The organism is Bradyrhizobium sp. U531 (assembly GCF_051710265.1).
Taxonomy (GTDB): Bacteria; Pseudomonadota; Alphaproteobacteria; order Rhizobiales; family Xanthobacteraceae; genus Bradyrhizobium.
Genome location: NZ_JASVEN010000016.1, coordinates 1 through 57088, shown reverse-complemented (window position 1 = coordinate 57088; position 57088 = coordinate 1). Strand labels below are relative to the sequence as shown.

Genomic DNA, 57088 nt, shown 5'->3' with positions numbered 1-57088 from the left:
CGATGACAGCGGAGAACTAAGCGTCACCCTGCCCCAGCTATAAAATTCCGGCATGACAGCTCGCGTCAGATGCGAAGGCACGGCGGCGCGCGACTGTTCTACCACACGGCATCTAACTCAATTTGATGTCCCACACCCCGTCCTTGCGGCAGGCGGCGACTTCCTCGCGCAGGAGGGCCGTGACGGCCAGCGAGGCCGTCGAGACCGGGCGGTCGATCGGAGAAGCGAAAATGAGCTCGCGCGTCATCGGTTTCGAGACGGCCGTCGTCTCCAGCCGCCCGTCCGCGACCTCGCCATGGACCGAGGACGGCGGCAGCAGCGCGAAGCCGAGGCCCTCCTCGACCAGGCTCGTCAGCACGCGAAACGAATCCGCCTCGAGCTGGACGTTGAGCTTGATCCTGCGCTGGGCGGCCGCGTGCTCGATCAGCGCGCGGAGGCCGTGCGAGTGAGAGGGCAGCACCAGCCGCTGCCGCAGCAGCCAGCCGATGTCGACGCTCTTCTTGCGCGCAAGGCCGCAGCCGCGCGGACCGACCGCGACGATGTTGTCGCGGCCGAGGCTCTGTACGTTGAGATGCAGGTCGGCCGAGCGGCCATAGAGGATGGCGAGATCCATCTCGCCGCGATGCAGCCATTCGACGAGGTGGCCGCTGTAGCTCTCGACGATGCGCAGCGAGATGCCGGGAAATTTCTCGACGCAGCGCCGCGCAAAGCGCGCCGACAGCACGCAGCTCACGGTCGGAACGAGGCCGAGCACGACCTGCCCCGACGGCGGCCCCTGCGACGACTGGATGTCGTCGCGGATCTGGTCGATCTGCCGCACGATGCCGGAGGTGCGCGCCAGCAGCAGGCGGCCTGCCTCGGTCAGCACCATGCCGCGGCCGTTGCGGGTGAACAATTCGGTCCGCAGCTCGTGTTCCAGCAGCTTGATTTGCCGAGAGAGGGCCGGCTGCGCCACGCGCAGCGTGTCGGACGCCTTGCTCAGACTGCCGAGCTCGGCCACGCAACTGAAGGTCCTGAGCTGACGGAAATCCATGCTTGCCAATCCTGGAAGGCTACTCCATACGCTATAACAAATGAGCATAGGGGGCTGGCGTTGTTTTCACAACGCCTGAGGATCGGCCGGCGTTATCTTAACTGCCGCGAGGAACTGGAAACGCCATGAGTGAAGAACACCACACCGAAGATTACGCCGACATCCGCGACGCCGTCGCCAAGCTGTGCGCGCAGTTCCCCGGCGAATACTGGCGCAAGCTCGATCGCGAAATGGCCTACCCCAAGGCCTTCGTCGACGCGCTGACGCAGGCCGGCTACCTCTCCGTGCTGATCCCAGAGGAGTATGGCGGTGCGGGCCTGAAGCTGTCGGCAGCGGCCGCGATCCTGGAAGAGATCCAGCGCGCGGGCTGCAACGGCGGTGGCTGCCATGCCCAGATGTACACGATGGGCACGGTGCTCCGGCACGGCAATGCCGAGCAAAAAGCAAAATACCTGCCGAAGATCGCGAGCGGCGAATTGCGCCTGCAGGCCTTCGGCGTCACCGAGCCGACCAGCGGCACCGACACCTCCTCGCTGAAGACGTTTGCGCGCAAGGAAGGCAACGACAGCTACATCGTCAACGGCCAGAAGATCTGGACCAGCCGCGCCGAGCATTCCGACCTGATGGTGCTGCTGGCGCGCACCACGCCGAAGGAGCAGGCCAAGAAGCGCACCGATGGCCTGTCGGTGTTCATCGTCGACATGCGCGAGGCCAAGAATAACGGCCTCGAGATCCGTCCGATCCGCACCATGATGAACCACGCCACCACCGAGGTGTTCTTTACCGACATGAAGGTGCCGGCGGAGAATCTGATCGGCGAGGAAGGCAAGGGTTTCCGCTACATCCTCTCCGGCATGAATGCCGAGCGCATCCTGATCGCCGCGGAATGCATCGGCGACGCAAAGTGGTTCATTGCGAAGGCCACCAACTATGCCAAGGAGCGCGCCGTGTTCGGCCGGCCAATCGGCCAAAATCAAGGCATTCAGTTCCCGATCGCCAAGGCCTATGCCTCGATGCGCGCGGCCGAGCTGATGGTGAAGGAAGCCACGCGCAAATACGAGGCCGGGCTCGACTGCGGCGCGGAGGCCAACATGGCCAAGATGCTGGCGGCCGATGCGTCCTGGGAAGCGGCGAACGCCTGCATCCAGACCCATGGCGGCTTCGGCTTTGCCGAGGAATACGACGTCGAGCGCAAATTCCGCGAGACGCGGCTCTATCAGGTGGCGCCGATCTCGACCAATCTGGTGCTCTCCTTCGTCGCCGAGCACGTGCTCGGCATGCCCCGCTCGTACTGAGGTCGCATCATGGGAGCACTTGACGGGATCAGGGTGATTGCGGTCGAGCAGGCGGTGGCTGCACCGTTCTGCTCGTCGCGGCTGGCGGATGCCGGCGCGGAGGTCATCAAGATCGAGCGGCCCGAGGGCGATTTCGCCCGCGGCTATGACGCGGCGGCCAAGGGCCAGAGCAGCTACTTCGTCTGGCTCAATCGCGGCAAGCAATCGGCCGTGGTCGATCTCACGACTAAGGAAGGCCGCGCCGAGCTCGAGAAGCTGATCGCAAGCGCCGATGTGCTGATCCAGAACCTCAAGCCGGGCTCGATGGACAAGCTCGGCTTCTCCCGCGAGCGGCTGCTGAAGGACTATCCAAAGCTGATCTCGTGCACGATCACCGGCTATGGCGACGAAGGCCCGTATGCGCACCGCAAGGCCTATGATCTCCTGATCCAGGCCGAGAGCGGCCTTGCCTCGATCACCGGCAATCCCGATGGTGCTTCGCGCGTCGGCATGTCGATCGTCGACGTTGCCACCGGCGCCACCGCGCATGCGGCGATCCTGGAAGCGCTGATCGCGCGCGGGCGCACCGGCAAGGGCGCCGACATCCGCATCTCCATGTTCGACGTGATGGCGGACTGGTGCACCGTGCCGCTGCTCAACTCCGAGGCCGGCAATGCGCCCAAGCGCATGGGCCTGCGCCATCCCTCGATCGCGCCCTATGGGGTGTTCACCTCGCAGGACGGCAAGGACATCCTGATCTCGATCCAGAGCGAGCGCGAGTGGAAGACGCTGTGCGCAAAGGTGCTGGATCAGCCTGATCTCCCCGCCGATCCCCGCGTCGCCAACATGGTCGAGCGCGTGCGCAACCGCGACTTCACCGACACGACCGTGGCGGAGGCGTTCGGCAAGATGACGCGCGACGAGCTCTTGAAGCGGCTGTCGGACGCCGACATCGCCTTTGCCGAGGTCAACACCATGGCCGACCTCACCAACCATCCGCATCTGCGCCGCATCGAGGTCGACACGCCGAACGGCCGTGTCAGCTATCCCGCCCCGGCGCCGATCATCGTCGGCGAGACACGCGCCTACGGCGCGGTGCCTGCCATCGGCGAAAACCCGCAATCCAAGAAGTAAGAAGAGCGAGGCGTCATGACCGAGAAGCTCGACATCGATCATTTGCGGCAATGGGTCGGCCGCAGCACGGAAGCCACCGACATCGTCACCGCGCAGCTCGTGATGGGCCTGCGCGCGACGCTGTTCCAGGAGGTCGGCGAACCCAAAAAGGGCGATGCCGCCCCGTTCACCGTGCATTGGTGCCTGGCGCAGCCGGTGTTTCCGATGTCGATGCTCGGGCCCGACGGCCACCCGACCCGCGGCGGCTTCCTGCCGCCGGTGCCGCTGCCGCGCCGGATGTGGGCCGGCGGCGAGATCGAGTTCCTGCAGCCGCTCCAGGTCGGCGATGAATCGACGCGAACCTCGCGCATCGCCGACGTGCAGGTGAAATCAGGCTCGACTGGCACGCTGTGCTTCGTCTCGGTCGAGCACAGCATCTCCTCGCCGCGCGGCGTCGCCATCCGCGAGCGACAGGACATCGTCTATCGCGAGATGACCAGCAGCGCGCCGGCGACCGCCAAGGCCCCGCTTCCGCCGCCGAAAGCGCAGCACCGCGAGACCCATGTCTCCGATCCCGTGCTGCTGTTCCGTTATTCCGCGCTGACGTTCAACGGCCACCGCATCCATTACGACCGCGACTACGTCACCAAGGTCGAGGGCTATCCGGGCCTGATCTTCCACGGTCCCTTGCAGGCCGCGCTGATCATCGAGATGGCAGCGAAGCTGCACGGCGGCACGGCGCCGAAGAAATTCACCTATCGCGGTCTGCAGCCGCTGTTCGAGGGCACGGAGTTCTCGGTCAACGCCAACGAGACTGAGGCGGGGTTGGAGCTGTGGACCGCGAATGCGGAGGGGCAGCCGACGATGAAGGGCACGGCGGTGTGGTGACACGCTGCTCTCTCCCCGTCATTGCGAGGAGCTCTTGCGACGAAGCAATCCAGACTGTCGCCGCTGAGGCAGCCTGGATTGCTTCGCTTCGCTCGCAATGACGGGTGGGGCTAATAGCGACGACAAACAACAGGGACGGAAACCATGGCCAAGAACGGCAAGACCGGCAGCAAGTCCGTCACCGTGAAGCAGGCGACGCTCGACCTGCTGCGCTCCTTCGGCATCGCAAAAGTGTTCGGCAATCCCGGCTCGACCGAGCTGCCGTTCCTGTCCGACTGGCCCGACGACATCGACTACGTGCTGGCGCTGCAAGAAGCGTCCGCCGTCGGCATGGCCGACGGCTATGCGCAGGCGACGCGCAATGCCGGCTTCGTCAATTTGCATTCGGCGGCCGGTGTCGGCAATGCGCTCGGCAACATCTACACCGCGCATCGCAACCAGACCCCGCTCGTCATCACCGCCGGCCAGCAGGCGCGCTCGATCCTGCCCTTGCAGGCGTTCCTCTATGCCGAGCGTGCCTCGGAATTCCCTAGGCCTTACGTGAAATACAGCGTCGAGCCGGCGCGGCCCGAGGACGTGCCGGCTGCGATCGCGCGGGCCTATTACACCGCGATGCAGCCGCCGTGCGGGCCGACCTTCGTGTCGATCCCGATCGACGACTGGGCGCATGCCTGCGCGCCCGTGGAGGCGCGCAAGGTCAGCCGCGAGATCGGCCCCGAGGTTGATGCGATGAAAGCACTGGTCTCGGCGCTCGCCGGCGCGAAGCACCCTGCCCTCGTGGTCGGCCCCGGCGTCGACCGCGCCGGTGCGGTGGACCTGATGGTGCGCGTCGCCGAGAAGGCCAAGGCCAGCGTCTGGGTCAGCCCGTTCTCGGCGCGCTGCTCGTTCCCGGAGCGGCATCCGCAATTCGCGGGCTTCCTGCATGCCTCGCCCGCCCAGCTCTCCGATGCCTTGCGCGAGCACGATCTCGTCGTGGTGATCGGCGCGCCAGTGTTCACATTCCATGTCGAGGGCCATGCCGCGATCTTCGACGGCGGCGTGACCATCTTCCAGATCACGGATGATGCGGACGCCGCGGCGGTGACGCCATCAGGCACCAGCATCATCGCCACCATGAAGCCGGCGCTGAGTCTGCTGCTCGACATGTTGCCCGAGAGCAAGCGCGCCACGCCGAAGGGCCGCACGCTGCCGCCGGCGCCGCAGGCCGCCGATCCGCTGCCGGTCGAATTCCTGCTGCATTCGCTGTCGCAGGCGATGCCGGATGGCGCCTCGCTGGTCGAGGAAGTGCCCTCGCACCGCCCGGCGATGCAGAAATTCCTTCCGATGCGCGGCCAGGATTCCTTCTACACCATGGCGAGCGGCGGCCTCGGCTATTCGCTGCCCGCCGCGGTCGGCATGGCGCTCGGCAAGCCGAAGCAGCGCACGGTATGCCTGATCGGCGACGGCTCGGCGATGTATTCGATCCAGGCGCTGTGGACCGCCGCGCAGCGCAGGCTGCCGCTCACCATCGTCGTCATCAACAATTCCGGCTACGGCGCGATGCGCTCGTTCAGCCAGGTGATGCAGGTGCGCAATGTGCCGGGGCTGGAGCTGCCCGGGATCGATTTCGTCCGGCTCGCCGAAGGCATGGGCTGCCATGCAATGCGGGTGACGAAGGCCGCGGAGCTCGGCGAGGCGCTGAAGCGCGGCATGGCGCATGACGGCACGAGCCTCGTCGAAGTCGTCGTGGATTCGGCGGTGCCGGTGCTTTACGGGCAGAAGCACTAGTTGTCGTCCCTGCGAACGCAGGGACCCATACCGCGTGATCTATCGATCGCACTCAAGTGTTGGTACCGCGGGAAAACCATTCGCTGGCGGTCTTCGCCAAACTTCTCCCTGGGGTTATGGGTCCCCGCGTTCGCGGGGACGACACGGAATGTGTGGCGCCACCACGCCCTACGACGCCAAAAATCCCCCGTCCGCCGCGAGCACGTGTCCGACCACGTAGGACGACGCATCCGACGACAGCCACACCACGGCTTCCGCCACCTCCTCCGGACTGCCCATTCGCCGCAGCGGCAATCCCGCGCTGACCGTGGCGATATCGCCCACACCCGCGCGCAGCATCATGTCGGTGACGACGCGGCCGGGGGCGATGGCGTTGATGCGGATGCCGCGCGGAGCGTTCTCCATCGCCGCTGAGCGCGTCAGCGAGATCGCGGCGGCCTTCGAGGCCGAATAGAGTGAGAAGCCCGAATTGGGATTGCGTAGGCCGCTGACCGAGGCGTTGACGACGATGCTGCCGCGCCCCTGCGCCAGCATAACCGGCAGTTGATGGCGCAGGCACAGGAACAGCGCGCGGACATTTGTGTCGAACACACTGTCGTAGGTGTCCGTGCCCTGCTCTTCCAGCGGCGCGCGGCGCTCCTGGAAGCCGGCATTGTTGAAGGCGACGTCGAGCCGGCCGGAGCGCGCGATGGCGGTGCCGACGAGGCGTGCAACCTCATCCTCGCGGGTGATGTCGGTCTGGCACACGATCGCCTCCGTGCCGAGCTCGCGGCACGCCGCGGCGGTCGCCTCGATCTCGGCCGCACGCCGGCCGGCGACCAGGATCGCCTCGGCGCCCTCGGAGGCCATCCGCAGCGCGGTGGCGCGGCCGATGCCGCTGCCGCCGCCCGTGACGAGGCAGACCTTGCCCGTCATCCGCATCGCCGCCGGCAAAACCTGGCTCATGGTCCACTCCAAAACGCTTGCGCGCGCCGTTGCGCGCATATAGTTGTATGATACAACTATATGGCGGGAGTCAAGATGGCCGAGCTTGTGTTGATCGACGACATCCGCGCGGCCTCGCGCCTGATGGTGCGCGAGCTCGGCTTCATGGATGCGACGGTGGCGGCCTCGGACTATCCGCCGTCGGCCGTGCACGCGATTCTGGAGCTCGGCATCCGCGGTCCCATGACCTCGGGCGAGCTCGGCGATTTCCTGCGCCTGGAGAAATCCAGCGTCAGCCGCCTGGTGCGCAAGCTGGTCGATTGCGGGGAGCTCAGGGAGACGCCGGACGAGAATGACGCGCGCAGCAAGCTTCTGTCGCTGACCGCGAAGGGCCGCCGCACGCTGGAAGCGCTGCACGCGTTCGGCCGGCAGCAGGTGCGGGGCGCGCTGGCCGCGCTAACAGAGGCCGAGCAGCGCAAGGTGCGCGAGGGCATGATGCTCTATGCGAAGGCGTTGCGGGCGAGCCGGGGGGAGGATGAGGCGGCGGCATAGCCCCACTCTCGATGTCATCGCCCGCCTTGTGCGCACTTGCGCACTGGGGCGGGCGATCCAGTACGCCGAGACGGTTGTGATTGAATCGAGAGGCTGCGGCGTACTGGATGCCCCGCCTTCGCGGGGCATGACAGCGTCAAGTGTGGCGGCTACTTCCCGAACTCTTCCCGCATCTTCGCCTGGATCTTGGCCATGCCGCCGAGCCAGCGGTCGTAATTCTCGGTCTTCTTGCGCATGTAGCCGAGCACTTGCGGATGCGGCAGGATCAGGAAGGTTTCCTGCTCGAGGCCGGCGAGCACGTCTTTCGCGACCTGCTCGGGCGTGAGGTCGCCGTCGCCGGATTGCGGACCCTTGGGGATCGAGCGCAGCATGTTGGTGTCGACGCCCTGCGGGCAGAGAATCGAGACCTTGATGTTGTCAACCTTGTGCGAGATCGCGAGGTTCTCGGCGAAGCCGACCGCGGCGTGCTTGGTGGTGGAATAGGCCGGGCTGCCAACCTGCGACAACAAGCCTGCGGCCGAGATGGTGTTGAGGAAATAGCCGCCGCCGCGCGTCTTCATGCGGGGGACGAGATGCCGCGCGGCATAGACATGCGCCATGACGTGGATCGCCCAGCTGCGCTGCCACGGCTCGTCGGAGGCGCCGCCGGCATTCACCGACATCGGATCGAAGCCGCCGCCGATGCCGGCATTGGAGCAGAACAATGCGATCGGGCCGAACTGGCGCTCGGTCTCCTCGATCACGTGCAGAATGTCCTTCTCTTGCGCGACGTCGCATTTGAAGGCCGCGCCATCCACCATGGCCGCGACCGCCCTGGCATTGGCGGCGTCCATGTCGGCGACGACGACCTTCGCCGCGCCCGCTGCGTGAAAGGCTTCGCACAGCGCCTTGCCGATGCCGTTTGCGCCGCCCGTGACGACCACGACCTTGCCGGTCACCTGCATGCGACGTCTCCTCTTGTCTTATACCGCTTGTCGACCCGCGCCGCTTATTCCGCTGCGCGGAGCTTGCTCAGCTCAACACGAGGTCGAGCACCGCGGTATAATGGCACGCTGCGCCGGCCAATACAAAGCCGTGCCAGATCGCATTCTGGAAGCGCAGCCGCCGCCAGGCGTGAAAAATCACGCCGAAGCTGTAGAGCAGGCCGCCGGCAAGGATGAAGCTCAGCACCAGCGCCGGCAATGCCCTGACCACGGCGTCGTACAGCATCACCCCGCTCCAGCCCATCGCGAGATAAATGCCGACCGAGACACGGTCGAAGCGGCCGGGGCAGCACAGCTTCAGCACGATGCCGAGAATGGCGACACACCAGACGCCGGCGAGCAGCACCAGCGCGAACACGCTGTCCTTCACCTCCAGGATGAACGGCGTGTAGGTCGCCGCGATCAGAAGATAGATCGCGGAATGGTCGAACCGCCGCAGCAGCCATTTGGCCGGCGACACCGGCCAGAGATTATAGGTCGCCGACAGCACCAGCATCGAGAGCAGGCCGGCGACGTAGATCGAGACGCCGAGGATGTCGGTCGCATCGGCATAGATCGCCGTCAGCACCACCAGCACGGTCGCGGCGACAATGCCGGAAAGCACGCCGATCGCGTGCACGACACCGTCGGCGATGAGCTCGGCGCGGTCGTAATGCCAGCCGACCACGTCGGCGGCGGCGTGAACGGAAGTCGACGCAAGTTGTTTGAGTTGGAAGACGGTCATGGCAATCCGCATAATGAGGTAAAGCCCTCTTCTATGGGTCATTCGGGATCGGCGCGTCGTTCAAACGGCTGATTTTACGATAAAGGCGGTGGAAGTATGGAGCTTGATTTTCTTCACGCAATTGCCACTTTTGTGAACGGTCACACATCCCGCCCGCCCCGGATTCATTAACGTTCATATGGCATTCAGTTTCCAGGATATGGTCGAAGAAGCGCGGCTGTCCGCGCAGGCGCTGATCGACTATGGCGAGCACTTCTTCAATCCGACGGTGCGGCTCGGCGTCACCGGCCTGTCGCGCGCCGGTAAGACGGTGTTCATCACCGCGCTGATCCACGGCCTCACGCGCGGCGGCCGGTTTCCGGTGTTCGATGCCTACGCTTCCGGCCGGATCGCGCGGGCGCATCTGGCGCCGCAGCCCGACGATGCCGTGCCGCGCTTTGCCTATGAGAGCCATCTGCGCGCGCTGGTCGAGGAGCGGCACTGGCCGAGCTCCACCGTCGACATCAGCGAGCTCAGGCTCGTCATCGACTATCAGCGGCCGAACGGCGCCGACCGCACGCTGACGCTCGACATCGTCGACTATCCCGGCGAGTGGCTGCTCGACTTGCCGCTGCTGCAGAAGAGCTTTGAGCAATGGTCGGCGGAAAGCCTTGCGCTGTCGCGCGAGGCGCCGCGCGCGCATCTTGCGAGCGAATGGCACGCCCATCTTGCAACGCTCAAGCCCGACGCGCGTGAGGACGAGCAGGCGACGCTCACCGCCGCAAAACTCTTCACCGATTATCTGCGCGCCTGCCGCGACGAGCGTTTCGCGATGAGCCTGTTGCCGCCCGGCCGTTTCCTGATGCCCGGCAATCTCGCGGGCTCGCCGGCGCTGACCTTTGCGCCGCTCGACGTCCCCGTCGGCGGGCAGGCGGCCGAGGGATCGCTGTGGGCGATGATGGTGCGGCGCTTCGAGGCCTACAAGGACGTCGTGGTGCGGCCGTTCTTCCGCGATCATTTCGCCCGGCTCGATCGCCAGATCGTGCTGGCCGATGCGCTCGCCGCGTTCAACGCCGGCCCCGAGGCACTGCACGATCTCGAAGCCGCCCTCGCCGGCATTCTCGATTGCTTCAACATCGGCCGCAGCACGATCCTCTCCAGCCTGTTCCGGCCGCGCATCGACCGCATCCTGTTCGCGGCGACCAAGGCGGACCATCTGCATCATTCCAGCCACGACCGGCTAGAGGCCGTGCTGCGCCGCGCCGTCTCGGGCGCCGTGGCGCGCGCGGAAAATACCGGCGCTGCCATCGACGTGGTGGCGCTGGCCGCGGTGCGTGCCACGCGGGAAGCTCAGGTCGCGCACGACCGCGACAAATTGCCGTCGATCCTGGGAACACCGGCCGCGGGCGAAAGCGCCGGCGGCGAGTTTTTCGACGGCAACACGGAAGTCGCGACCTTTCCCGGCGATCTGCCGCTCGATCCCGAGCCGCTGTTCAACGGCAAGGATGCATTCCGCGGCCTGTCCACCGAGACTGCCGGGAAAAGCGATTTCCGCTTCCTGCGCTTCCGTCCACCCAAGCTCGAGCGCGAGGGAACGGACGAGCCGACCTTGCCACACATCCGCCTCGACCGTGCCTTGCAGTTCCTGATCGGAGACAAGCTCGCATGAACGACCGATCGAAGTCGCGGCGGCCGGCAACGTTCCGGCTCGACGATCCCGGCGTCGTCGTCACCGAGGCCGACGACACCAGCCGGCTGAGCCGTGCCACCATCCAGATCACGCCGGAGCACAATCCGCAGGCGCTGCCGGTGCCGATCGCGGCCGCGCTGCCGCCGCGGCGCGGTTTCCCCTGGGGCACGCTGTTCTGGTCCGGGCTCGGCGGCCTGACGCTGCTGGGCACCGGGCTAGGCGTGGTCCGCCTGATCGAGGACCTGTTCGCGCGCAGCGAAACGCTCGGCTACGTCGGGCTTGCCTTCGCTTTCGTCACCGCGCTGGCGCTGGCCGTCGTGCTCGGGCGCGAAGCCTTTGGCCTTGCGCGGCTGGCGACCATCGAGAAGCTGCATGCGCGCGCCGCTTCCGTGCTCGCCAGCGACGACCGCAAGGAAAGCCGCGTCATCGTGCAGGATCTGCTGAAGATCGCGCACCAGAACCCGCAGCTCGCCCGCGCCCGCGCGACGCTGGAGAGCCACACCGGCGAGATCATCGACGGCGCCGACATGATCCGCCTCGCCGAGCGCGAGCTGATGTCGCCGCTCGACGCGGAAGCGCGGCGGCTGGTGTCGTCGGCTGCGCAGAAGGTTTCGATCGTCACCGCGGTGTCACCGCGCGCGGCGATCGACGTGCTGTTCGTGCTCGTCGCCGCCCTGCGCCTGATCCGTCAGCTCGCTTATCTCTACGGCGGCCGCCCCGGCGCGCTCGGCATGATCCGCCTGCTCCGCCACGTTATCGCCCACCTCGCCATCACCGGCGGCATGGCCGCGAGCGACAGCCTGGTGCAGCAGATGCTCGGTCACGGCATCGCGGCGAAGCTGTCGCAGCGGCTCGGTGAAGGCGTGCTGAACGGCTTGCTGACGGCGCGGCTAGGCCTCGCCGCCATCGACGTGACGCGCCCGCTGCCCTTCGCGGCGCTGCCGCCGCCGAAGCTGTCGGATCTAGCGAGCGATCTGCTGCGGAAGAAGGACGACGAGGAGTAGCGTCGCTTCTCCTTCCCCTCTCCCCTTGTGGGAGAGGGTGGCTCGCCGCATAGCGGCGAGACGGGTGAGGGGTATCTCTCCGCATAGGCAGCGCTTACCGTGAGGATAGAGACCCCTCATCCGGCGCTTCGCGCCACCTTCTCCCACAAGGGGAGAAGGAAGAGGAGCTTGCCGCTCTATCCGCGCGAACGCTTTTCGAATTCCCCCGCCAGCACCTTCCACTGAAACAGCGGCGAATCCTTCGGCGGCGACAGCTCCGGGGTCCAGCCGGTGAGCTTCTCGATCACATAGGTATCCGAGCGAACACCGCGCCAGCTTCGCTCGACCTCGCCGAGCGGCTCGCGTTTGGCAGGAACGTTCTCCCACAGCGGCGAACGATCGTCCGGCTCGCGCCCGACATAGATGCCTGCGTGTCCCCTGATCCTGTCCATGCCGGGATCGGCAAAATCCTGGAAGCGGCCGCGCTCGTTGATCTCGATGACCGGCACGCGGCCGCGGAACAGCCAGCGCATCATGGCGTAGGTGCGGTAGTCCGTCGTGGCGATCCACCTCGCGCCGGTCTCGTCCAGCGCGGCCTGCGCCCGCGCGGCGACCTGCTCATAGCCGGCCTCGGCGCCGATCGGGTCGATCCGGCCGAGCAGGTTGAAGGGCGCGGCGACGTAATAGAGGAACACGATGACGACGAAGGCGAGGCCCGTGCCGACGGCGGTCCTGGCCCAGAACAGCGATGATCGCATCATGCGCGCCGACCAATCCTCCTTCAGCATCGTCGCGAGATTGACGGCGGCCGCGGCAAAGCCGACCGGCCACATGAACATCGGCCAGGTGTCGCCGACCCGGAGTGTCATCGACTTGAAGAGAAAATAGATGAACGGCACCAGCACAGCGGTCGACAACAGGATGCCGACCGGCTCGCGCGTGCTATAGCCGCGCCATGCCGTCAGCACCAATCCGGTCAGCACCACCGGCAGCATGACGAAGCCGACCAGGCCGAATTGCAGGCCGATGTAATCGCCGATGGTGCGCAACGAGATGCCGTAATTGGCGGTGGCGCGCACGCCCTGGAAGCGGAACGAGGCCCAGTCGTGCTGCGCGTTCCAGATCAGCACTGGCGAGAACGCCGCGATGGCGACCAGCACCGCGAGCCAGGGATAGGGGCTGCGCAGCCAGCGCCAGCGCCAGTCCGGCACCAGCAGAAAGGCGGCAACCGCGGGCGCGAACATGATCGCGGTGAATTTCGACAGCATCGAGAGACCGGCGAACAGCCCGGCCGCCAGCCACCAGCGTCCGTCGCCGCTCTGCGCCAGCCGCACCAGCGACCACATCATCGCCACCGCAAACGGGATCATGGCGACATCCGGCGCGACCTTGGCCATCAAGAGCCCGTAATAGAGCGCCGCCTCCGGCATCAAGACCGCCAGCACGACCGCGCGCATGTCATGGGTGAGGCGGCGGACGATGTCGGCCAGCAGGAGCTGCGTCAGCAGCATCGCGACGATGCCGCCAAAGCGCACCCCGAGCGGGGTGTCGCCGAGGATCGCGGTTCCCAGGCGGATCATCCAGGCGACCATGGGGGGATGATCGAGGAAGCTCAGCACGCCCTCCTTCGACCAGGTCCAGTAATAGGCCTCGTCGGTGCGCAGCTCGATCGCGGAGGCGTAGACGATACGCAGCAGCGTCATCGCGGCGATGACAGCTGCGGCAACACGGATGAGACGGCGTTCGGAGCCGCCGGGCGTCACGGAGATATCGGGAGCGATCGTCACGGCCGCGCTTTTCGCCAACCTGGGAGGGGGAGTCAATGCGCGGAGGACCCATTCAGTGTCGTCCCGGGGCGCGACGCAGTCGCGAACCCGGGACCCATAACCACAGGGAAGAGTGGGGCGATGACTCGGAGTTACCAGCCGGCCCCAAACCGCTCCCTGTGGTTATGGGTCCCGGATCGGCGCGCCGCCTTGCGGCGCTTGTCCGGAACGACAGTAGTGGGCGTGGCAGCGCTTTTGGCCCCTACGGTTTCGTAACCTTGCCGGGCATGTGATGCGCCAACCTGTCCACCCCTGGAATTAAACGCTAGGCTGGCTGTTCTCCTCAGTGAACTGATACAACCGAATCATGGCCTCCGCTCCCGCACAGATGTCCGAACTCGTCCGCGCGACCAGCGTGCGGCAGGTACGGCTGGTCTGCGGCCTGATCCTGTTCTCTTACGTGGTCAGCCATTTCCTCAACCATGCGCTCGGCAATATCTCGGTCGAGGCCATGGAGGCCGGGGTCACCTATCACACCGCCTTCTGGCAGTTCCTGCCGGTCGCGATCGTGTTCTACACCGCCGCGCTCACGCATATGGGGCTCGGCATCTACGCGCTGTATCAGCGCCGCCAGTTCCGCTGGCGGACGATCGAGCCGCTACAGCTCGTGCTTGGCCTCAGCATCCCCGCGCTGGTCATGGCGCATGTCGTCGGGGTTCGGCTCGGCTACACACTGTACGATCATCAGAAGCTCTACCCGCAGGAGCTCTATCTGTTCTTCGTCGCCGCGCCCGGCCGGCTCTGGCAGATGACGATCCTGCTGCTCGTCGCCTGGGTGCACGGCTGCATCGGCATCTTCTTCTGGCTGCGCCTCAAGCCGTTCTTCACGCGCGCCGCGCCCTATCTGCTCGCCGCAGCGGTGCTGGTCCCGACGCTGTCGCTGCTCGGCATCTACCAGGGCGGCCGCACCGTCGCGTTCGAAGCCGATGACGGCGAATGGCGCACGCACAATCTCACGCGCCGCCAGGTCGGCACGACCGCAGAGGCCGCGACGCTCGACCGCATCACCGGCGCTTTCACCATGAGCTATTTCGGGCTGCTGGGCCTTGCGCTGGCGTCGCGCGGCGTGCGTGCCTGGCGCGAGCGGCGCGGCGGCATGATCGCGCTGTCCTACGGCAACGGCAAGACGGTGCGCGTGCCGAAAGGCCTCTCCGTGCTGGAAGCGAGCCTGCGCCACAATCTGCCCCATGCCAGCGTCTGCGGCGGCCGCGCCCGCTGCTCGACCTGCCGCATCCGCGTCATCGGCGACCATGCCGCCCTGCCCGAGCCGTCGCAGCGCGAGGCGTTCGTGCTCACACGCGTCGGCACCAATGATCCCTCGATCCGGCTGGCCTGCCAGTTGCGGCCGACCTCCGACCTCTCCTTCTTCCAGCTCTTCACGCCGCAAACGTCGTCGGCGAGCGCGCACGCTTCGGCACCGGCGAGCATCGGCCAGGAGCGTTATCTCGTCAGCCTGTTCGTGGACATGCGCGGCTCGACGCAGCTTGCCGAGAAGCGGCTGCCGTTCGACACGGTCTTCATCGTCAACCGCTTTCTCGGCGCGGTGTCGCAGGCCGTGATCGAGAATGGCGGCCAGCCGAACCAGTTCGTCGGCGACGGCATGCTGGCGCTGTTCGGGCTCACGGCCGATCCGCAGACCGCCTGCCGGCAGGCCCTGAAGGCGGCCTCCGGCATCGCGATCCATATCGACGAGCTGAACCAGCTCCTGAGCCACGATCTTCGCCAGCCGATCCGCTTCGGCATCGGCATTCACGGCGGCGAGGTCATCATCGGCGACATCGGCTATCGCGATCACATCGTGTTCACGGCGCTCGGCGATGCCGTCAACGTCGCCGCCCGCCTGCAGGACATGACCAAGACGCTGGCCTGCGAGGCGATCGTCTCGGACGAAATTCGCAGCACGGCGGGTCTCGCCGACGATGCGCTGCCGCAACAACAGGTCGCGATCCGCGGCCGCGACGAGCCGATGGCCGTGCGCGTGGTGGCGGACGCGCGGGAACTGTTCGCGCTGGTCGATCGAACCGAGCGCGTCGCGGCGTAACTCTTCACCTCTCCCCGCTTGCGGGGAGAGGTCGGATTGCATCGAAGATGCAATCCGGGTGAGGACTCTCCGCGAGTCTCACTCTCACCTTCTCTGCCGAGACTCCCCCTCACCCCAACCCTCTCCCCGCAAGCGGGGCGAGGGGCGCACCGTCGCTGCGGCTACGACTTGGCTCAATCTCACCACCACGCAACACCGGCCTGCTGCAACGCAGCGGCATGGGCCTGCTGCGAAAGCACGAATTGACTTCGGTCAAATCGTTGCGACAGATGAGCGCGGGTCCGCGGTGATGACCGCAGACCTTACGAAAAGCTCCCGGGAGGGGACCAGATGTTCGATCGACGCGACCTGCTCAAAGGAGCGGGACTTGCCGCTATGGCGGCCACACTGAATTCGACCAGGGCATTGGCGCTCGACACCGTCACGCTCCCGTTCGCGAATGGCGAACGGCCGCTGGTGAAATATCCGCAGAAGCGGCCGATGATCGGCCTCACCAGCCGGCCGCCGCAGCTCGAGACGCCATTTGCGATCTTCAACGACGGCCCGATCACTGCGAATAACGCGTTCTTCGTGCGCTATCATCTCTCGGACCTGCCCTACAATCTCGACCCCGACAAGTTCATGCTCGAGGTCAAGGGCAAGGTCGACAAGCCGCTCAAGCTGTCGCTGAAGGACATCAAGAAATTGAAGGCGACGGAGATCGTCGCCGTCGCGCAATGCTCCGGGAACAGCCGCGGCTTCTTCGAGCCGCGCGTCGCCGGCGGCCAGCTCGCCAATGGCGCCATGGGCTGCGCGCGCTGGCGCGGCGTGCCGCTGAAGGCGGTGCTGGAGATGGCCGGCGTGCAGAGCGGCGCCAAGCAGGTCACCTTCGGCGGCATGGACGGGCCGGTCAGCGACAAGACGCCCGACTTCGTCAAGGCCCTCGACATCGCGCACGCCAGCGATGGCGAGGTGATGCTGGCCTATGGCATGAACGGCGAGGATTTGCCGTTCCTCAACGGCTTTCCGCTGCGCCTGATCGTGCCCGGCTATTACGGCACCTACTGGGTCAAGCACCTCAATGAGATCACCGTCATCGACAATGTCTATGACGGCTTCTGGATGAAGTCGGCCTATCGCATTCCCGATACGCCCGACAATTCGATCGAACCCGGCACCGCGTCGAAGGCGACGATCCCGATCAACCGCTTCACCATCCGCTCCTTCATCACCAGCGTGCCCGATGGCGCCAAGCTGAAGGCGGGAGCCGTGACCCTGCGCGGCATCGCCTTCGACGGCGGCAAGGGCATCAAGGAAGTCCAGGTCTCCACCGACGGCGGCAAGAGCTGGGTGAACGCCAAGCTCGGCAAGGATCTCGGCAAATACGCCTTCCGCGAATGGAAGCTGCCGGTGAAGCTCGCCGCGGGCAATGTCGAGCTCAAGGTACGCGCCACCGGCAATGGCGGCGAGACCCAGCCGGACACGCCGCGCTGGAACCCGGCGGGCTATTTGCGCAACGTCGTCGAAACCGTCCGCGTGAGCGTGGCCTGAGGGAGAATGATCATGCAGCGCACCGTTCTCGTCGCCATCACGCTCGGCCTCGCCGCCGCAATGGGTTCGGCTCTTGCGGCGCCGATCGATTACAAGACACCCGAAGAGGTCGCAGCGTTCAAGCCGGGCCCCGATCTCGAGGTCGTCAAGGGCAATTGCAGCGCCTGCCATTCGACCGACTACATCAAGACGCAGCCGCCGATGAAGGACAGGAAGGGCTTCTGGCAGGCGGAGGTGACCAAGATGATCAAGGTCTATGGCGCGCCGATCGACGATGCCGACGTCGGCAAGATCGTCGATTACCTGGCCGCGACGTATTGACTGACCGCGCGCAGCACGCCGGCCAATTGACCGCTAAACGGGCAAAACCGGCAAAAGCGCCGCGAAGTTGAGCGGAATTCGGCGAAAGGCTGATGTGGTTTGAGCTACCAAGCCCGCCACATTCCGCGTATCCTGTTAGGACCGAACCGGCCGGTTGGCGGGGACTGGCGGTTCGAGATCTCGGAGGAAGACCCGCGGAGAAGCGTGATGGCTAAAGGTACGGTCAAGTGGTTCAACCCGACGAAGGGTTATGGATTTATCCAGCCTGCGTCGGGCGGCAAGGATGTGTTCGTGCATATCTCGGCAGTGCAGAAAGCCGGCCTGTCCTCGCTCAACGAAGGACAGACGGTGGAATACGAAGAGATCGCAAACCGGGGCAAGACTTCCGCAGAGAACCTGAAAGTATAAGCCCGTCAGCTTTGCTGCCTCCCGGATGATCTCCGGGAGCGGGCCAAGACCATTTCAGACGACGGCCAGTGCATTCGACGACAGGCGTTGCGACTGCACGAGGATAGCTATTTTCCTGCGAAGACCGCTTGCTCAACGCCACAGCAATGACAATCGCGACGGCATGTCGTCAGCCAACAGGCAACGGTGCGTCGCGCTTGATCTCCTCCATCACAGCATAGGTCCGCGTCTCGCGCACGCCCGGCATCGACAGCAGAGTCTCGCCGAGAAAGCGTCGATACGCCGCCATGTCGGCAAGCCGCGCCTTCACAAGATAGTCGAAGCCGCCGGCAACCATGTGACACTCCAGCACCTCAGGCGCGAGTTTCACCGCACGTGCGAAGCGCTCGAAATTGTCGGGCGTGGTCTTGTCGAGCAGTACCTCGACGAACACGAGAAGTCCGAGGCCAAGCCGATGCGGATTGAGCCGCGCGCCGTAACCTTCGACGAAGCCCTCGCGCTGCAGGCGCTTCAAGCGCTCGCCGACTGAGGTCGGCGACAGCCCGATGCGCTCGGCAAGCTCGACATTGGCGATCCGCCCATCCTCCTGCAAGATCGAGAGGATTTTGCGGTCGATTCGATCCAGTTCCATAATTTCAAAGGTTATATGGCCAATGGTCTTCAGTTTCTAAGGCAAACAGACTAGATTGTCTATCGAACTACGGTCGGACGGGCCTTATCCTGAATTAAAGCCACAGGACACGCCATGCCGAACATTCCGCCGCCCTTCTCCGCCCCTTACGCGTCTGATGACAGCGAGATCGCAGCGCGCCTCTTGCCGGGCTCGCATCTGGCCCCGCCTCAGGAGGCGCGGATCGACCGCACCGCGACGCGGCTGATCGAGGCGATCCGCAAGCGCGATGATCGCTTGGGCGGCGTCGAGGACATGCTGCGGGAGTTCGCACTCTCGACCAAGGAGGGCCTTGCGCTGATGGTGCTGGCCGAGGCGCTGCTGCGCGTGCCGGATGCCCGCACCGCCGACCAGTTCATCGAGGACAAGCTCGGCGAAGGCGACTTCATCCACCACGAGACCAGGTCCACCGCGTTCCTGGTCAACGCCTCGGCCTGGGCGCTCGGCCTGTCGGCGCGGGTGATCCAGCCCGGCGAGACGCCAGACGGCACCATCGGCCGCCTGGTCAAGCGGCTGGGCGCGCCGGCGGTGCGCACCGCGACGCGCCAGGCGATGCGGCTGATGGGCAATCATTTCGTGCTGGGCGAGACCATCGAGCAGGCGCTCGAGCGCGGCAGCCCGCGCTCCGGCCAGAAGCCGCGCTACTCCTTCGACATGCTCGGCGAAGGCGCGCGCACGGCCGCCGATGCGAAGCGCTATTTCGATTCCTATGCCAGTGCGATTCAAACGATCGGCAAGGCCGCGGGCGGCAATCCCCTGCCCGACCGGCCCGGCATCTCCGTCAAGCTCTCGGCGCTGCATCCGCGCTTCGAGGCGATCAGCCGCGCGCGCGTGATGGCCGAGCTGGTGCCGCTGCTGCTGGACCTCGCCCGGCGAGCCAAGGCGTATGATCTCAACTTCACCGTCGATGCCGAGGAAGCGGACCGGCTGGAGCTTTCGCTCGACGTGATCGCGGCGACGCTCGCCGACCCTTCACTCAAAGGCTGGGACGGATTTGGCCTTGCGATCCAGGCCTATCAGAAGCGCGCCGCGGCCGTGATCGACTATGTCGACGCACTCGCCCGTGCGCATGACCGCAAGCTGATGGTGCGCCTCGTCAAGGGCGCTTATTGGGACACCGAGATCAAGCGCGCGCAGGAGCGCGGGCTCGACGGCTATCCTGTGTTCACGCGCAAGGCGATGACGGATCTGAATTACGTCGCCTGCGCATCGAAATTGCTGGCCCTGCGGCCCCGCATCTTCCCGCAATTCGCCACCCACAACGCGCTGACGGTTGCGACCGTGCTGGAGCTCGCAGCAGATGGCGGCGGCTTCGAATTCCAGCGCCTGCACGGCATGGGCGAGGCGCTCTACGAGCAACTGGCAAAGGATCATCCCGGCATCGCCTATCGCACCTATGCCCCGGTCGGCAGCCATCGCGACCTGCTGGCCTATCTGGTGCGGCGGCTCTTGGAGAACGGCGCCAATTCATCCTTCGTGGCGCAGGCCGCCGATTATCGCGTGCCTGTTCCGGCGCTGCTGCAACGCCCGGCGGATGCGATTGTCCGGCCGCAGGCGGCGGCTCATTCCAAAATTCCGTTGCCGGCTGATCTGTTCGCACCGGAGCGGCGTAATTCGCGCGGCGTCGAGTTCGGCGAACGCGCCGCGCTGGGCCGGCTGCTGACGGACGTCAAGGCAGCGAGGGCGGACCACAAGCCGATCGCCGACGCCACGCCGGACCAGGCCAATGCGGCCGTGGCCGCGGCGCGTGCCGGCTTTGCCGCCTGGAGCCGGACGCCGGCGGGAACGCGTGCGGCGGTGCTGGAACAGGCTGCGCATCTGTTGGAGAACCGCGGCGCGCAATTTCTCGCGCTGCTGCAGGGCGAAGGCGGCAAGACGCTCGACGATGCGCTGTCGGAACTGCGCGAAGCCGCCGACTTCTGCCGTTACTACGCCGCGCAAGGCCGCAAGCTGTTCGGCGCTGACACTCCCATGCCAGGCCCGACCGGCGAGAGCAACGCGCTCGCCATGCGCGGCCGCGGCGTCTTCGTCGCGATCTCGCCATGGAATTTTCCGCTGGCGATCTTCCTGGGACAGGTCACCGCAGCCCTGATGGCCGGAAATTGCGTGGTCGCAAAGCCCGCCGAGCAGACACCGCGCATCGCGCGCGAGGCCGTGTCCTTGCTGCATGAGGCCGGCATCCCCGCAAGCGCATTGCAGCTCGTCACCGGCGATGGCCGCATCGGCGCCGTGCTGACGGCACACGCTGACATCGCGGGCGTCGTCTTCACCGGCTCGACCGAGGTGGCGCGGACGATCAACCGGACGCTCGCCGCCAAGGACGGGCCGATCGTGCCGCTGATCGCCGAGACCGGCGGCATCAACGCGATGATCGCGGACGCCACTGCGCTGCCCGAGCAGGTCGCCGACGACGTCGTCACCTCCGCGTTCCGTTCCGCCGGCCAGCGCTGCTCGGCGCTGCGGCTGCTGTTCGTGCAGGAGGACGTCGCCGACCGCATGATCGAGATGATCGCGGGCGCCGCGCGCGAGCTCAGGATCGGCGATCCCTCCGACGTCGCAACCCATGTCGGCCCGGTGATCGACCGGGAAGCCAAGCAGCGCCTCGATGCGCATGTCGCGCGGATGAAGCAGGAGGCGAAGCTGCACTTTGCCGGCACCGCGCCGGACGGCTGCTTCGTCGCGCCGCATATCTTCGAGCTGAAGGAGGTCGGCCAGCTCACCGAGGAGGTATTCGGCCCGATCCTCCATGTCGTGCGCTACCGCGCCGAGAACCTCGAACGCGTGCTGGCTGCGATCGAGCGCACCGGCTACGGCCTCACGCTCGGCATCCACTCCCGCATCGACGACACCGTTGAGGCCATCATCGACCGCGTCCAGGTCGGCAACATCTACGTCAACCGCAACATGATCGGCGCCGTGGTCGGCGTGCAGCCGTTCGGCGGCAACGGCCTGTCCGGAACCGGCCCCAAGGCCGGCGGCCCGCACTATCTCGCGCGCTTCGCGACCGAGCAGACCGTGACGATCAACACGGCCGCGGCCGGCGGCAACGCGGCGTTGCTTGCGGGGGAGGAGTGAGGACGCAGCGGAGAGCGCCCGCGCAACGCGCGTCCAGTTCCGTCATCCTGAGGTGCGAGTGGCGCGTTGCGAAGCATCGCGCCGGGAGCCTCGAAGGATGCACGGCCCGGATACAGCGGGGCCGTCGCCCTTCGAGGGCCGCTTCGCGGCCACCTCAGGGGTGACGGATCACCGCAACGAGCCCTGCGCCGGGCGCCGTTGCATCCCGCGGAAACATCGGTCTAATGCTCCCATGACGAGCCCGCGCCAATTCCAGCACGCGGGAAACGACAAGAACGAGGGAGCGACGCCGCGATGGATAAGGGCATTTTTGCAGGCCTGAAGGTTCTGGACTGCGCGAGCTTCATCGCAGCGCCCGCGGCCGCGACCGTGCTGTCGGATTTCGGCGCCGACGTCATCAAGATCGAGCCGCCCGGCGCCGGCGACCCCTACCGCAACCTGCCCAACATTCCCGGCTATCCCTCCAGCGAGCACAATTACGCCTGGCTGCTGGAGGCCCGCAACAAGAAGAGCATCGCGCTCGACCTCGCCAAGCCGGAGGCGCAAGCGGTGCTCTACAAGCTGGTGGAGGAAGCCGACGTCTTCATCACCAACATGCCGCCGCCGGTGCGCGCCAAGCTCGGCATCACCTATGATCACCTCGCCCATCTCAACGACCGGCTGATCTACGCTTCCTTCACCGGCTATGGCGAGAAGGGCGAAGAGGCCAACAAGCCCGGCTTCGACAGCAACGCCTATTGGGCGCGCTCCGGCCTGATGGACCTCGTCCGCGCCGATCTCGACACGACGCCGGCCCGCTCGGTCGCCGGCATGGGCGACCATCCCTGCGCCATGGCGCTGTACAGCGCCATCGTCACGGCGCTGTATCAGCGCGAGAAGACCGGCAAGGGCTCGCACGTCGCCTCCAACCTGATGGCGAACGGCATCTGGGCCGCGAGCGTGCTGGCGCAGGCAAAATTGAGCGGTGCCAAATTCGCCGAGCGGCGCCCGCGCGAGCGCGCGCTCAACGCGGTCGCCAATCACTACCAGTGCAAGGACGGCCGATGGCTGATCCTGTCGCTGCTGAGCGAAGAGAAGCAGTTTCCAACGCTGGCCAAATGCCTGGGGCGCGAAGACCTCATCACCGACCCGCGCTTTGCCACCAAGGCCGACCGCCACGCCCGCTCGGTCGAACTGATCAAGATCTTCGACGAAACCTTTGCTACCCGGGATCTCGCGGAGTGGCGCAAGGTTCTCGACGGCAACGGCCTCGTGTTCGGCATCGTCGGCATTCTCGACGACATTCCCAGCGACAAGCAGATGCTCGACAACGAGGTGCTGGTGCCGTTCGAGAACGACACCATGCTCACCATCTCCAGCCCGATCTGGATCGACGGCACCAAGAAGGTCCAGCCGCGCAAGCCGCCCGCCGTGGGCGAGCACAGTGACGAGATTTTGCGTGGAGCGGGATACGACGAGGCGGCGATCAAGCAGCTGCGAGGATCAGGGGCGGTGGGGTAGGGGCGCACTGCTCTAACCCCGTCATTGCGAGCGCAGCGAAGCAATCCAGAGTCCCTCCGCGGATGCATCTCTGGATTGCTTCGCTGCGCTCGCAATGACGGCGTAGAAACATCTCGCTATAACAATCGGCGATTACCCGCCGCGCGAGGTCCCATGCCCGTCTACCGCCTGCACTACTTCCCCGAATCCGGCAACAGCTACAAGCTGGCGCTGATGCTGACGCTTTGCGGCGAGAGGTTCGAGCCGGTCTGGACCGATTTCGGCGGCGGCGTCACGCGCACGGCGGAGTGGCGCAAGGCCGTCAACGAGATGGGCGAGATCCCCGTGCTCGAGGTCGACGGCGTGAAGATGACGCAGACCGCGCCGCTCCTCCTCAAGCTCGCCGAGCAATATGGCCGCTTCGGCGCCGAGACGGAGGCGGAGAAGTTCGAGCTGTTGCGCTGGCTGTTCTGGGACAACCACAAGCTCACCGGCTACATGGCGACGTATCGCTTCATGCGCGCCTTCACCGAGAAGAACGACCCGCAGGTGCTGAAACATTTCCGCCGGCGGCTCGAGGATTTCCTCGGCATTCTCGACGGACATCTCCAGCACAACGCCTTCGCGATCGGCAAAAGGCCGACGGTCGCCGACATCTCGATGATGGCCTATCTGCACTATCCCAGCGACGAGCACGGTTTCGATTTCGCCGCGAGCCATCCCGCCATCCATGCCTGGCTCGGCCGCATGGCCGCGCTGCCCGGCTGGAAGCCGGCCTACGAGCTGCTGCCGGGAAAGAGGATGACGAACCACGCGAAGTGAGGCTGCTTTCCCCTCTCCCCGCTTGCGGGGAGAGGGTCAGGGTGAGGGGGAGTCTCCGCGAGGACGGTGGCAGCGAGACTTGCGGAGAGCCCCCCTCACCCGCCACGCTTCCCGTGTCGGCCTCTCCCCGCAAGCGGGGAGAGGCAAAGGGAAACGCAGCTACCGCAGCGACAGCCAGCCGAGCGTGAACAGGATGCCGCCGACGATGACGGCGACCGCGATCGCCCAGACGCTCACGCGCGCGCTGCCGGTGACCTGCTTGGCTTCCTCATTCTGCGCGATCGCGCGATTGCGCGCCTTGTTGGCGTTGCCGGTATCCGTCATGGGTCATCCAAATCGCTTGTTGGCTAACGCGTCTTGATGAAGCACATGCCGATGCGGCGCGAGGCCGCAGCAGCCTGACAGGTCAGACCGTTAGCACAGTTCCATGACGTAAAACTCGCATCTCGCGTTCCCGATCCCGCATCGGGCAAAGAACAATGCGCGCCCCAGCCGTCCCAGTATTCGCTCCCGGCAAGCTCGCGGCTGCCGCGGGTCTGCGGCCGGCTGGCAAATCCGCCTGAGAAATCAGGACGTTTGCCCGCGGCGAACGCCGCCAGGATGTCGCGACGACGGGGCTGATCGCCGAGGAAATGCGGCGATGCCGGCACGATGGTGGAATTGGACGGCTTGTCCGCCAGCCAATCGACGCCGGGGAAATGGAAGCCGCCGATGCCACGGGTCTGGTGGCAGCCGGCGCAGGTGACGTCGTTGAGGCGGCGCTGGAAGCCTGCGACCGAGCGGATGTTCTGCAGGTCGGCACGCGCGGCGGCCTGCTTCAAGGCGCCGACCACGTCTTGATCGGTGAAGACCGGATCGGTGCCGGCCTCGCCCCTTCCCTCGCCCTGCATCATGCCGAATTCCGGCTGGGCTGCGGAGCCATCAAGCCCGGCAGGCGTCGGCACCACCGCAGCTTTGGCCAGAAATTTTTCGGGGATCAGCACCGCGCCGCGATCGAACGCGCGAAAATTCTCGGGTGCGAGCAGCCAGGCCTTGAGGTCGCGCCGCAGCGCATCGTCGGCGAGGATGCGATCGCGGTCGATCTGGTTCTCCAGCACGGCTTCGGCGAATGTCTTCGTGGCGGCGTCGTATTTGAAAACCTTGAGTAGATAGTCGGAGCGAAAATCGTGCAGCGCCGATTTCGGCGCGATGGAGATTTGGATGTTGGTCTCGATGCGGTCGAGCATGGCGTCATCGGGGCCGCCGATCAGCTCCTGCCAATTGCCGTTGTCGAGCCAGCGCCGCGCGATCTCGGCGCAGCCGATCGGCTTGCCGCTTGCATCCATCCGGCGCGGATCGCGCGCCTTCATCACCAGATTGAACGTCATCGGCAGCCGCGTTGCGGTCTTGCCGCCGTCCGGCTTGCCGTCGAAACGCGCTAGACGATAGATCAGCCGGATCTCGCCGCAGGACTCCTCGGAGACGTAGGCGCGATCCATGCGGTTGACGATGCCGGCCAGCACGAAGCGCGTGTCCGGGGACTTCAGATTGGCCCGGTCGAAAAGCTGCACGTCGAAGCCTTCGCCGACGCCGATGGTCTCGGTCGGATAGGCCGCCTTCTGTTTGCTGATGTAGCGCTCGAATTCCGCGTCGATCGCAGGCGTAATGTCTTTGAGCTGCGGCAGCGAGGCGAACAGCCCGTCGGTCGTCAGCGGAAGGTTCGCATTGCGCTCCGGCCAGAGCAGCCGCGAGATCGTCAGCGCATCGTGCGCGTCGAGCTGCTTGAGAACATCGGGATCGGTGATGGCGGTGCCGCGCGTCAGTTGCGCGGTGTCCGCGGCCGACAGCGAGGCGGCGCCGCCAAACGACAGGACGGCAGCAATGAGAATTCGCAACGCGCGGCGCATGCCTTAGGTAACACCGCGCGGGCACGCCTATTCAAGCAAAAAGGCGCCTCACATGGTGGTGAAGCGCCTCTTCGAAAGTCGGATATCGAACGCTCAGCGCGAGACGATCAGGCCCTTGCTGGTGACGACGACCCAGCGGCCGTCCTGCCGGCGGATCGCATCGACCCGGCCGACGCCCGGGATGGGATCGCCGGGATAGACCTCGTAGAGGCCGTCACGGCCCTCGATCAACGCACCGCCATTGGCGGCGTTGCGCAAGCGCCAGCCGTCGATCGTCGGCAGACGCCCGACCTCGGTCTTGGGAGCTGCAGCCACGGGAGCCGGTGCGGCGGCAGCGGTCGCGACCTGGGTCGGCGCGATCGAGCCGGTGGTCTCCTTCGCGGGCACGGCTGCGGCGGCCTGCGCGGGAGCGGCGGGCGGCGTCGCGCGCAGCTTGTCGACGGTCTCGGACAGCTTCGCGATCCTGGCCATCGGCTCGGCCTGCGCCTTCTCGAGCTTGTCGAGACGGTCATTGGCCCGATTGATCTGGCCGACGCCGGTTTTCGTGCCGTGCTCGACATTGGCCTTGAGCGCGACGAGGTCGGCATCGATCCGCGCGACCGACGCGTCGAGCGCGCTGGTGTCGGCGACCTGCACCGGCGCCTGGGCCGGGGAGACGAAGTGCATCATGCCGGCTGTCGCGAGCGCGCCGCTGATGGCGCCGACGCCGGCGGCGATCGCCACCACCGCGGCCATCGCCGACAGGCGACGCTTGCTGCCGGTCTCGCGCGGCTCGTCCGCCTTCACATGCGGGGCAAAATCCTCGCGATCCCAAGAGCCGTTCCGCGACCGATCCGAGGGCGCCATGACGATGAGCTTGCCGGGCTTCGGCTCGGGCTTGGTCTCGGCCTTGGGCTCGACCTTGGCTTCGATCTTCGGCGCCTCGATCTTCGGCGGCTCGACCTTCACCGGATCGGGCTTGACCGGATCAGCTTTGGGCGGCGCCTCGTGGTCGGGCGCGATCGAGGGGGCATCGATCGCGGCAGCCTCGACAGCCTGCGGCGCGGTCGTCCCGGCTTCAACGACGCTCGTGTCCTGGGCAGCCTGCTCAGCCATTGGTTCGCTCACAGTTCAAATACTCCGCTCTGGATTGACCTTTTGGTAACTTTCATTGCTTGCGAAATCCTTACCTTCGGACCCGCTTACCGAAATTTTAGGAAGTCATCCGGGGCCGAATTGAGCCGGGAACGTGGAACCGGTGTGGCGGGCGTGAAACAATTTGTAACTGGACCAAGATGAACGACGGCGGAATGCGGGCTAGGCCCGCTCCCTCATCGTCATTGCGGGCGCAGCGAAGCAATCCAGGATCTTTCCGCAGAGGCAGTCTGGATTGCTTCGTCGCAAGGGCTCCTCGCAATGACGGAGGGCGCGACGCACACTCCGTCACATCACGACCGGCGCATCCGGCAGCTCGTTCGCATGCGGGCCCTGAGGCGGGAAATGCTGCGCCAGCTCGCGCGACACCGCTTCGATGCCGGCGATGACGCCGCGCTCGAACTGGCCCGACGCGAACTCGGCCTCCATGGCGCGGCAGATGCTCTCCCAGCCGGCCGCGGCCACCTTCGCGTCGATGCCGCGATCGGCGACGATCTCGACGTCGCGATCGGCGAGCAGGAGATAGATCAGGACGCCATTGTTGTGCGCGGTGTCCCAGATGCGCAAGTGCGAGAACACGTCGAGCGCACGCGCGCGCGCCGGCTGGTTGCGGAACAGGGGGCGGCCGTCGAGCGCACCCTCGACGACGAAGCGGACCTGGCCGGAATGCGTGGCTTCGCCGCGCTTGATGGCCTGCTCGATGCGGCCAAGCACGGCTTGCGGAAAGATCTGCTTGGCCCGCCAATGATGCTGCACGAGATGTCTGGCAATGCGCTTGATGCTCATGACCGCTACCAGCTCCCCGAGGCGCCGCCGCCGCCAAAACTGCCGCCACCGCCGCTGAAGCTGCCGCTGTCGCTGCTGCTCGACGATCCGCTGCTCCAGCCGCCCGAGGACGAGCCGCTCGACCATGAGCCGCCGCGCGAGCGGCCCGTACCGGGCGTGATCATCGAAAACAGATCGGCGACAAACCCGATGATGAAGCCGAGGCCGCCCAGCGCGAGCGCCAATCCGAACGACCCGAGAATGAACCAGGTCAGCGTCGCAATGATGCCGCCGGTCACCAGCGATCCGAGCAGCCGTCCCAGCATGGCGCGGAACGCGCCGCCGATGCCCACCGAGACGAACAGCGTGACGATGAACAGCGGCGCGAGGTCGTCGAGACTGCCGAAATTCACCGTTGGCGAGGGAACCGGCAAGGGCTCGCCGTCGATCACCTTGATGATGCGATCGACGCCGTCGGAGATGCCGCCGTCGAAATCGCCGCTCCTGAATTTGGGCGTGATGATCTCGTCGATGATCCGCCGCGCGGTGACGTCCGTGAGCGCGCCTTCCAGGCCATAGCCGACCTCGATGCGCAGATGCCGGTCGTTCTTGGCGACGACCAGGATCGCACCGTCGTCGATCTTCTTGCGGCCGATCTTCCAGGCCTCCGCGACGCGGATCGAGAACTGCTCGATCGTCTCCGGCTGCGTCGTCGGCACGATCAGGACGGCGATCTGGCTGCCCTTGCGCGTCTCGAAGTCACGCAGCTTTTGCGACAGCGAGGCGACGTCGCCGCTGGAGAGCGTGCCGGTCTGATCGACGACGCGCCCGGTGAGCTCGGGCACGGCGACGTCGGCGAAAGCGGGGCAAGCGAAGGCGAAGAAGAACGCGATAATCAGCCACAAGCTCGCTGTCATCGCCCGGCTTGACCGGGCGATCCAGTATTCCAGAGACGCCAGCGAATGACCGAGAAGCCGCGGCGTACTGGATTCCCCGCCTGCGCGGGGAATGACAGTGGTGGGTGGGGCGACGTGCATCCGCAAAACAGCGCAGCTACTTCGACGGCGCGGGCGCCGGATTGAAATCGACCTTCGGCGCGGTCGAGATTTCCTTCTCGTTCGCCACAGAGAAATTCGGCTTCTCCTTGTAGCCGAACATCATCGCGGTGAGGTTGCTCGGGAAGGAACGGATGGTGACGTTATAGTCCTGCACCGACTTGATATAGCGGTTGCGCGCCACAGTGATGCGGTTCTCGGTGCCCTCGAGCTGCGACATCAGGTCCTTGAACAGCGCGTCGGACTTGAGCTGCGGATAGTTCTCGGTCACCACCAGCAGCCGCGACAGCGCGCTGGAGAGCTCGCCCTGGGCCGCCTGGAACTTCTGGAAGGCGGCCGGATCGTTCAGCACCTCGGGCGTTGCCTGGATGCTGCCGACCTTGGCGCGCGCATTGGTGACGCCGAGCAGCACGTCCTTCTCCTGCTGCGCAAAACCCTTCACCGAGTTGACGAGATTGGGTACGAGGTCGGCGCGGCGCTGATACTGGTTCACGACCTCGGACCAGTTGGCCTTGATCTGCTCGTCCTCGCTCTGGATCGCGTTGTAGCCGCAATTCGTGAGGCTCAGCGAGGCCAGCGCCGCCAGCACGGTCAGGATCTTGCGCATCTAATTTCTCCCGGTGGAATCTGGCGCAAAGTAGCAGAAGGGACTTCGCGAGTGTCGAGTTTTCTTCCATCATTCCGGGGCGATGCGCAGCATCGAACCCGGAATCTCGAGATTCCGGGTTCGCCTCGCGCCCCGGAATGACGGCGATGGAGGAGTGCGCGCCAGCCGGCTGACGCAAGCCTCTTGCCTATCCCTGACCGACATAGTCAACTTGACGAAACAAATAAGACAGAGCGCCAGGGAGGCGGTAAGGGGAACGCGATGACCTCGTTCGAGACCATCCTCGTGGAGCGGCCCGAGCCTGCGATCACACGGGTCGTGATGAACCGCCCCGAGGCGCGCAACGCCCAGAACCTGCAGATGACCTACGACCTCAACGCCGCTTTCGACGCGGCGGTGCAGGACGATGCGGTCAAGGTCATCATCCTCGCCGGTAACGGCCCGCATTTCTCCTCCGGCCATGATCTGCGTCCCGGCGGCAAGAACGCCGCCGGCACGGATTTCCCGCCGATCGGAAATTGGGGCGGCTTTGCCGAGCCCAACGCCCATGGCCGCTTCGCGCGCGAGCAGGAAATTTATCTCCAGATCACCCGGCGCTGGCGCAACCTCGCCAAGCCGACCATTGCCGAGGTCCACGGCAAGTGCATCGCCGGCGGGCTGATGCTGGCCTGGGCGTGCGACCTCATCGTCGCCAGCGACGATGCGCAGTTCTGCGATCCCGTCGTCACCATGGGCGTCTGCGGCGTCGAATGGTTCGTGCATCCGTGGGAGCTGGGTCCGCGCAAGGCCAAGGAGCTGCTGTTCACCGCCGACAGCTGGAGCGCGCAGGAGGCGCATCAGCTCGGCATGGTCAACCAGATCGTGCCGCGCGCGGAGCTGTCGTCGCGCGTGCTGGAGCTGGCACGCCGGATCGCGGCAAAGCCATCCTTCGCGCTGAAGATGACCAAAGAGGCGGTGAACCGCTCGGTCGACGTGATGGGCCAGCCCGCCGCGATCGACCAGGCCTTTGCGCTGCATCAGCTTTGCCACGCCCATAATCTTCAGGAGTTCGGCATGGTGGTCGATCCATCCGGACTGCATCCCTCCGTGCGCAAGCCGCCGGCGGCCGCGGAGTAGAACCATGGACCTCAATCTCAGTGACGAGCAGAAGCTGCTGCGCGAGAGCGCGGAGCGTTTCGTGGCCGGCAGCTACAATGCCGATCACCGCCGCAAGATGGCGAACGATCCGCTCGGCTTCAGCCCTGCGGTGTGGAAGCAGTTCGCCGAGCTCGGCTGGCTGGCGCTGCCGATCCCCGAGGAGTTCGACGGGCTCGGCGGCGGCGCGGTCGAGATCGGCATTTTGATGGAGGCCTTCGGCCACGGGCTGGTGTCGGAGCCCTATATCGCGACGGCCGTGCTCGGTGCCGGGTTGATCGACAGATGCGGCACCAATGAGCAGAAGCAGGCAAGCCTGCCCAAGGTTGCCGACGGATCACTGAAGCTCGCCTTCGCGCATTCCGAGCGCGCCGCGCGGTTCGATCTCGCCAAAGTCGCGACGTCGTCCACGAAGACGGCGCAAGGCTGGCGCCTGTCCGGCAGCAAGATCGCGGTGCTCGACGGCCATGCCGCCGACGAGATCATCGTCTCCGCGACCCTGCACGACCATCACGGCCCCTCGGGGCGGATCGGCCTGTTCGTGGTGCCGGCGACGGTGCCGGGCCTTGCGATCTCCGACTACGCGCGCCTCGGCGGCGGGCGCGCCTGCAACATCGAGCTGTCCGACGTGCATCTGCCCGACGACGCCCTGCTCGGCGGCGAACAGGACGCCCTGCCGGCGATCGAATGGGCCGTCGATCGCGCCATGGCGGCGCTGGGTGCGGAAGCCGTCGGCATCATGCAGACGCTGCTCGAGACCACGCTGGACTACACCAAGATCCGAAAGCAGTTCGGCCGGCCGCTCTCCGCCAACCAGGTGATCCGCCACCGCCTCGCCGACATGGCGATGCAGGTGGACGAGGCGCGCTCGATGGCGCTGCGGGCCGCGCTCAAGGCGGATAGCCCGCCGACCGAGCGTGCCCGCGCGGCGTCGGGCGCAAAAGCGAAGATCGGCAGATGCGCGCGCTTCGTCGGCGAGCAGTCGATCCAGCTCCACGGCGGCATGGGCGTCACCGAGGAGCTCGAGGTCGGCGCCTATTTCAAGCGCCTCGTCGCCTTCGACACGCTGTTCGGCGGCAGCGCGCATCATTATGCCCGCCATGCCGAACTCGGCCGCAAGACCTGACATCGGGAGAGCCTCATGGACCTGTCCTTCAATGCCGAGGAGCGTGCCTTCCAGAGCGAGGTGCGCGGCTTCATCGCCAAAAATCTCACCGAAGAGATGAAGCGCGCGACCGCGCTGACGCCGTCGGTGTTCTCCGACCCCGACATCGGCATGGCCTGGCAGCGCGCGCTGCACGCCAACGGCTGGGGCGCACCGGGCTGGCCGGTCGAGCATGGCGGCCCGGCCTGGACGCCGGCGCAGCGCTGGATCTTCGAGACAGAATGCGCGCGGGCCGGCGTGCCCAATGTCAACGTAATGGGCGTGAAGATGGTCGGGCCCGTCATCATCGGCTTCGGCTCGCCGGAGCAGAAGAACTTCTATCTGCCGCGGATCCTCTCCGGCGAGGATTACTGGTGCCAGGGCTATTCCGAGCCTGGCTCGGGCTCCGACCTCTCCTCGCTGAAGACGCGCGCGGTACGCGACGGCGACGACTACATCATCAACGGCACCAAGATCTGGACCACGCACGCCCACCATGCCAATCGCATGTTCGCGCTGGTGCGCACTGGCGACGGCGAGCGCCAGCAGGACGGCATCAGCTTCATCCTGATCGACATGAAGACACCGGGCATCACCACGCGCCCCATTCTCACCATCGGTGGCGACCACGAGGTCAACCAGGTATTCTTCGACGACGTCCGCGTGCCCGTGGCCAACCGCGTCGGCGACGAAGGCAAGGGCTGGACCTACGGCAAATATCTGCTCGAGTTCGAGCGCGGCTCCGGCATCGCGTCGGCGAAGCTGCGCGAGGGATTGAAGGCGATCTCCGATCTCGCCGAGTCCGATCTGACGGGCCGCGCCATCGACAGCCCCGATATCGCCTCGCGCATCTCCGAGGTCGAGGTCGACATCGACGCGCTGGAGATGACCGAGCTGCGCGTGCTCTCGGCCTTGCAGACCGGACAGAACCCCGGCGCGGTGTCGTCGATCCTGAAGCTGCGCAACAGCGAAATCCGTCAGGCCGTCACGCGCCTCGGCGTCGACGTGATCGGCCACGACGCCCTCGCCGTCGAGCCGATGCGCCCGCTCTACCAGCTCAACCACGAGCCGGCGACGCCGGAGGAGATGCTGACGGTGGTGCCGGAATATCTCAACGGCCGCGCCTACACGATCTTCGGCGGCACCTCGGAGATCCAGCGCGATATCATCGCGAAGATGATGCTGGGGATTTGAGGAGGGCTCGCTGGCGCAGCGCCCTCCACTGTCATCCCGGACAAGCGAAGCGCAGATCCGGGATCCATAACCACAGGCTGATGTGGCTACGGGGACTCGGAGCTACCAGCTTCGCGCAACAACTCCGTCCTGTGGTTATGGGTCCCGGGTTCGCGCTTTGCGCGCCCCGGGACGACGAGTTGCGTTTGTGGCAGCAGCCTGCGCAAGAACTCCGCGCGCTTCGCCTAACCCGCCTTCGCATCCTTGATCGCCTGCCACACCTTCTGTGGCGTCAGCGGCGTGTTGAGCTGGGTGATGCCGAGCTCGGCGAGCGCGTCCATCACGCCGTTGGTGACGCAAGGCGGGCCGCCGATGGCGCCGGATTCGCCGCAGCCCTTGGCGCCGAGCGGATTGGTGCGGCAGGGCGCGGTATCGTCCAGCGTCACCACGATGGCGGGAACGTCGTCGGCGCGCGGAATGCAGTAGTCCTGGTAGCTCGCCGTGAGAAGCTGGCCGTCGGCATCGTAGGAGACGCCTTCATACAGCGCCTGCCCGATGCCCTGCGCGACGCCACCGTGGATCTGGCCGGTGACCAGCATCGGGTTCACGGCCACGCCGACGTCGTCCACGGTGGTGTAGCGCACGACCTTGGAGACGCCGGTCTCGGGATCGATCTCGACCTCGCAGATATGCGTGCCGTTCGGCCAGCTCGGGCCGTCCACCTCGCCTTCGGAATCGACGCTGAGCTTGGCGCCGCCTTCCTTCTCGGCGAGATCGAACAGGCTGATGCGGCGATCGGTGCCGACCACGGTGAGCATGCCGCCCTGGTATTCGATGTCCTCGACCGAGGTCTCCAGCACATTGGCCGCCTTCTCGCGCGCCTTCTGGATCAGATCGTTGGAGGAGACGGCCACCGCCGTGCCGCCGACGAACAGCGAGCGCGAGCCGACGCTGCCGAAACCCATCGCGAGATCCGTGTCGCCCTGAACCACGTCGATCTTGTCCATGGCAATGCCGAGCGTGTCGGAGATCATCTGCGTGTAGGTGGTCTGCAGCCCCTGCCCCATCGCCATGGTGCCGGAATGCAGCACGACGCGCCCTTGCGAGGTCGCGTGCAGGCTGACCTTCTCGGTGTGGGCACGGCCGCCGGTCCATTCGATATAGGAGGTGAGACCGCGGCCGTAGAGCAGGCCCTTCTTCTTCGCGGCCTTCTTGCGCGCGGCAAAGCCGTCCCAATCGGCAAGCTTCACGGCGCGGTCGAGCATGTGGGCGAAGGCGCCGGAATCGTACACCTGTCCGGCCGCATTGGTGTAGGGCAGCTGACCCGGCTTGATGTAATTGGCTTTGCGGATCGCGCGCGGATCCATGCCGATCTTGCGGGCCGCAGCGTCGAACAGGCGCTCGACGATGAACACAGCCTCGGGACGGCCGGCGCCGCGATATGCACCAACGGGCGCGGTGTGCGTCATCACCGACTGTACCTCGAAATGCACCAGCGGCAGATCGTAGACGCCGGTCTGCACGAACGGTCCGAGCACCAGCGGGATGATGTTGGCCGCGCCTGAGGAATAGGCCCCGGTGCAGCCGATCGACTTGACGCGATAGGCCAGCACCTTGCCCTTCTCGTCCAGCGCGAAGGAGGCCGTCGAGGTAAGATCTCGGCCATGGGTGCCGCCGACGAACTCGTCGGTGCGGTCGCCGCGCCAGCGGATCTTCTTGTTCAGCTTGGTCGCGGCGTAAGCGACGATGCCGTCTTCCGGATAGAGGTTGGTCTTCTGGCCGAAGCCGCCGCCGATGTCGCCGACCAGCACGCGCACGCTATCCTTGGGACGCTTGAGCACGGCTTCCGCGAGCACGTCGCGGGTCGAGGCCGGGGTCTGCGACTGCACGTGCAGCAAGAGACGGCCGGTCTTCTTGTCGATCTCGGCGATGGTCGAGCGCGGCTCCATCGCCGACGGCACGAGGCGCTGGCTGACGATGTCGAGCTCGACGGTGTGCGCGGCGCTGGCGAAGGCCGCGTCCGCCTTGGCGGCATCGCCGTAGGACATCGCGCCGACGATGTTGTCGGGCGCCTCCGGCCACACCACGGGCGCGCCGGGCTTCACGGCCTCGACGGGATCGACCACCGCGGGCTGCACGTCGTATTCGACCACGATCGCCTCGGCCGCACTCTGCGCTTCGCTGCGCGAGGATGCCACGACGGCCGCCACGGCCTCACCGGCATAGCGCACGACCTCATGCGCCAGCAGCCGGCGCGGCGGCACGGTCATCGGCTTGCCGTCGGGCCGCTTGAAGATGCTCAAGGTCGGGATGGTGCCGATGTCGTCCTCGACGAGGTCGGCCCCGGTGTAGATCGCGGCGACGCCCGGCATCGACGCCGCGGCGCTGGTGTCGATCGAGACGATCTTGGCATGCGCATGCGGCGAACGCAGCACGTACAGCCACAGCGCGCCGTCGGCCGGCTTGTCGTCGATGAATTGCCCCTTCCCGGTCAGCAGCCGCTGGTCTTCCAAACGCTTGACGGGCTGGCCCGCTCCGAAACGCAAATTGCCGGGAAGAATGTTCATTCCGTGGGGTCCTCGGGGTCTCTTGAAATGCGGCAGCCTTTTAGCGGATCGAGGCATGCGAGGCCAGCCGCGCTTTTGGGCGGAATATGCGCGGATTCGTCATGCCAATAGCGGCCCGTCATTCCGGGATGGTCCGAAGGACCAGACCCGGAATCTCGAGATTCCGGGTTCGATGCTGCGCATCGCCCCGGAATGACGATCAGGCCAGCTCCCGCAGCGCCGCCTCAACCACCTTGCGCGCTTCCGCGGTCAGCGGGGCCTGCGGCGGGACGGGATCGCCGACGTCGTAGCCCTGGATCGCGAGCCCCGCCTTGATGCAGGCGGCGAGGTTGAAGCGGGCGAAGGCCTCGTTGATGCGCCACAGCCGGCGCTGCAGCGCCATGGCCTGGTCCCAGCGGCCGGCCTTGCCGAGCTCGTACAACGCGACACTCTGGCGCGGGATGATGCAGGCCGGGCCCGCCATCCAGCCGAGGCCGCCGATCAGCATCACCGCGGCTGGGATGTGGGCGGAGGCCGAGAACACGCGCAAGGAGTCCCCGCAGCGGTTCATGATTGAGAGCAGCCGGCCGGTGTTGGTGGAGGCGTCCTTGATGTAGCCGATGCGCGGATGCTCGGCGAGGCGCGCGATGGTGTCGAGGGTGAGGTCGGAGCGCTGGAATTGCGGATTGGTGTAGATGACGACGGGAATGTCCACGGCATCCGCGATGGCGCGGAAGTAGGATTCGATCTGGGCGTCGGCGAGCGGGAAATACGCTTCCAGGATCGCCAGAATGCCGTCGGCGCCGAGCTTCTGGTACGCCTTCGCCTGCGCCACCGCATCCGCCGTCGAGGTGGAGGCAACGCCGGCGACGACGGGCACACGGCCCTTCGCGGCCTCGATCGTGGTCTGCACGATCGCGGTGCGCTGCGCGGCATTGAGATAGGCGAATTCGCCGGTCGAGCCCAGCGGCGTCAGCCCGTGCACGTCGGCGCCGATCAGATCGTCGCAGAGCTTTGCCAGCACGTTCGTCCGCACCGTGCCGTCGGCATCGACGGGGGAGACGAGATAGGGAAAGACGCCGTGGAATTCGGACATGTCGGGGCCGGATCCTGAAGACAGCTTTGGACGGGAGATATCCTTCCGGGTGCTAACATGAGGTCCCCGGCGCCAGCAAGCAACGCGATCGCCCGACGCGGATTTGCGGCCCAAGCACAACCTGCGGAAATATATGTGTGGATGGACTACCGCGGAGATCGCAGTAACATCCATCGTTGCAAGAAAAATGCAGGGGAGGAGCGCGCTGTCTCGCGCCGGCGTCGTTGGCTACGCGGCGCGGTATCGCAGGCAGTGTGCCGAGGGGCGTCGATGGTTGCGTTGTTGTCATGGCGAAGATCGGCCGCCCGCCATCTCGCCGCGAGCTTGATCCTCGCAATGTCCCTGCCGATTGCATCGGCGGCGGCGCAGGAGGAAGGATCGTCCAGTCAGGGCGGCGAAGCGCGCACCGAGGCAAAGCCGTTCCAGCTCTATCGCTGGAAAGAGGATTATTCCTATCTGGCCGGCAAGCCGCAGCCGAGCATGTGGGAGCGGCTCAAATATATCCCGATCGCGCAGTCGCCGGAGGTCTGGCTCTCGCTGGGCGGCGAGGCACGTTACCGGCTCGATCGCTACGCGCCTTACCTGTTCGGTCTCGGCAAAAGCGGCTTCGACTGGACATCCGGCCAGGAGCGCCTGTTTCAGCATTTCGATCTGCATCTCGGCCGAAATTTCCGGACCTTCGTGCAATTCGATGCGGCCTATGAAGACGGACGGCCGGTGCAACGCGCCTACGACCAGAGCCGGCCGGATATACGCCAGGCGTTCGTCGACGTCGTGCTGCCGATGGGGCCCGGCAACGTCATGCTTCGCGCCGGACGGGAGGAGCTCTATCTCGGCGATTCCCGCTGGCTTGCGGTTCGCGACCCCACCAACCTCAGGCGCTCGTTCAACGGCCTGCTCGCCGAATACGACGATCCCTCGCTGACCTTGCGCGCCTTCGCCGCGAACCCGGTCAACATCCAGTCCGGCGCGTTCGACGACAACACGCTCGGCTCGGAATTCTTCCGCGGCGCCTATGCCATCCTTCGCGAACCGCTCGCGCTTCCGCTGACGCTGGACGCCTATGTCTACGGCCGGCAGCAAGGAAGCGTGACCTATGCACGCGGCACGGCACCCGAGGATCGGTGGAGCGGAGGCGCCCGGGTCGCGGCGAAGCACCGCGGCTTCGAGCTCATTGGCGAGGCCACCTATCAATGGGGCTCGTTCGGCACCTCAGCGATCTCGGCCCTCGGCGCCTTCGGAGATTTCGGTTACAAATTTCCGCGGCTCGACGTCTTCGGCCAGGGCGCGTCCCCGAAGCTCGGCCTGCGTACCCACTATGCCAGCGGCGACGACAATTTGAAGGGCACGACCCTGCACACGTTCGCGGGCGCCTATCCGGCAGCGAGCGTGATCTCGGAGATGTCCCTGCTCTCCGCCTCGAACGTGACGAACCTGCAGCCCTATGGCCAGTTGTTCATCGCGAGCGGACTGGTCCTTGGCGCGAACTGGAACTTCGTGCGCAAGGCCACGACGGCCGATGCGGTCTACGGTCCGATCGGAACGCAGATCACGGCGAAGGGCTCGACATCGCTCGATGTCGCGCAGATCGGCCAGATCGACATGACCTGGAACGTCACTCGCTTTCTTCAGCTGCACGCGCTCTATGCACACGTCTTTGCGGGCGACTACATGCGCGCTGCAGGCGGACGCGATTTCGACTATTACCGCCTGCAATTGATGGCACGATGGTGAGCGGCAAAGCCTAGCCCTTGATCAGCCGCACCCGCGTGCCCCAGGGATCGACGGCCTCCAGGCCGCTGGCGAGCGTCGTCACCTGCACGCCGCCCTTGCGCAGGCGCTGCTCCTGGGCGGCGAGAATGTCCGGCTTTTCCGTCACCAGCGAGAACCAGGCAAGGCCCGTCGTCTGGTCGTCGCGCTGGCCCGCACCCTGGCTCTGCCACACGTTCATGCCGAGGTGATGGTGATAGCGGCCCGACGACAGGAACGCGGCGCCGTTGCGGCTGCGGGTCGGATCGAGACCGATCGCGCCATGATAGAAGTTTCCGGCCTGAGCAAGATCGCCGACGCGCAAGTGCATGTGGCCGATGCGCAGGCCCTCCGGCGCTCCGGCATAATCTGCTACGCGCGTGTTGGTCAGCGACAGCAGGTCGGGGATATTGAGCTCGTCCGTCGCCATCTTCACGCTGCCTTCGCTCCACTGCCATTGCGAGGGCTCGCGGTCCGCATAGACCTCGATGCCGTTGCCTTCGGGATCGTCGAGATAGACGGACTCGCTGACGAGATGATCGGCAAAGCCCGACAGCTTCACGCGATGCGAGGCGGCGTGAACCAGCCAGCGCGCGAGGTCCTTGCGGGTCGGCATCAGGAAGGCGGTGTGATAGAGGCCGGCGGCGTTGCGCGGCTCGATGGCCGCATCCGGCCGCGCCTCCAGCACCAGCAGCGTGATACCTGACGTGCCGAGCTTCGCCGCGGTTGCCGAGCGCTCCATCACGGTGAGCCCGATCACATCGCGATAGTAGTCGGCGACCGCGTCGAGGTTCTTCACCCGCAGCGTCACCATGCCGACCCGCATCGGCGTGCGGCTGGCATAGGTCGGCCCGCCGCCCTGCGGTGTCCCTTCGGCACGCGCTGCAGCCGCGGCGGCCATGGCGAGCGAGGTGGCGCCGGCGAGTTGAAGCAGGGTGCGGCGGGTGAGGTCGATGGTCATGAGGGCTCGCTGAACTCCTTGAGGCCGTGGGGCGCAATTGCCGGATTGCTACACGTTCCCGTGAGGCGCTCCCAATCACATGTTCGTCGGCCGTGGTCCTACGGGGCGCGGTCCGGTCCTGACCACCCGGCCAGTTTCGCAATCGCCCGCGACATCCCAGATTGAGGACAACACCAGGAGCCCGCCATGACTGATCTTAGTCCCCTGTCTTCACTCTCGTCCGCGCTCGCGGACCTCGTGGCGCGCACCGCGCCCGCGATCGTATCCGTGCATTCGCATCGCTCCCGCTCGACCGGGTTCGTCTGGAAAGGTGGCCTGATCGCCACCGCCGACGAGGCGCTGGCCGACGAGGGCGAGGTCGAGATCGGCCTGCCCGACGGCAGCAGGGTCGCCGCCACCATCGTGGGCCGCGATCACACCACCGATATCGCGCTGCTGCGCGCCGACATCGCGACAGCCCCGGTCAAGCTCGCCGCGACCGTTCCGCCGCTCGGCGCGTTGGCGATCGCGGTCGCCACCAATCGCGAGACGGCGAGCGCGGCGCTGGGGATGGTGTCGGCTTCCGGCAGCGGCTGGCGTTCCCTTCGCGGCGGCGAGATCGATGCGCGGATCGAGCTCGACATTCGCCTGCGTCCCGCCCAACAGGGCGGCCTTGCGCTCGACGCATCGGGGCAGGCGTTCGGCATGGCCGTGCTCGGCCCGCGCCGCGTGCTGGTGATCCCGACCGCGACGATCGAGCGCGTCGCGGCCCAGCTCGAGACGCGCGGCCGCATCGCGCGCGGCTATCTCGGCCTCGGGCTGCAGCCGGTGCGGCTCGACGACGGCATCGGTGCGATGGTGATGAATGTGGACAAGGCCGGCCCCTCGGCCGCGGCCGGCATCCGCCAGGGCGACGTGATCGTCGCCGTCAACGACCAGAAGCTGTCCGGCGTACGCGCGCTGTCGCGCTCCCTGGGGCCTGCCAGCGTCGGCACGGTGGTCGACGTCGCGGCGCGCCGCGGCGGCGAGCCGGTCAGCTTCAAGGTCACGGTCGGCGAGAGGCCCGAGGCGTGAGCACGGACAAGACACCGGACATCGTGCTGGCTCTGGAGATCGACGACCCCGCCCTCGCCGATCGCCTGGCGTCGCTGCTCGGCCATGTCGCCGGGCTGCGTCTTGCCGGGCCCGGCGAGCAGGCCTCAGCGACCATCGTCGCGCGTGACCCGCGCGTCATGCCGGAGGATATCGCGCTGACGCAGCGCGAGCTCGACGTGCTGGCGCTGATGGCCGAAGGCGCATCCAACAAGATGATCGCCCGCCGGCTCGGCATCTCCGTGCACACCGTCAAATTCCACGTCGGCTCGCTGCTCGACAAGCTCGATGCCACCGGCCGCACCGATGCGGTCGCGCATGCGGCCCGCCGCGGCGTGATCGAGCTATGATGCGGGGAAGCCGAGCTCGACCGTCAGGCCGGGGGCATTGTCGCGCAGCGTGATCTCCGTGCCATGAAGGCGCGCGACCGCGGCGACGAGGCTGAGGCCGAGACCATTGCCCGGCGTGTAACGGCTCTGCTCGAGCCGGTAGAAGCGCTTGAAGACGTGATCGCGCTGCCCGGGTGGAATGCCCGGACCGTCGTCGGCGATGGCGATCACCGCACCGCCATCCACGCTGCGGCAGGTCACGGTGACCTGCCCGCCCTTGCGGCCATGCTTGATCGCGTTGTCGACGAGATTGGCGATGGCATCGAACAGCAAGTCGCGATCGCCCGTGATCGCGACCTTCCGGTCCCCGGCAAGGCTGAGCTTTGTGGCGACCTGCTCGGCCGCGGCGTCGTAGAGCTCGACCACCTCGCCGGCGATTTCAGTCAGGTTCAGCGCGCGGAAGGCGCCGGTGCGGGCGCGGGTCTCGATCTCGGAGATCCGCGTGATGGAGGCGAACATGCCGAGCACGGCGTCGAGATCGGCGATGGTGTCGCCGATCAACGCGGCATCGGCCTCGCTGTTGCGGGGCGTATGATAGGCCTTCTCGAGCCGGCCGCGCATCCGCGTCAGCGGCGTGCGCAGATCGTGGGCGACGCTGTCGCTGACCTGCTTGACCTCGCCCATCAGCGTCTCGATGCGGTCGAGCATCTGGTTGAGGTTCTCGGCGACGCGGTCCCACTCGTCGTTGCTGCCGCGCAAGGGGATGCGCTGGTCGAGGCCAGACAGCATGATGGCCCGGCTGGTGGCGTTGATCTCCTCGATCCGCCCCACCGTGCGCCGCGTCACCAGCACCGCGGCAAGGCCCGCGAGCACCAGCAGCAGTACGGCAACCGCAGCCATTGCGAGCTCGATCATGCCGGTGAAGCCGTCATGGTCGACGGCGTGGCCGAGCCGGCCCTCCACATAGGCCAGCGTGCCGAAATAGACATAGGCCATGATCGCCGAGACGATCAGCCCGAATGCGGCGATCGCGATCAGCGCGAGGCGAAAGGTCGAGGAGCGAAGCGTCTTAGCCAGGAGCACGGAGGCAATATCCGATGCCGCGGATGGTGTGGATCAACGGATAGGCCTGGGCATCGTCGACCTTGCGGCGGACACGCCCGACATAGACGTCGATGATGTTGGTGGAGGGATCGAAATGCAGGTCCCAGACGTGCTGGAGCAGCATCGCGCGGGAGACCACGCGGCCCTCGTTGCGGACGAGATATTCGAGCAGCTGGAATTCGCGCGGCAGCAGCGGGATCTTGCGGCCCCGGCGGCTGGCGTTGCGCGCGATCAGGTCGATGGCGAGATCGCCGACCCGCAGCAGCGTCTCCTTGGCGATGGTCTCGCTGCGGCGGCCGAGCGCCTCGAGCCGCGCCAGCAATTCGATGAAGGAGAACGGCTTGACGAGATAGTCGTCACCGCCGGCGCGCAAGCCGCGCACGCGGTCGTCGACCTCGCCGAGCGCGGAAATGATCAGGAACGGCGCGGCCACGCCCTCGCCGCGCAATTGCCGCATCACGCTGATGCCGTCGATGTCGGGCAGCATGCGGTCGATCGTGATCACGGCATAATCGCGCGCGGCGCCGTGACTGAGCGCTTCGCGGCCGCTCGCTGCGAGATCGACGTCGTAGCCGGAGGTCGTCAATTCCTCGACGAGCTGGCCTGCGGTTTCCGGATCGTCCTCGACGACCAGGATGCGACGGTGACCTCCGGTCATGCAAAACTCCGCGCGACGATCGCCACCAGACTATCCCGTTCCGGGGCTGGACGGAACCGCCCGGTGGCGACCGCGACAATGGTGCGGTACGGCAATGCGACTACCAATAGTCTCCGCACACATTGACCCATTGCCATCCATAAGGCGTCCAGCTCCTGCGCCAGCAACCGTCATTGTAGCCGGCGTAGAAATAGGGTGCGCCGAAGACGGCAAAACGGCGGAAGTGATGATGATGGAAGGCGCCGTGGTGGCCGTGCCAGGCGCCGCCGGCAAAGCGCGGCCCGATCGCGGCATGCGCGAAGCGAGCGCCGCCGAAGGCGGGACCGCCAACATGGGCGAAGCGCGCGCCGCCCATCCCACCAACATGCATGCCGCCGGCGAAATGGCCGCCACCGCCGAAATGCCCGCCGCCGAAGCCGCCATGTCCGCCGCCGCCTCTGGCGAACACCGGCGAAGCAGCCGCCATTACCGCAGCGAGCGTCGCGGCGGCGAGGCCCCTGAGAAGCCTGTTGCTCATCGAAACATCCTCCTTGCCGTGCGGCGGTCTTGGCGCCGCACCAGGACGATCAGATGAGGGGAACAGGCAGGCGGGTTCAACTTACAAACACGCCAGATTCTGACGTGGGTGTTAGGGAGAGTGAGCCCTCCGCTCTCTCCACGTCATTGCGAGGAGCCCTTGCGACGAAGCAATCCAGACTGTTTCCGCTTAGACAGTCTGGATTGCTTCGCTGCGCTCGCAATGACGGCGGAGAGAGCGATCGCACATTCAACAGTTTACTTCTCCCCGCAGAACGGGGCGAGATTCAGCTCACACCCTTTTCCCGCCGCTCTTCTCGGCCGCGCGGCGCAGCGCTTCGGCGAGAGCACCACCGCCGCCGGACGACGAGTCCTGCTTGCGGGGGGCGGACGAGGTCATGCGGGAGGGGTTGCGCTGATTGTTGTCGCGCTGCATGCCGGGGGCATCCTTGGCGCCGACCTCGTCGTCGAGGCGGAGCGTCAGCGAGATGCGCTTGCGGGCCACCTCAAAGTCCAGCACCTTCACCTTGACGATGTCGCCGGGCTTCACCACCTCGCGCGGGTCCTTGATGTAGGTCCTGGACATCGCCGAGATGTGCACGAGGCCGTCCTGGTGCACGCCGATGTCGACGAAGGCGCCGAAGGCGGCGACGTTGGTCACGGTGCCCTCGAGGATCATGCCCTTCTTGAGATGCTTGATCTCCTCAACACCCTCCATGAACACCGCGGCCTTGAAGGCCGGGCGCGGGTCGCGGCCGGGCTTTTCCAACTCTTTCAAAATGTCGGTAACGGTCGGCAGACCGAAGGTCTCGTCGACGAAATCCTTGGGCTTCAGGGTGCGCACGATCTCGCTGGAGCCGATCAGCGCCTTGATGTCGCTCTTGGTCGCCGCGAGGATGCGGCGCACCACCGGATAGGCTTCCGGATGCACGCCGGAGGCATCGAGCGGGTCCTCGCCGCCGAGGATGCGCAGGAAGCCGGCGCACTGCTCGAACGCCTTCGGCCCGAGCCGCGGCACCTCCTTCAGGGCCTTGCGCGACTTGAACGGGCCGTTGGCGTCGCGGTGGGCCACGATGCTCTGGGCGAGGCCCGAGCCGACACCCGATACGCGCGCGAGCAGCGGCGCGGATGCGGTGTTAACGTCGACGCCGACCGCGTTCACGCAGTCCTCGACTACGGCATCCAGCGACTTGGCGAGCTTGGCCTGGCCGAGATCGTGCTGGTACTGGCCGACGCCGATCGCCTTGGGCTCGATCTTGACGAGCTCGGCGAGCGGATCCTGCAGACGGCGAGCGATCGAAACGGCGCCGCGCAGGGTGACGTCGAGACCCGGCAATTCTTCCGAGGCGAAGGCCGAGGCCGAATAGACCGACGCGCCGGCTTCCGACACCACGATCTTGTTCATCTTGAGATCAGGGAGGCCCTTGACCAGCTCGCCCGCGAGCTTGTCGGTCTCGCGCGAGGCGGTGCCGTTGCCGATCGCAATCAGCTCGACGCGATGCTTAATCGCGAGCTTGCCGAGGATCGCGAGCGCCTCGTTCCATTGCCGCTGCGGCTCGTGCGGATAGATCACGGCGGTGTCGACGACCTTGCCGGTCGCGTCGGTCACCGCGACCTTGACGCCGGTGCGGTAGCCGGGATCGAGGCCCAGGGTGGCGCGGGTGCCGGCCGGCGCGGCGAGCAGCAGATCGCGCAGGTTGGAGGCGAACACGCGCACGGCCTCGGTCTCGGCCGCATTCCACAGCCGCATGCGCAGATCGATGTTCAGATGCACCTGGATCTTGGTGCGCCAGGCCCAGCGCACGGTGTCGATCAGCCAGCGGTCGCCGGCGCGCTTGAGGTCGGCGATGCCGAACCGCTTCATGATCTTGAGTTCGTAGGCGCCGGGCACGCCGGGGGGCGGCGCTTCCTCGGCCTGGATCTGCAGGTCGAGGATCTCTTCCTTCTCGCCGCGGAACATCGCGAGGATGCGGTGCGATGGCAGCTTGGTCAGCGGCTCCGAGAAATCGAAATAGTCGGCGAACTTCTCGCCCTCGGTCTTCTTGCCGTCGCGCACCTTGGAGGCCATGCGCGCATTGGTCCACACCTCCTCGCGCAAGCTCCCGATCAGATCGGCGTCCTCGTCGAAACGTTCGACCAGGATGGCGCGGGCGCCGTCGAGCGCGGCGGCGGCATCGGCAACGCCCTTCTCGGCGTTGACAAAGCCTTCGGCCACCACTTTCGGATCGTTGCCGGGCTCGGTCATCAGCTGGTTGGCGAGCGGCTCGAGGCCGGCTTCCTTGGCAATCTCCGCCTTGGTGCGGCGCTTCGGCTTGAACGGGAGATAAATGTCTTCGAGGCGCGCCTTGCTGTCGGCGGCCAGAATCGAGGCCTCCAGCGCGGCATCGAGCTTGCCCTGCTCGCGGACTGATTCGAGGATGGCCTTGCGGCGGTCTTCCAGCTCGCGCAAATAGCCGAGGCGCTCCTCCAGGGTGCGCAATTGCGCGTCGTCGAGCGCACCGGTCGCTTCCTTGCGGTAGCGCGCGATGAAGGGAACCGTGGCGCCGCCATCGAGCAACGTCACCGTCGCCTCGACCTGCTCCGCCCGTACCCCAAGCTCCTGCGCAATTTTCTGGTTGATATTTGCCACGCGAGAATTCCTCTATCCAAGCACGCAATGCGGGGGCGAACCACCGACCACGGGACGCCGCTTATGGACCAACCAAGGTTGATTCATCAAGGTGCGGCGCGCAACCGTCGACAGAGGATTTTTTTGTTGAACCGATGCCATCCCGCCACAATCGTGGGGATGACGCGCGAACATTCCGCTCTCTTGTCCCGGACGCGCTGCAGCGCGCAAGCGATGCGGCGCTGAGCCGGGACCCAGGAGCGACACGGCAGGCGGCAAGATGGGCACCGGCTCTGCAGCGCATCGCCGGCGGCGCTGCGCTGCGTCCGGGGCACCGAGAATTGTGTGTGGCGCTGCTCTCTCCACGTCATTGCGAGGAGCCCTTGCGACGAAGCAATCCAGAATCCCTCCGCGGAGGGATTCTGGATTGCTTCGCTGCGCTCGCAATGACGGAGTATGACGCAACAGCATCGCTCTTCACCCACATCTCACTTGCAGACACACGTTCTCCTCCTCGCGGCCTGTTTCGCCCGAGTTTTGCTGTCCTGTTCACGCCCTCAACAGAAAAGAGCGCAGGGAAGGCCGGGCGCCGGCTGGCACCCGCTTGTCCGTCGTGCGATGAAATGCACACGCAATGCACAACGGAAGACAGGTGAAGCCGGAAACGTCCGGCCTTCCCTGCGCGATGTTTGACGGCGTATGGCGCGCTCTCCCGGGAGCCGAACTTTCCTTTGGCCTCCCTCGTCCTCGCAGATTAACGGCGCGCTTTGCCCGGTTGGGCGCGGCGCACCTCCGCAAGGCTTGACTGTAGCAACGACAGCCAGGACCACGCGATTTGGCCGTACGCTTCAGCGCCGCTCGTCCGCACGCGGCCGGGATCTCACGGGGTTGATCCCGCCCTACTCCCGCCTCTCGTGCACGACGCTGCCTGCGTCCACCGCTCCCCGATCCGCGGTTCGAAACGACGTACGACCGCCCCTTTCGCCGGATCAGGATGACCGACACATACGCCGAAACCGAATTTCGGTAAAGCGGAATATTTTTGCGCGCGTGGATTGACAGAAGCCCGACACAGGCACGGTCCCGTACCCCGAGTGAGCGCAGAGATACCCGGGATTTGGTGCGGCAGGCACGAAGGTCCCGGATGTCGCTTCGCTCATCCGGGCTACGGCCTGTCGGCTCCCGGGTTGCAGCGATCGCGCGACTGTCGGATTGAGACGAATCCTCACCCCTCCACCCCACGCAACCCTGCCCCTCGCGCCGGCTCGGTTGATTCAGGCGGCCCCTTGCGAAAAAGGTGGCGGCGCATCTGAGGGGATTTGAGTTTCATGACTTTGCCGATGACCTGGAATGAATGGGCGCAGCACGATGGTGTCGCGCTGGCGGGGCGTGTCCGCAAGGGCGAGCTGACGGCGCAGGAACTGGCGCGTCAGGCCGCCGCCGGCGTTGCCAAGGTCAATCCGGCGCTGTCGGGCGTGGTCGAGCTGTTCGAGGACGTGATCGCCGATCCCGCCAAGGACGGCGCCAATCTCGCGGGCCCCTTCGCCGGCCTGCCCTTCCTGATGAAGGATCTCGGGCCGACCATGAAGGGCCGGCTGCAGGAGATGGGCTCGCTGTTGATGCGCGGCAATCGCGCCGCGGCCGACACCTTCCTCACCGGCAAATTCCGTCAGGCCGGGCTCAATCTGATCGGACGCACCACGACGCCGGAATTCGGCGTGTGCTCCTCTGCCGACAATCCCGCCGTCTACGTCACCCGCAATCCCTGGAATACCGACTACACCACCTGCGGCTCGTCGGCGGGCAGCGCCGCGATGGTCGCGGCCGGCGTGGTGCCGATCGCGCATGCCACCGACGGCGGCGGCTCGATCCGCATTCCCGCCGGCGTCAACGGCAATATCGGCCTGAAGGTCTCGCGCGGCGTGTTCTCGCTCGCGCCGCACATGTCCGATCTCACCGGCCTCGTCTCGATCCAGGGCTGCCAGTCGCGCTCGGTGCGCGACACCGCCGCCTTCGTCGATCATGCCCGCGGGCCGGCGCCCGGCGAGTTCATGCCGTTCTGGACCACGGCGCAGCCCTATTCGGAGATGATCAAGCGTGATCCGTCAAAGCTCCGCATCGCGCTGTCGCACAGCTGGGGCGACTACACCGCGACGCCGGAACTCGCCGCCGAGCTGGAGAAGGCCGGCCGCTTCCTCGAAGGCCTCGGCCATCACGTCGACTACGCCCTGCCCGAGCTCGACTTTCGCGCCGCGTTCGAGGCGCAGACGATGTGCTACATCTCGAACTTCGCCGTGGTGATCTCCAACATGCTCGCCGCACGCGGGCTGGAAAAGCCGCCGGAAGATCTGATCGAGCCCATGAACATCCGGATCTGGGAAGCCGGCCGTCACACGACATTCGCCGAGCGCGCGAAGATGCAGGGCGTGTTCAACACCACATCACGCGGCTTCGGCAGCTTCTTCGAGCAATGGGACGTGATCCTGACGCCGATCACCGCGCTGCCGACGCCGAAGGTCGGCACGAAGGAATACCTGACCATCTCCGACAACCCTGATGTGCTCGACTGGTTCGGCAATCTCTGGCGCTTCTTCGCCTTCACGCCGCTCGCCAATCTCTGCGGCATGCCGGCGATCTCGATGCCGATGGCGGCCCAGGACCACGGCCTGCCGCTCGGCATCCAGGCCATCGCCAAGCAGGCGGGTGACGGCCTGTTGCTGCAGCTCGCCGCCCAGATCGAACGCGCACTCGACGGCAAGTGGAACGGCGGCATGAAGCCGAAGGTGCATGTGGGCTAGACCAGACCGCGCGCCTTAACCAACGCCTCGTGCAATCGCCTTGTCGACACGACCGCGCGACACGCCATGCTCCGCGAGCAGGCGTGCCGCGGGGCTTCGTGTTTCGGCAAACAGGGCCACAAGCGCATTGACGCCGGTGACCTCAGGATATCCGACTTCCTGGGCGAGGAACGGGGCGCGCTGATCGACGCGCTTGAACGCCGCCGTCGGCTCAGGACGCCCAGCGTCGATCACGATGTGCTTGAGTTCGTTGTCGAGATATTGCACGAGGCCTTGCCTGAGCTTGTCGAGATCGGCGTCGCAGGCGCACATCACGGCGGACGCATTCGCATCCTCGGTCATGGCCAGCAGCAAATGCTCAAGCGTCGTGTATTGATGGCGGCGCCGGTCAGCGTGCTCGAGCGCCAGCCGTTTCGTAGCCGCGTAGTTCGCCGAGACCGGCCGTTGCGACAGGTCGAGCAGCGCATCGATCCGTTCGAGCCGTTTCATGGGATCGAGCGTCGCCAACAGCTCGTATTTATCCTTGATGGGCAATTTCATCCGCGCCGCGACATTATCGGCGATCTGCCCGGCATCACGGGTTGAATCGAAGAACAGCCAGAGGTCCGGCACCAGAATTCCATGAGCCGCCGTATAGTCCTGGAAATGTTGATAGATCCTTCGGATCATTTCCCTGGCGTCGCGGACCGCCCCCTCACTGACCTCAACGACCGCGGCCTGATAGGCGAGCGCTTCAGCCGCAAAGCTGCGTAGCGCGACGCGCCGAAGGCCGCGCGTCAGCACCCTGAATGTGCCATCCTCAAGCGGCACCAGTTCGAGTAGTTGCGACAGGATGCCAATCTCGTAGACATCGGACAATCGAGGATCGTCGACGGCCGCCTCACGCTGGATCGCCAGCACGACTTCGCGCCCGCCGTCAAATGCCTGGTTCAGCGCCTGAACAGTGCTCTCACGGCCCACAAACAGCGGGTAGGTCGCGTTCGGAAACGGAACGAGGTCACGCAGCGGAACGGCAGGGTAGAGCGCCGTTGCCGTTTTCAGCTGTGCAACCGGCGCAGCCGGTTCACGCCGCTCGGCGTGAAGCAGCGCCGACAGCGTGTTCCAGTCGGCAAGGCCGAACATCTTCGACACCAGCTCCAGGCTCTCGCTGTGGCTGATGGTGACGGCCTTGGTGGTCAGGGATTCGCGCAGGGTCTGCGCCATAGCCTTTGCATCGCGAAAATCGCGCATCGGTTCGTCCTCTGCATGAGCGATCCAGATGTATCAGGCGGTTGCGTTGCTGACCCGGACGCTCGGGCAAAGGGGGAGGCCGATGAAGGCTCGATACGTTCACCATTCCACAAAGGGTGCAACCGGCAGGTCGTATCAACCTGCACGGAAGGTGGCGCAAAGAGAAATCGCTGTCAATTGCGATCTCAGTTCTTCACCGCCGGAATCTCCTCCGCCGCCGGCTGCTTCTGGCCTTGCTGGTACATCGCCAGCGCCTTGTCGAGGGCCTCGCGCAGCGCCAGCGCCGCGGCGACGCTGCAGCGCAGATGCGCGGTCTGGATCACGTCGACGCGGACGGCGGCGCCGACCGGCATCAGGAGGTTCGCGGCGAGCTCGATCTGGATCGCGCCGTTGTGATGGCCGAAGCAGGACGCACCGTCGAAATAGACGATCGGCGCCCGCTCCGAGCTGGAGCTGGAAATGATGACGGGCCCCTGGTTCGCGGCGGGCATTTCGGGGTCGGCCATGGGCGCTCCTTGCAGCTAAACGACGAACGAAGCGCCCACCATCGGTGCTTTGGCCCGCCCTGTCGAGGCCCATTCAGGGGTTTTGCGCGGCGCCCGACACTGGTCTAGAACCTTCCCATGAGCACCAATCCGACCACGATTCCGTTCGAGGAACTCGCCGAGGCGATCAAGGGCCGCCGCTCCGACTACGGCCATATCAGCGGGCTCCAGCTCGACCGCTTCGCGCCGGCCGAGGCCTGGTCGAGCCTGCCTTATCGGCCCGTCTTCGTCGGCGACACCGACACCGGCGTGCTGCATGGCGGCGTCGTCACCGCGATGCTGGACGAGAGCTGCGGCATGGCGGTGCAACTCGCGCTCGACGGCACGCGCGCGATCGCGACGCTCGACTTGCGCATTGACTACCAGAAGCCGGCGACGCCCGGGCTCGACATCAAGGCGCATTCGGTCTGCTACCGCACCACGCGCTCGATCGCCTTCGTGCGCTCGACCGCCTATCAGGAGTCCGAGGACGATCCGGTGGCGACCGCGACCGCCTGCTTCATGATCGGCGCCAACCGCACCAACATGCTCGCCGACCGAAGGATGGATGCACGTAACGTCCCGGTGCTGGAGGCGCCGGAGGATCCCGACGGACCGTTCGCACGCAGTCCGTTCGCGCGCGCGCTCGGCATCCGCGTCAACGACGACGGCACGCTGACGATGCCGTTCTCGCCGAAGATCATCGGCAACCCGATCCTGCCCGCGATCCACGGCGGCATGACCGGCGCCTTCCTCGAGACCACGGCCGTCATCGGCGTCGCGCGCGAGCTCGGCGCCGCCGCGCCGCCCAAGCCGATCGGGCTCACCGTCAACTATTTGCGTTCCGGCCGCGCGCTCGACACGTTCGCCAACGTCTCGATCGTGAAGCAGGGCCGCCGCATCGTCGCCTTCGAGGCGCGCGCCTGGCAGGACGATGCGGAGAAGCCGATCGCCACCGCTTTCGGCCATTTCATGCTGCGCCCGACGCCGGGAAGTGACGAGGAATAGGCGCATTTTGACTTGACGGCCGCGGTTCCGGCCACAACGATGGTACGTCTCCGCCAGAGGTATTGGATTGCGGCATCCGCTCGACATCGTTGCCATGTTCGCCGCCCTCTGGCTGCTGGCCTCGATGATGCTCGACGCGGTGACGCCGAAGGAGTTGAACGCGGTCATGATCGCGGTTGCGATCGGCCCCGCGATCGTCATCACCGCCGTGTTCTACTATCTGCGCTGCCCGCGAACGGATTTCGCGGTGATGTTCGCGGCGCTCTGGCTGATCTCGGACATCGCCATTGCCTTCATCTCGCCGGCGCAGCTGCCGCACTTCCTGATCGTGCTCGGCTTCCTGCCCGCCCTGCTGATCGGCGCCGTGCTGCATTGGCAACGCTTCCAGCGCCGTCATGAACGGCTTCCCGTGCCGTCGGCAAAGCGCGGCTAGCGCGGCAGCAGATTCGTCTTCGCGAGATCGAGCACCTCGTCGCCACGGCCGTTCATCACCGCGCGCAGCACCCAGAGGCTGAAGCCCTTGACTTGTTCCGCCGTAATGGTCGGCGGCATCGACAGCTCCTGCTTGGCGGTGACGACGTCGAGCAACGCCGGCCCGTCATGGGCGAGCATCTCCTTGACCGCACCGGGCAGCTCGCCGGGATCCTCGACGCGTTTGGCGAAGATGCCCATCGCGCGCGCCATCGCGGCGAAGTCCGGATTCTTCAGATCGACATTGGTGTCGACGAAGCCCGCCGCCTTCATCTCCAGCGCGACGAAGCCGAGCACGCCGTTGTTGAAGACGACTACCTTCACCGGCAGCTTCTCCTGCGTCAGCGTGATGAGATCGCCCATCAGCATGGTGAAGCCGCCGTCGCCTGACAGCGAGATCACCTGGCGGCCGGGCTGCGAAGCCTGCGCGCCGATCGCCTGCGGCATCGCGTTGGCCATCGAACCATGCACGAAGGAGCCGATCAGCCGGCGGCGGCCGTTCATGCCGAGATAGCGCGCGGCCCACACCGTGGGCGTGCCGACATCGGCGGTGAAGACGGCGTCGTCCGAGGCATGATCGCTGACGACCTTTGCGAGGTATTGCGGGTGGATCGGCTTGGTGCCCGGCGTGCCCTTCGCCAGCGAGTCCAGGCCCTCGCGCGCCTTCTTGTAATGCGCGACGGCGTCGTCGAGATGCCCACGTTGCGTCTTCGCCTTCAGCAGCGGCAGCAGCGCCTCGATGGTCAGCTTGACGTCGCCGACGAGGCCGAGATCGATCTTGCAGCGGCGGCCGAGATTCTCCGGGCGGATGTCGATCTGCGCGACCTTGGCGTCTGCAGGGAAGAACTGCTTGTAGGGAAAATCGGTGCCGAGCATCACCAGCGTGTCGCAGGCGTGCATGGCGGCATAGCCCGAGGAGAAGCCGATGAAGCCGGTCATGCCGACGTCGTAAGGATTGTCGTATTCGACATGCTCCTTGCCGCCGAGCGCATGCACGATCGGGCTCTTCAGCGCCTCGGCAAGCTGCATCAGCGGCGCGTGCGCGCCGGCGCAGCCACGGCCGCAGAACAAGGTGACGCGCTCGGCGCTATTGAGGAGATCGGCGAGCGCATCGAGCTCATCGGCCTGCGGCACCACTTTCGGCGCCACCACGCTGAGGCCACGCGTCGTCGACAATGCACGCTTGGGCGGGCTGCGGAAGGCGACGTCGCCGGGCATGGCGACGACGGCGACGCCGCGCAGGCCCACCGCCGCGCGTATCGCATTCTCCAGCACGAAGGGAAGCTGGCTGGGGTCGGAGACCAGCTCGCAATAATGGCTGCATTCGCGGAACAGGTTCTGCGGATGCGTCTCCTGGAAATAGCCGCCGCCGATCTCCGCGGTCGGGATCTGAGCGGCGATCGCCAGCACGGGGACGCGGCTGCGATGCGCGTCGAACAGGCCGTTGATCAGATGCAAATTGCCGGGGCCGCAGGAGCCCGCACACACCGCAAGGCTGCCGGTCATCTCGGCTTCACCGGCGGCGGCGAAGGCGGCGACCTCCTCGTGGCGGACATGAACCCATTCGATCGTGCCGCGGCGGCGCAGTGCTTCGGTCAGTGCATTCAGGCTGTCGCCGACGATGCCGTAGATGCGCTTGACGCCGGCCTGTTCCAGCGTTTCCACGAACAGATCGGCGACGTTGTTGATTGCCATGTCGGTCTCCTGCTGCGCCGGTCACGCTACACGATGTATCGCCCTCAGCATCGCGGCAATATGAGGCACAATTGCCGATGACGGGTTCACGGCTGGTTTATTGCCGGCTCAGCCTTTCGCAATCGCCCGATCATAGGCCGCGATCGTCACCTTCGCTCGCTCGGCGACTTCCACTGCCGTCATGCCGGGCTTGTAGAGGCTGGAGCCGAGCCCGAACGCGGTGACGCCGCCCTTGATGTATTCGGCAAAGTTCTGGTCGGAGACGCCGCCGACCGCGGCGATCATCACGCCCGATGGCAGCACCGCCTTGATCGCGGCGATCCCGGCGGCCCCCAGCACGCTCGCCGGAAAGAACTTCAATCCCGATGCGCCCGAGCGCGCGGCCAGCAGCGCCTCGGTCGGCGAGAACACGCCGGGCAGCGTCACCATGGCGTATTGGTGTGCGCGCACGAGCACCTGCGTGTCGACATTCGGCGACACCATCAGCTTGCCGCCGACGTCGTTGAGGCGGTCGACATCCGCGGTGGCCAGAACCGTGCCGGCGCCGATCAGCACGCTTGGCGGCGCGAGCTTCACGGCCGCCGCGATGGAGCGGAACGGATCGGGCGAGTTGAGGGGAATCTCGATCGCAGTCATGCCGGCCTCGATCAGGACGCCGACGATGGCCTCGGTCTCCTCCGGCTTGACGCCGCGCAGGATCGCGACCAGCGGACGCTGCATCGGTGGAAAGGGAACGGTCATCGCAAAAAATCCTTCTATTTCGTCCAGATCGCCGCGGCCGCCATCGACAGGCCGCGGCGGACGGCTTCATCCGCATCGATCGGCTGCACTGTGATCGACACTGCGTCGAAGGCGTAACGATACAGCGCCGCGAGCCGGCCCGAGGCAATCAGCGTGACGCCTGCTTTCGGCACGGTGCCGGACAAGCCCGCCGCCAGCTCGGCGCCGATCAAGGTGCCCGACAGCGTCTCGCGCGCGACGGCAGGCGTGCCGCCGAACAGCAATTGGCGCGAACGCGCCGTGAACAGGAGATTGGCGGCGAACGCCGGCGCCGCATAGGCAGACTTCACCGCGGCCTTGAAGCTTGCGACATCCTCGGCCTCTTCGGCGCCTGCGATCGCGAGCGACAGGATCGTCTCGCGCGAGACCGCGCTGAACAGCTCGCCGGTCATGAAGGTGGAGAAGCGTTCGACAATTCCGTTCTTCACCCGCACCCATTTCGAATGCGTGCCGGGCATGCAGACCAGCGCCTCGCTCCCGGCCTCGAGGCCAAGTGCGCCGAGCAGTTGCGTCTCCTCGCCGCGCATGACGTCCGGCGCGCTTTCCTCACGCTGCGCGATGCCGGGCAGGATGCGGATGTCGCGTTCGCCGGGAACGCGCGCCGCCTGCTTCAGGACGGCCGCGAGCGGCGCCGGCGTGTCGACATAGCCGGCCTCGACCCAGCCGGTCTTGGCGCCGGCCATGCCGCAGACCAGCACCGGCAGATGAGCAGGCGCTTCGACGGCTGAAAGATGCGCTTGCAGCACGGCGGGAAAGCCGGCCCTGGCCGCCGCCAGCATGCCTTCATCGCTGCGCCGCTCGGCCAGCACCTCGCCGGCACGATCGACCAGCCACAGGCGAAAGCTGCTGGTGCCCCAGTCCACCGCGACATAAGCGGGTTCGGTCATTCGAAACTGTCCTCGTCTCACCGCCGGGATGCCGTCTCGCGACAATGAGACGACCTCTTGCGGGTCTGTGCCGAGATACCGGCTATTGTGCGGGCAAACCAGCCCTTTCTCATCGATCTGGAGCTGCGCGGCGCTGGCACAGCGCTTGCTGAAGCCTTCCCGCTCAACTCCGTCAACGCGCGACAAGACGCGTCAACATCAGATGAGGAAACCCATGGAGATCGGCTATTTCACGATGCCTTCGCATCCGCCGGAGTGCGGCCTGAAGGAAGGAAACGACTGGGACCTGCAGGTCATGCGCTGGCTCGACGAGCTCGGCTATCAGGAGGCCTGGGTCGGCGAGCACCACACCGCGCCCTGGGAACCGAATCCCACGCCGGACCTTCTGATCGCTCAGGCCCTGCTGCAGACCAAGAAGCTGCGCATCGGACCGGGCGGCTTTCTGCTGCCCTATCACCACCCGGCCGAGCTCGCCAACCGCGTTGCGATGCTCGACCATCTCTCCGAGGGCCGGCTGAATTTCGGCGTGGCGGCGTCGGGGCTGCCGAGCGACTGGGCGATGTTCAACGTCGACGGCATGAGCGGCCAGAACCGCGACATGACGCGCGAGGCGCTGGAAATCATCCTCAGGCTATGGACCGAGCCTGCGCCCTTCACCCACAAGGGCAAGTTCTGGACGGTGACCAAGCCGGACACGATGTTCGACTTCCTGAAACCCCACATCAAGCCGTTGCAGGCGCCGCATCCGCCGATCGGCGTTGCCGGGCTCTCGAAGAACTCGGACACGCTGAAGCTCGCCGGCGAGCGTGGCTTCATCCCGATGAGCCTCAACCTCAACCCCGCCTATGTCTCGAGCCATTGGGACTCGGTCGAGATCGGGGCCGCCAAGACCGGCCGCAAGCCGAACCGTGCGGACTGGCGGCTGGTGCGCGAGGTCTTCGTCGCCGACACAGACGAGGAGGCGTGGCGGCTCTCGACCGGCGACATGATGGGCCGGATGATGAGCGAGTACTTCCTGCCGCTGCTCGGCCATTTCGGGTTCAAGGACTATCTGAAGCACGCGCCCGACGTGCCGGACAGTGATGTCACCGTCGAATATTGCGCCAAGCGGAACTGGATCGTCGGCTCGCCCTCGACCGTCGCCGAGAAGATCGAGAAGATATACGACGAGGTCGGCGGCTTCGGCGTGCTGCTGGTGTTCGGCTTCGACTACAAGCACAAGGCCGAAGCCTGGCACCACTCGCTCTCGCTCCTGAAGAACGAGGTGATGCCGCGCCTTGCGCATCTCGGCTCCGCAAAGAAGGCGGCTTGACGCTTGGCGGGTGCGGCGCGACTCTGCCGCACCCGTTTCCATTTTCGGAGGTTTCCGCGTGACGGCAGACGCCACTCCTCTCGACGCCACTCCTCTCGACCCCAAGGACTTCAAGCAGGCTATGCGCCAATGCGCCGGCGCCGTGGCGCTGGTGACGGTCGGCGCCGAGCACGGCAAGCGCACCGGACTGACGGTGACCTCGGCCTGCTCGCTGTCGGACTCCCCGCCCTCGCTGATCGTCTGCGTCAACCGCAACGCCAGCGCGCATGGGCGCATCCGCGAGGAAGGCGCGTTCGCGATCAACTTCCTGCACGAGGATCACGCGCTGCTCGCGCTCACCTTCAGCGGCCAGAAGGGCGTCAACGGCGACGACCGCTTTGCCTTCGGCCAATGGAGGCGCGGCGTGACCGGCGCGCCGGTGCTGACGGACGCGGTCGCAGCGTTCGACTGCGTGCTGGCGCAGGAATTCGAGACGACGACGCATTCGATCTTCGTCGGCGAGGTGCGTGGGGTAGCGCATCTGGCCTCGGCCGCGCCACTGGTCTACCTGCGCAGCAGTTTTCACACGCCACATGAAATGCGCGAAACGGTCACGGTCGGCGACCTCGATTCGCGGCATTTGAGCTGGACGGATTTTTCGTAGAGGACCGCAAGCTCGGTGCCCTTCCCTTCTCCCCTTGTGGGAGAAGGTGGCGCGATGTCCAGACCGGATAGATAGGTAACAAAGTAGACCGGATGGATGGGTGACAGTTCTCTGTCGGCTGG

Annotated in this window: 49 protein-coding genes; 25 read left to right on the top strand and 24 right to left on the bottom strand. The window is 66.1% G+C overall.

Annotation, left to right across the window (positions count from 1 at the left end):
• Positions 1-112: 112 nt before the first annotated feature.
• Complete coding sequence (locus QRQ56_RS37905) at positions 113-1033, bottom strand: LysR substrate-binding domain-containing protein (RefSeq protein ID WP_063196959.1); 921 nt, start codon at positions 1031-1033, stop codon at positions 113-115.
• 125 nt (positions 1034-1158) lie between these two features.
• On the opposite strand from QRQ56_RS37905, the gene QRQ56_RS37900 reads away from it, so the two are divergent.
• From QRQ56_RS37900 to mdlC, 4 genes are all read left to right on the top strand, one after another.
• Positions 1159-2328, top strand: coding sequence for an acyl-CoA dehydrogenase family protein (locus tag QRQ56_RS37900; RefSeq protein WP_438746858.1), 1170 nt, complete (start codon positions 1159-1161; stop codon positions 2326-2328).
• Positions 2329-2337: 9 nt separating this feature from the next.
• Positions 2338-3441, top strand: coding sequence for a CaiB/BaiF CoA transferase family protein (locus QRQ56_RS37895; RefSeq protein ID WP_438746856.1), 1104 nt, complete (start codon positions 2338-2340; stop codon positions 3439-3441).
• Positions 3442-3456: 15 nt separating this feature from the next.
• On the top strand, positions 3457-4308 hold the full coding sequence (locus tag QRQ56_RS37890) for an FAS1-like dehydratase domain-containing protein (protein WP_438746855.1): 852 nt from the start codon (positions 3457-3459) through the stop codon (positions 4306-4308).
• A gap of 144 nt (positions 4309-4452) precedes the next feature.
• On the top strand, positions 4453-6075 hold the full coding sequence (gene mdlC, locus QRQ56_RS37885; protein ID WP_438746853.1) for a benzoylformate decarboxylase: 1623 nt from the start codon (positions 4453-4455) through the stop codon (positions 6073-6075).
• A 168-nt stretch (positions 6076-6243) separates the two neighbouring features.
• Here mdlC and QRQ56_RS37880 read toward each other — a convergent pair whose 3' ends face one another.
• Entirely contained in the window at positions 6244-7020 is a 777-nt protein-coding gene (locus QRQ56_RS37880) for an SDR family NAD(P)-dependent oxidoreductase (protein WP_438746852.1), read from the bottom strand.
• A 75-nt stretch (positions 7021-7095) separates the two neighbouring features.
• Between QRQ56_RS37880 and QRQ56_RS37875 the strand changes: the two genes are divergently transcribed.
• On the top strand, positions 7096-7551 hold the full coding sequence (locus QRQ56_RS37875; RefSeq protein ID WP_438746851.1) for a MarR family winged helix-turn-helix transcriptional regulator: 456 nt from the start codon (positions 7096-7098) through the stop codon (positions 7549-7551).
• 149 nt (positions 7552-7700) lie between these two features.
• Here the strand turns inward: QRQ56_RS37875 and QRQ56_RS37870 are convergent, their stop codons facing one another.
• Positions 7701-8495, bottom strand: a complete 795-nt coding sequence (locus QRQ56_RS37870; RefSeq protein WP_438746850.1) for an SDR family oxidoreductase — start codon at positions 8493-8495, stop codon at positions 7701-7703.
• Between the two features lie 67 nt (positions 8496-8562).
• A complete protein-coding gene (gene trhA, locus QRQ56_RS37865; protein ID WP_438746848.1) occupies positions 8563-9258 on the bottom strand; it encodes a PAQR family membrane homeostasis protein TrhA in 696 nt (231 codons plus the stop codon).
• A 178-nt stretch (positions 9259-9436) separates the two neighbouring features.
• On the opposite strand from trhA, the gene QRQ56_RS37860 reads away from it, so the two are divergent.
• Together QRQ56_RS37860 and QRQ56_RS37855 are read left to right on the top strand one after the other, a co-directional pair.
• Complete coding sequence (locus QRQ56_RS37860) at positions 9437-10906, top strand: YcjX family protein (protein ID WP_438746847.1); 1470 nt, start codon at positions 9437-9439, stop codon at positions 10904-10906.
• Entirely contained in the window at positions 10903-11931 is a 1029-nt protein-coding gene (locus tag QRQ56_RS37855; RefSeq protein ID WP_438746846.1) for a YcjF family protein, read from the top strand. Before QRQ56_RS37860 ends, QRQ56_RS37855 begins: the two co-directional genes overlap by 4 nt.
• A gap of 176 nt (positions 11932-12107) precedes the next feature.
• Here QRQ56_RS37855 and QRQ56_RS37850 read toward each other — a convergent pair whose 3' ends face one another.
• Positions 12108-13613, bottom strand: a complete 1506-nt coding sequence (locus QRQ56_RS37850) for a glycosyltransferase family 39 protein (RefSeq protein WP_438746884.1) — start codon at positions 13611-13613, stop codon at positions 12108-12110.
• A gap of 430 nt (positions 13614-14043) precedes the next feature.
• On the opposite strand from QRQ56_RS37850, the gene QRQ56_RS37845 reads away from it, so the two are divergent.
• The 4 genes from QRQ56_RS37845 to QRQ56_RS37830 all read left to right on the top strand — a co-directional run bounded on the left by QRQ56_RS37845 (position 14044) and on the right by QRQ56_RS37830 (position 18036).
• Entirely contained in the window at positions 14044-15777 is a 1734-nt protein-coding gene (locus tag QRQ56_RS37845; RefSeq protein ID WP_438746845.1) for an adenylate/guanylate cyclase domain-containing protein, read from the top strand.
• A gap of 330 nt (positions 15778-16107) precedes the next feature.
• Positions 16108-17307: a molybdopterin-dependent oxidoreductase gene (locus QRQ56_RS37840; RefSeq protein WP_438746844.1), complete on the top strand. Its 1200-nt coding sequence runs from the start codon at positions 16108-16110 to the stop codon at positions 17305-17307.
• Between the two features lie 12 nt (positions 17308-17319).
• On the top strand, positions 17320-17628 hold the full coding sequence (locus tag QRQ56_RS37835; protein ID WP_438746843.1) for a cytochrome c: 309 nt from the start codon (positions 17320-17322) through the stop codon (positions 17626-17628).
• A gap of 207 nt (positions 17629-17835) precedes the next feature.
• The gene (locus QRQ56_RS37830) at positions 17836-18036 is read left to right on the top strand and encodes a cold-shock protein (protein ID WP_008134691.1); all 201 of its coding nucleotides are present in this window, start codon (positions 17836-17838) and stop codon (positions 18034-18036) included.
• Positions 18037-18205: 169 nt separating this feature from the next.
• On the opposite strand, the gene QRQ56_RS37825 is transcribed toward QRQ56_RS37830, so the two are convergent.
• The gene (locus QRQ56_RS37825; RefSeq protein WP_438746842.1) at positions 18206-18667 is read right to left on the bottom strand and encodes an Lrp/AsnC ligand binding domain-containing protein; all 462 of its coding nucleotides are present in this window, start codon (positions 18665-18667) and stop codon (positions 18206-18208) included.
• Positions 18668-18781: 114 nt separating this feature from the next.
• On the opposite strand from QRQ56_RS37825, the gene putA reads away from it, so the two are divergent.
• From putA to QRQ56_RS37810, 3 genes are all read left to right on the top strand, one after another.
• Entirely contained in the window at positions 18782-21781 is a 3000-nt protein-coding gene (gene putA / locus QRQ56_RS37820; protein ID WP_438746841.1) for a bifunctional proline dehydrogenase/L-glutamate gamma-semialdehyde dehydrogenase PutA, read from the top strand.
• 294 nt (positions 21782-22075) lie between these two features.
• Positions 22076-23281: a CaiB/BaiF CoA transferase family protein gene (locus QRQ56_RS37815; RefSeq protein ID WP_438746840.1), complete on the top strand. Its 1206-nt coding sequence runs from the start codon at positions 22076-22078 to the stop codon at positions 23279-23281.
• Positions 23282-23434: 153 nt separating this feature from the next.
• A complete protein-coding gene (locus QRQ56_RS37810) occupies positions 23435-24082 on the top strand; it encodes a glutathione S-transferase family protein (protein WP_438746839.1) in 648 nt (215 codons plus the stop codon).
• A gap of 159 nt (positions 24083-24241) precedes the next feature.
• Here the strand turns inward: QRQ56_RS37810 and QRQ56_RS37805 are convergent, their stop codons facing one another.
• The 6 genes from QRQ56_RS37805 to QRQ56_RS37780 all read right to left on the bottom strand — a co-directional run bounded on the left by QRQ56_RS37805 (position 24242) and on the right by QRQ56_RS37780 (position 29529).
• Positions 24242-24406 carry a hypothetical protein gene (locus QRQ56_RS37805; protein ID WP_438746838.1) on the bottom strand — a complete coding sequence of 55 codons (165 nt, stop codon included), beginning with the start codon at positions 24404-24406 and terminating at the stop codon, positions 24242-24244.
• Positions 24407-24429: 23 nt separating this feature from the next.
• The gene (locus QRQ56_RS37800) at positions 24430-25968 is read right to left on the bottom strand and encodes a hypothetical protein (RefSeq protein WP_438746837.1); all 1539 of its coding nucleotides are present in this window, start codon (positions 25966-25968) and stop codon (positions 24430-24432) included.
• Between the two features lie 93 nt (positions 25969-26061).
• Positions 26062-27063, bottom strand: a complete 1002-nt coding sequence (locus QRQ56_RS37795) for a hypothetical protein (RefSeq protein ID WP_438746836.1) — start codon at positions 27061-27063, stop codon at positions 26062-26064.
• Positions 27064-27390: 327 nt separating this feature from the next.
• Complete coding sequence (locus QRQ56_RS37790) at positions 27391-27888, bottom strand: TPM domain-containing protein (RefSeq protein ID WP_438746835.1); 498 nt, start codon at positions 27886-27888, stop codon at positions 27391-27393.
• A 5-nt stretch (positions 27889-27893) separates the two neighbouring features.
• On the bottom strand, positions 27894-28784 hold the full coding sequence (locus QRQ56_RS37785; RefSeq protein ID WP_438746834.1) for a TPM domain-containing protein: 891 nt from the start codon (positions 28782-28784) through the stop codon (positions 27894-27896).
• Positions 28785-28920: 136 nt separating this feature from the next.
• Positions 28921-29529, bottom strand: coding sequence for a LemA family protein (locus QRQ56_RS37780; protein ID WP_063197001.1), 609 nt, complete (start codon positions 29527-29529; stop codon positions 28921-28923).
• 261 nt (positions 29530-29790) lie between these two features.
• On the opposite strand from QRQ56_RS37780, the gene QRQ56_RS37775 reads away from it, so the two are divergent.
• The 3 genes from QRQ56_RS37775 to QRQ56_RS37765 are packed head-to-tail and all read left to right on the top strand — an operon-like array spanning position 29791 to position 33001.
• Positions 29791-30645: an enoyl-CoA hydratase gene (locus tag QRQ56_RS37775; protein WP_438746833.1), complete on the top strand. Its 855-nt coding sequence runs from the start codon at positions 29791-29793 to the stop codon at positions 30643-30645.
• Between the two features lie 4 nt (positions 30646-30649).
• Entirely contained in the window at positions 30650-31789 is a 1140-nt protein-coding gene (locus tag QRQ56_RS37770; protein ID WP_438746832.1) for an acyl-CoA dehydrogenase family protein, read from the top strand.
• Between the two features lie 15 nt (positions 31790-31804).
• On the top strand, positions 31805-33001 hold the full coding sequence (locus tag QRQ56_RS37765; protein ID WP_438746831.1) for an acyl-CoA dehydrogenase family protein: 1197 nt from the start codon (positions 31805-31807) through the stop codon (positions 32999-33001).
• Between the two features lie 224 nt (positions 33002-33225).
• Here QRQ56_RS37765 and QRQ56_RS37760 read toward each other — a convergent pair whose 3' ends face one another.
• Together QRQ56_RS37760 and QRQ56_RS37755 are read right to left on the bottom strand one after the other, a co-directional pair.
• A complete protein-coding gene (locus QRQ56_RS37760) occupies positions 33226-35547 on the bottom strand; it encodes a xanthine dehydrogenase family protein molybdopterin-binding subunit (protein ID WP_438746830.1) in 2322 nt (773 codons plus the stop codon).
• A gap of 199 nt (positions 35548-35746) precedes the next feature.
• Positions 35747-36622 (bottom strand): dihydrodipicolinate synthase family protein, encoded by an 876-nt coding sequence (locus QRQ56_RS37755; RefSeq protein WP_438746829.1) that lies wholly within the window; start codon positions 36620-36622, stop codon positions 35747-35749.
• Positions 36623-36958: 336 nt separating this feature from the next.
• Between QRQ56_RS37755 and QRQ56_RS37750 the strand changes: the two genes are divergently transcribed.
• On the top strand, positions 36959-38356 hold the full coding sequence (locus QRQ56_RS37750; RefSeq protein ID WP_438746828.1) for an alginate export family protein: 1398 nt from the start codon (positions 36959-36961) through the stop codon (positions 38354-38356).
• A gap of 10 nt (positions 38357-38366) precedes the next feature.
• On the opposite strand, the gene QRQ56_RS37745 is transcribed toward QRQ56_RS37750, so the two are convergent.
• The gene (locus tag QRQ56_RS37745; protein ID WP_438746827.1) at positions 38367-39332 is read right to left on the bottom strand and encodes a VOC family protein; all 966 of its coding nucleotides are present in this window, start codon (positions 39330-39332) and stop codon (positions 38367-38369) included.
• A 186-nt stretch (positions 39333-39518) separates the two neighbouring features.
• On the opposite strand from QRQ56_RS37745, the gene QRQ56_RS37740 reads away from it, so the two are divergent.
• Together QRQ56_RS37740 and QRQ56_RS37735 are read left to right on the top strand one after the other, a co-directional pair.
• A complete protein-coding gene (locus QRQ56_RS37740; protein WP_438746826.1) occupies positions 39519-40385 on the top strand; it encodes a S1C family serine protease in 867 nt (288 codons plus the stop codon).
• Positions 40382-40753, top strand: a complete 372-nt coding sequence (locus QRQ56_RS37735; protein WP_438746825.1) for a response regulator transcription factor — start codon at positions 40382-40384, stop codon at positions 40751-40753. The genes QRQ56_RS37740 and QRQ56_RS37735 overlap by 4 nt, the downstream gene beginning before the upstream one ends.
• On the opposite strand, the gene QRQ56_RS37730 is transcribed toward QRQ56_RS37735, so the two are convergent.
• The 4 genes from QRQ56_RS37730 to QRQ56_RS37715 all read right to left on the bottom strand — a co-directional run bounded on the left by QRQ56_RS37730 (position 40748) and on the right by QRQ56_RS37715 (position 45639).
• Positions 40748-41815 carry a sensor histidine kinase gene (locus QRQ56_RS37730; protein ID WP_438746824.1) on the bottom strand — a complete coding sequence of 356 codons (1068 nt, stop codon included), beginning with the start codon at positions 41813-41815 and terminating at the stop codon, positions 40748-40750. The genes QRQ56_RS37735 and QRQ56_RS37730 overlap by 6 nt on opposite strands.
• The gene (locus QRQ56_RS37725) at positions 41802-42494 is read right to left on the bottom strand and encodes a response regulator transcription factor (protein WP_438746823.1); all 693 of its coding nucleotides are present in this window, start codon (positions 42492-42494) and stop codon (positions 41802-41804) included. The genes QRQ56_RS37730 and QRQ56_RS37725 overlap by 14 nt, the downstream gene beginning before the upstream one ends.
• 100 nt (positions 42495-42594) lie before the next feature.
• A complete protein-coding gene (locus tag QRQ56_RS37720; RefSeq protein WP_438746822.1) occupies positions 42595-43011 on the bottom strand; it encodes a hypothetical protein in 417 nt (138 codons plus the stop codon).
• Between the two features lie 291 nt (positions 43012-43302).
• Positions 43303-45639, bottom strand: coding sequence for a Tex family protein (locus tag QRQ56_RS37715; RefSeq protein ID WP_438746821.1), 2337 nt, complete (start codon positions 45637-45639; stop codon positions 43303-43305).
• A 1307-nt stretch (positions 45640-46946) separates the two neighbouring features.
• Between QRQ56_RS37715 and QRQ56_RS37710 the strand changes: the two genes are divergently transcribed.
• Complete coding sequence (locus QRQ56_RS37710) at positions 46947-48416, top strand: amidase (RefSeq protein WP_438746820.1); 1470 nt, start codon at positions 46947-46949, stop codon at positions 48414-48416.
• A 15-nt stretch (positions 48417-48431) separates the two neighbouring features.
• Here QRQ56_RS37710 and QRQ56_RS37705 read toward each other — a convergent pair whose 3' ends face one another.
• Positions 48432-49646 carry an LON peptidase substrate-binding domain-containing protein gene (locus QRQ56_RS37705; RefSeq protein WP_438746819.1) on the bottom strand — a complete coding sequence of 405 codons (1215 nt, stop codon included), beginning with the start codon at positions 49644-49646 and terminating at the stop codon, positions 48432-48434.
• 185 nt (positions 49647-49831) lie between these two features.
• Positions 49832-50152: a hypothetical protein gene (locus QRQ56_RS37700; protein ID WP_438746818.1), complete on the bottom strand. Its 321-nt coding sequence runs from the start codon at positions 50150-50152 to the stop codon at positions 49832-49834.
• 117 nt (positions 50153-50269) lie between these two features.
• On the opposite strand from QRQ56_RS37700, the gene QRQ56_RS37695 reads away from it, so the two are divergent.
• Together QRQ56_RS37695 and QRQ56_RS37690 are read left to right on the top strand one after the other, a co-directional pair.
• Positions 50270-51178, top strand: a complete 909-nt coding sequence (locus QRQ56_RS37695) for a PaaI family thioesterase (RefSeq protein ID WP_438746817.1) — start codon at positions 50270-50272, stop codon at positions 51176-51178.
• Between the two features lie 67 nt (positions 51179-51245).
• A complete protein-coding gene (locus tag QRQ56_RS37690; protein ID WP_438746816.1) occupies positions 51246-51611 on the top strand; it encodes a hypothetical protein in 366 nt (121 codons plus the stop codon).
• On the opposite strand, the gene poxB is transcribed toward QRQ56_RS37690, so the two are convergent.
• From poxB to QRQ56_RS37675, 3 genes are all read right to left on the bottom strand, one after another.
• On the bottom strand, positions 51608-53344 hold the full coding sequence (gene poxB, locus QRQ56_RS37685; RefSeq protein ID WP_438746815.1) for a ubiquinone-dependent pyruvate dehydrogenase: 1737 nt from the start codon (positions 53342-53344) through the stop codon (positions 51608-51610). The genes QRQ56_RS37690 and poxB overlap by 4 nt on opposite strands.
• Before the next feature lie 108 nt (positions 53345-53452).
• A complete protein-coding gene (locus QRQ56_RS37680) occupies positions 53453-54085 on the bottom strand; it encodes a 2-dehydro-3-deoxy-6-phosphogalactonate aldolase (RefSeq protein WP_438746814.1) in 633 nt (210 codons plus the stop codon).
• A gap of 14 nt (positions 54086-54099) precedes the next feature.
• Entirely contained in the window at positions 54100-55011 is a 912-nt protein-coding gene (locus QRQ56_RS37675; RefSeq protein WP_438746813.1) for a 2-dehydro-3-deoxygalactonokinase, read from the bottom strand.
• Between the two features lie 214 nt (positions 55012-55225).
• On the opposite strand from QRQ56_RS37675, the gene QRQ56_RS37670 reads away from it, so the two are divergent.
• Positions 55226-56323, top strand: a complete 1098-nt coding sequence (locus QRQ56_RS37670; protein ID WP_438746812.1) for an LLM class flavin-dependent oxidoreductase — start codon at positions 55226-55228, stop codon at positions 56321-56323.
• Positions 56324-56444: 121 nt separating this feature from the next.
• Positions 56445-56966 (top strand): flavin reductase family protein, encoded by a 522-nt coding sequence (locus QRQ56_RS37665; protein ID WP_438746883.1) that lies wholly within the window; start codon positions 56445-56447, stop codon positions 56964-56966.
• Positions 56967-57088: the final 122 nt, after the last annotated feature.

Coding starts and splice junctions, on each gene's coding strand:
- QRQ56_RS37905 (WP_063196959.1), bottom strand. CDS start 1,033: ATGGATTTCCGTCAGCTCAGGACCTTCAGTTGCGTGGCCGAGCTCGGC.
- QRQ56_RS37900 (WP_438746858.1), top strand. CDS start 1,159: ATGAGTGAAGAACACCACACCGAAGATTACGCCGACATCCGCGACGCC.
- QRQ56_RS37895 (WP_438746856.1), top strand. CDS start 2,338: ATGGGAGCACTTGACGGGATCAGGGTGATTGCGGTCGAGCAGGCGGTG.
- QRQ56_RS37890 (WP_438746855.1), top strand. CDS start 3,457: ATGACCGAGAAGCTCGACATCGATCATTTGCGGCAATGGGTCGGCCGC.
- mdlC (WP_438746853.1), top strand. CDS start 4,453: ATGGCCAAGAACGGCAAGACCGGCAGCAAGTCCGTCACCGTGAAGCAG.
- QRQ56_RS37880 (WP_438746852.1), bottom strand. CDS start 7,020: ATGAGCCAGGTTTTGCCGGCGGCGATGCGGATGACGGGCAAGGTCTGC.
- QRQ56_RS37875 (WP_438746851.1), top strand. CDS start 7,096: ATGGCCGAGCTTGTGTTGATCGACGACATCCGCGCGGCCTCGCGCCTG.
- QRQ56_RS37870 (WP_438746850.1), bottom strand. CDS start 8,495: ATGCAGGTGACCGGCAAGGTCGTGGTCGTCACGGGCGGCGCAAACGGC.
- trhA (WP_438746848.1), bottom strand. CDS start 9,258: ATGACCGTCTTCCAACTCAAACAACTTGCGTCGACTTCCGTTCACGCC.
- QRQ56_RS37860 (WP_438746847.1), top strand. CDS start 9,437: ATGGCATTCAGTTTCCAGGATATGGTCGAAGAAGCGCGGCTGTCCGCG.
- QRQ56_RS37855 (WP_438746846.1), top strand. CDS start 10,903: ATGAACGACCGATCGAAGTCGCGGCGGCCGGCAACGTTCCGGCTCGAC.
- QRQ56_RS37850 (WP_438746884.1), bottom strand. CDS start 13,613: ATGACGCTGCTGCGTATCGTCTACGCCTCCGCGATCGAGCTGCGCACC.
- QRQ56_RS37845 (WP_438746845.1), top strand. CDS start 14,044: ATGGCCTCCGCTCCCGCACAGATGTCCGAACTCGTCCGCGCGACCAGC.
- QRQ56_RS37840 (WP_438746844.1), top strand. CDS start 16,108: ATGTTCGATCGACGCGACCTGCTCAAAGGAGCGGGACTTGCCGCTATG.
- QRQ56_RS37835 (WP_438746843.1), top strand. CDS start 17,320: ATGCAGCGCACCGTTCTCGTCGCCATCACGCTCGGCCTCGCCGCCGCA.
- QRQ56_RS37830 (WP_008134691.1), top strand. CDS start 17,836: ATGGCTAAAGGTACGGTCAAGTGGTTCAACCCGACGAAGGGTTATGGA.
- QRQ56_RS37825 (WP_438746842.1), bottom strand. CDS start 18,667: ATGGAACTGGATCGAATCGACCGCAAAATCCTCTCGATCTTGCAGGAG.
- putA (WP_438746841.1), top strand. CDS start 18,782: ATGCCGAACATTCCGCCGCCCTTCTCCGCCCCTTACGCGTCTGATGAC.
- QRQ56_RS37815 (WP_438746840.1), top strand. CDS start 22,076: ATGGATAAGGGCATTTTTGCAGGCCTGAAGGTTCTGGACTGCGCGAGC.
- QRQ56_RS37810 (WP_438746839.1), top strand. CDS start 23,435: ATGCCCGTCTACCGCCTGCACTACTTCCCCGAATCCGGCAACAGCTAC.
- QRQ56_RS37805 (WP_438746838.1), bottom strand. CDS start 24,406: ATGACGGATACCGGCAACGCCAACAAGGCGCGCAATCGCGCGATCGCG.
- QRQ56_RS37800 (WP_438746837.1), bottom strand. CDS start 25,968: ATGCGCCGCGCGTTGCGAATTCTCATTGCTGCCGTCCTGTCGTTTGGC.
- QRQ56_RS37795 (WP_438746836.1), bottom strand. CDS start 27,063: ATGGCTGAGCAGGCTGCCCAGGACACGAGCGTCGTTGAAGCCGGGACG.
- QRQ56_RS37790 (WP_438746835.1), bottom strand. CDS start 27,888: ATGAGCATCAAGCGCATTGCCAGACATCTCGTGCAGCATCATTGGCGG.
- QRQ56_RS37785 (WP_438746834.1), bottom strand. CDS start 28,784: ATGACAGCGAGCTTGTGGCTGATTATCGCGTTCTTCTTCGCCTTCGCT.
- QRQ56_RS37780 (WP_063197001.1), bottom strand. CDS start 29,529: ATGCGCAAGATCCTGACCGTGCTGGCGGCGCTGGCCTCGCTGAGCCTC.
- QRQ56_RS37775 (WP_438746833.1), top strand. CDS start 29,791: ATGACCTCGTTCGAGACCATCCTCGTGGAGCGGCCCGAGCCTGCGATC.
- QRQ56_RS37770 (WP_438746832.1), top strand. CDS start 30,650: ATGGACCTCAATCTCAGTGACGAGCAGAAGCTGCTGCGCGAGAGCGCG.
- QRQ56_RS37765 (WP_438746831.1), top strand. CDS start 31,805: ATGGACCTGTCCTTCAATGCCGAGGAGCGTGCCTTCCAGAGCGAGGTG.
- QRQ56_RS37760 (WP_438746830.1), bottom strand. CDS start 35,547: ATGAACATTCTTCCCGGCAATTTGCGTTTCGGAGCGGGCCAGCCCGTC.
- QRQ56_RS37755 (WP_438746829.1), bottom strand. CDS start 36,622: ATGTCCGAATTCCACGGCGTCTTTCCCTATCTCGTCTCCCCCGTCGAT.
- QRQ56_RS37750 (WP_438746828.1), top strand. CDS start 36,959: ATGTCCCTGCCGATTGCATCGGCGGCGGCGCAGGAGGAAGGATCGTCC.
- QRQ56_RS37745 (WP_438746827.1), bottom strand. CDS start 39,332: ATGACCATCGACCTCACCCGCCGCACCCTGCTTCAACTCGCCGGCGCC.
- QRQ56_RS37740 (WP_438746826.1), top strand. CDS start 39,519: ATGACTGATCTTAGTCCCCTGTCTTCACTCTCGTCCGCGCTCGCGGAC.
- QRQ56_RS37725 (WP_438746823.1), bottom strand. CDS start 42,494: ATGACCGGAGGTCACCGTCGCATCCTGGTCGTCGAGGACGATCCGGAA.
- QRQ56_RS37720 (WP_438746822.1), bottom strand. CDS start 43,011: ATGAGCAACAGGCTTCTCAGGGGCCTCGCCGCCGCGACGCTCGCTGCG.
- QRQ56_RS37710 (WP_438746820.1), top strand. CDS start 46,947: ATGACTTTGCCGATGACCTGGAATGAATGGGCGCAGCACGATGGTGTC.
- QRQ56_RS37705 (WP_438746819.1), bottom strand. CDS start 49,646: ATGCGCGATTTTCGCGATGCAAAGGCTATGGCGCAGACCCTGCGCGAA.
- QRQ56_RS37700 (WP_438746818.1), bottom strand. CDS start 50,152: ATGGCCGACCCCGAAATGCCCGCCGCGAACCAGGGGCCCGTCATCATT.
- QRQ56_RS37695 (WP_438746817.1), top strand. CDS start 50,270: ATGAGCACCAATCCGACCACGATTCCGTTCGAGGAACTCGCCGAGGCG.
- poxB (WP_438746815.1), bottom strand. CDS start 53,344: ATGGCAATCAACAACGTCGCCGATCTGTTCGTGGAAACGCTGGAACAG.
- QRQ56_RS37680 (WP_438746814.1), bottom strand. CDS start 54,085: ATGACCGTTCCCTTTCCACCGATGCAGCGTCCGCTGGTCGCGATCCTG.
- QRQ56_RS37675 (WP_438746813.1), bottom strand. CDS start 55,011: ATGACCGAACCCGCTTATGTCGCGGTGGACTGGGGCACCAGCAGCTTT.
- QRQ56_RS37670 (WP_438746812.1), top strand. CDS start 55,226: ATGGAGATCGGCTATTTCACGATGCCTTCGCATCCGCCGGAGTGCGGC.
- QRQ56_RS37665 (WP_438746883.1), top strand. CDS start 56,445: ATGCGCCAATGCGCCGGCGCCGTGGCGCTGGTGACGGTCGGCGCCGAG.